Origin of the sequence: Pedobacter kyungheensis (assembly GCF_000812965.1) — a bacterium.
Classification (GTDB): domain Bacteria; phylum Bacteroidota; class Bacteroidia; order Sphingobacteriales; family Sphingobacteriaceae; genus Pedobacter; species Pedobacter kyungheensis.
On the sequence record NZ_JSYN01000015.1, the window covers coordinates 1 to 56,674 of the forward strand.

General features: G+C 39.4%; 61 protein-coding genes (1 of these 61 cut by a window edge). 26 read left to right on the plus strand and 35 right to left on the minus strand.

Annotated elements, in window-relative coordinates; translation table 11 throughout:
- Positions 1-141: 141 nt before the first annotated feature.
- Together hppD and OC25_RS12670 are read right to left on the minus strand one after the other, a co-directional pair.
- Positions 142-1,272, minus strand: coding sequence for a 4-hydroxyphenylpyruvate dioxygenase (gene hppD, locus OC25_RS12665; RefSeq protein WP_039476607.1), 1,131 nt, complete (start codon positions 1,270-1,272; stop codon positions 142-144).
- Positions 1,273-1,375: 103 nt separating this feature from the next.
- A complete protein-coding gene (locus tag OC25_RS12670) occupies positions 1,376-2,536 on the minus strand; it encodes a homogentisate 1,2-dioxygenase (RefSeq protein ID WP_039476609.1) in 1,161 nt (386 codons plus the stop codon).
- Positions 2,537-2,812: 276 nt separating this feature from the next.
- On the opposite strand from OC25_RS12670, the gene OC25_RS12675 reads away from it, so the two are divergent.
- From OC25_RS12675 to OC25_RS12695, 5 genes are all read left to right on the plus strand, one after another.
- Positions 2,813-3,283: a hypothetical protein gene (locus tag OC25_RS12675; protein ID WP_039476611.1), complete on the plus strand. Its 471-nt coding sequence runs from the start codon at positions 2,813-2,815 to the stop codon at positions 3,281-3,283.
- Positions 3,284-3,350: 67 nt separating this feature from the next.
- Positions 3,351-4,346, plus strand: coding sequence for a fumarylacetoacetate hydrolase family protein (locus OC25_RS12680; protein WP_039476613.1), 996 nt, complete (start codon positions 3,351-3,353; stop codon positions 4,344-4,346).
- 198 nt (positions 4,347-4,544) lie between these two features.
- Positions 4,545-4,952, plus strand: coding sequence for a four helix bundle protein (locus tag OC25_RS12685; protein ID WP_039476614.1), 408 nt, complete (start codon positions 4,545-4,547; stop codon positions 4,950-4,952).
- A 74-nt stretch (positions 4,953-5,026) separates the two neighbouring features.
- Positions 5,027-5,914: a flavin reductase family protein gene (locus OC25_RS12690; RefSeq protein ID WP_039476617.1), complete on the plus strand. Its 888-nt coding sequence runs from the start codon at positions 5,027-5,029 to the stop codon at positions 5,912-5,914.
- A gap of 22 nt (positions 5,915-5,936) precedes the next feature.
- Entirely contained in the window at positions 5,937-6,542 is a 606-nt protein-coding gene (locus OC25_RS12695) for a YdeI/OmpD-associated family protein (RefSeq protein ID WP_039476618.1), read from the plus strand.
- 81 nt (positions 6,543-6,623) lie between these two features.
- Here OC25_RS12695 and OC25_RS12700 read toward each other — a convergent pair whose 3' ends face one another.
- The 14 genes from OC25_RS12700 to OC25_RS12765 form a co-directional block, all read right to left on the minus strand.
- Entirely contained in the window at positions 6,624-7,169 is a 546-nt protein-coding gene (locus OC25_RS12700; protein WP_039476620.1) for a C40 family peptidase, read from the minus strand.
- 115 nt (positions 7,170-7,284) lie between these two features.
- On the minus strand, positions 7,285-7,659 hold the full coding sequence (locus tag OC25_RS12705; RefSeq protein WP_052266188.1) for a DUF4870 domain-containing protein: 375 nt from the start codon (positions 7,657-7,659) through the stop codon (positions 7,285-7,287).
- A gap of 42 nt (positions 7,660-7,701) precedes the next feature.
- Positions 7,702-8,403, minus strand: coding sequence for an SDR family oxidoreductase (locus OC25_RS12710; RefSeq protein WP_039476622.1), 702 nt, complete (start codon positions 8,401-8,403; stop codon positions 7,702-7,704).
- Between the two features lie 233 nt (positions 8,404-8,636).
- Entirely contained in the window at positions 8,637-10,418 is a 1,782-nt protein-coding gene (locus OC25_RS12715) for an aromatic amino acid hydroxylase (protein WP_039476624.1), read from the minus strand.
- Positions 10,419-10,687: 269 nt separating this feature from the next.
- Positions 10,688-11,191, minus strand: a complete 504-nt coding sequence (locus OC25_RS12720) for a GtrA family protein (protein ID WP_039476626.1) — start codon at positions 11,189-11,191, stop codon at positions 10,688-10,690.
- Positions 11,192-11,269: 78 nt separating this feature from the next.
- The gene (locus OC25_RS12725; protein WP_039476628.1) at positions 11,270-11,962 is read right to left on the minus strand and encodes a CAP domain-containing protein; all 693 of its coding nucleotides are present in this window, start codon (positions 11,960-11,962) and stop codon (positions 11,270-11,272) included.
- Between the two features lie 152 nt (positions 11,963-12,114).
- Complete coding sequence (locus OC25_RS12730) at positions 12,115-12,879, minus strand: SDR family NAD(P)-dependent oxidoreductase (RefSeq protein WP_039476631.1); 765 nt, start codon at positions 12,877-12,879, stop codon at positions 12,115-12,117.
- An 86-nt stretch (positions 12,880-12,965) separates the two neighbouring features.
- On the minus strand, positions 12,966-13,370 hold the full coding sequence (locus OC25_RS12735; RefSeq protein WP_039476632.1) for a helix-turn-helix domain-containing protein: 405 nt from the start codon (positions 13,368-13,370) through the stop codon (positions 12,966-12,968).
- 88 nt (positions 13,371-13,458) lie between these two features.
- On the minus strand, positions 13,459-14,304 hold the full coding sequence (locus OC25_RS12740) for a ThuA domain-containing protein (RefSeq protein WP_039476634.1): 846 nt from the start codon (positions 14,302-14,304) through the stop codon (positions 13,459-13,461).
- Between the two features lie 191 nt (positions 14,305-14,495).
- On the minus strand, positions 14,496-15,368 hold the full coding sequence (locus OC25_RS12745; protein ID WP_039476636.1) for a DUF6252 domain-containing protein: 873 nt from the start codon (positions 15,366-15,368) through the stop codon (positions 14,496-14,498).
- Positions 15,369-15,424: 56 nt separating this feature from the next.
- Entirely contained in the window at positions 15,425-16,102 is a 678-nt protein-coding gene (locus OC25_RS12750; RefSeq protein WP_039476637.1) for a 2'-5' RNA ligase family protein, read from the minus strand.
- Between the two features lie 88 nt (positions 16,103-16,190).
- Positions 16,191-17,834: a glycine--tRNA ligase gene (locus tag OC25_RS12755; protein ID WP_039476638.1), complete on the minus strand. Its 1,644-nt coding sequence runs from the start codon at positions 17,832-17,834 to the stop codon at positions 16,191-16,193.
- A gap of 610 nt (positions 17,835-18,444) precedes the next feature.
- Positions 18,445-18,648 carry a hypothetical protein gene (locus OC25_RS12760; RefSeq protein ID WP_039476640.1) on the minus strand — a complete coding sequence of 68 codons (204 nt, stop codon included), beginning with the start codon at positions 18,646-18,648 and terminating at the stop codon, positions 18,445-18,447.
- Positions 18,645-20,051 carry a S8 family peptidase gene (locus OC25_RS12765; RefSeq protein ID WP_082018594.1) on the minus strand — a complete coding sequence of 469 codons (1,407 nt, stop codon included), beginning with the start codon at positions 20,049-20,051 and terminating at the stop codon, positions 18,645-18,647. Before OC25_RS12765 ends, OC25_RS12760 begins: the two co-directional genes overlap by 4 nt.
- Positions 20,052-20,311: 260 nt before the next feature.
- Between OC25_RS12765 and OC25_RS12770 the strand changes: the two genes are divergently transcribed.
- The 15 genes from OC25_RS12770 (at position 20,312) to OC25_RS12840 (ending at position 33,125) form a co-directional block, all read left to right on the plus strand.
- Positions 20,312-20,947, plus strand: a complete 636-nt coding sequence (locus tag OC25_RS12770) for a hypothetical protein (protein WP_156131466.1) — start codon at positions 20,312-20,314, stop codon at positions 20,945-20,947.
- Between the two features lie 12 nt (positions 20,948-20,959).
- Positions 20,960-21,607 (plus strand): hypothetical protein, encoded by a 648-nt coding sequence (locus OC25_RS12775; RefSeq protein WP_039476641.1) that lies wholly within the window; start codon positions 20,960-20,962, stop codon positions 21,605-21,607.
- Entirely contained in the window at positions 21,586-22,371 is a 786-nt protein-coding gene (locus OC25_RS12780) for a sensor histidine kinase (protein WP_039476642.1), read from the plus strand. Before OC25_RS12775 ends, OC25_RS12780 begins: the two co-directional genes overlap by 22 nt.
- An 87-nt stretch (positions 22,372-22,458) precedes the next feature.
- Positions 22,459-23,091, plus strand: a complete 633-nt coding sequence (locus OC25_RS12785) for a response regulator transcription factor (RefSeq protein WP_039476643.1) — start codon at positions 22,459-22,461, stop codon at positions 23,089-23,091.
- 181 nt (positions 23,092-23,272) lie between these two features.
- Positions 23,273-24,193, plus strand: coding sequence for a glycerophosphodiester phosphodiesterase family protein (locus OC25_RS12790; protein WP_039476644.1), 921 nt, complete (start codon positions 23,273-23,275; stop codon positions 24,191-24,193).
- Between the two features lie 60 nt (positions 24,194-24,253).
- Entirely contained in the window at positions 24,254-24,961 is a 708-nt protein-coding gene (locus tag OC25_RS12795; RefSeq protein ID WP_039476645.1) for an ATP-binding cassette domain-containing protein, read from the plus strand.
- 4 nt (positions 24,962-24,965) lie between these two features.
- The gene (locus OC25_RS12800) at positions 24,966-25,514 is read left to right on the plus strand and encodes a hypothetical protein (RefSeq protein ID WP_052266190.1); all 549 of its coding nucleotides are present in this window, start codon (positions 24,966-24,968) and stop codon (positions 25,512-25,514) included.
- A gap of 228 nt (positions 25,515-25,742) precedes the next feature.
- Positions 25,743-26,273 carry a hypothetical protein gene (locus OC25_RS12805; protein ID WP_039476646.1) on the plus strand — a complete coding sequence of 177 codons (531 nt, stop codon included), beginning with the start codon at positions 25,743-25,745 and terminating at the stop codon, positions 26,271-26,273.
- Positions 26,274-26,457: 184 nt separating this feature from the next.
- A complete protein-coding gene (locus tag OC25_RS26945) occupies positions 26,458-27,114 on the plus strand; it encodes a porin family protein (protein WP_156131467.1) in 657 nt (218 codons plus the stop codon).
- A 175-nt stretch (positions 27,115-27,289) separates the two neighbouring features.
- Entirely contained in the window at positions 27,290-28,015 is a 726-nt protein-coding gene (gene gldF / locus OC25_RS12815; protein WP_039476647.1) for a gliding motility-associated ABC transporter permease subunit GldF, read from the plus strand.
- Positions 28,015-29,700 carry a gliding motility-associated ABC transporter substrate-binding protein GldG gene (gldG, locus tag OC25_RS12820; protein WP_039476648.1) on the plus strand — a complete coding sequence of 562 codons (1,686 nt, stop codon included), beginning with the start codon at positions 28,015-28,017 and terminating at the stop codon, positions 29,698-29,700. The genes gldF and gldG overlap by 1 nt, the downstream gene beginning before the upstream one ends.
- 33 nt (positions 29,701-29,733) lie before the next feature.
- Positions 29,734-30,858 carry a DNA polymerase III subunit beta gene (gene dnaN, locus OC25_RS12825; protein WP_039476649.1) on the plus strand — a complete coding sequence of 375 codons (1,125 nt, stop codon included), beginning with the start codon at positions 29,734-29,736 and terminating at the stop codon, positions 30,856-30,858.
- Between the two features lie 84 nt (positions 30,859-30,942).
- Positions 30,943-31,623 (plus strand): DUF4397 domain-containing protein, encoded by a 681-nt coding sequence (locus tag OC25_RS12830; protein WP_039476650.1) that lies wholly within the window; start codon positions 30,943-30,945, stop codon positions 31,621-31,623.
- Between the two features lie 60 nt (positions 31,624-31,683).
- Positions 31,684-32,394, plus strand: coding sequence for a DUF4397 domain-containing protein (locus tag OC25_RS12835; RefSeq protein WP_039476651.1), 711 nt, complete (start codon positions 31,684-31,686; stop codon positions 32,392-32,394).
- A gap of 65 nt (positions 32,395-32,459) precedes the next feature.
- A complete protein-coding gene (locus OC25_RS12840) occupies positions 32,460-33,125 on the plus strand; it encodes a DedA family protein (RefSeq protein ID WP_039476652.1) in 666 nt (221 codons plus the stop codon).
- A gap of 397 nt (positions 33,126-33,522) precedes the next feature.
- Here OC25_RS12840 and OC25_RS12850 read toward each other — a convergent pair whose 3' ends face one another.
- From OC25_RS12850 to OC25_RS12890, 9 genes are all read right to left on the minus strand, one after another.
- Positions 33,523-34,479 carry a zinc dependent phospholipase C family protein gene (locus tag OC25_RS12850; protein ID WP_039476654.1) on the minus strand — a complete coding sequence of 319 codons (957 nt, stop codon included), beginning with the start codon at positions 34,477-34,479 and terminating at the stop codon, positions 33,523-33,525.
- 79 nt (positions 34,480-34,558) lie between these two features.
- On the minus strand, positions 34,559-34,984 hold the full coding sequence (locus tag OC25_RS12855) for a VOC family protein (RefSeq protein ID WP_039476655.1): 426 nt from the start codon (positions 34,982-34,984) through the stop codon (positions 34,559-34,561).
- Between the two features lie 121 nt (positions 34,985-35,105).
- On the minus strand, positions 35,106-35,558 hold the full coding sequence (locus OC25_RS12860) for a DUF1569 domain-containing protein (RefSeq protein ID WP_039476656.1): 453 nt from the start codon (positions 35,556-35,558) through the stop codon (positions 35,106-35,108).
- Positions 35,559-35,565: 7 nt separating this feature from the next.
- Entirely contained in the window at positions 35,566-36,657 is a 1,092-nt protein-coding gene (locus OC25_RS12865; RefSeq protein ID WP_039476657.1) for a DUF695 domain-containing protein, read from the minus strand.
- Positions 36,658-36,666: 9 nt separating this feature from the next.
- Complete coding sequence (locus OC25_RS12870) at positions 36,667-37,860, minus strand: DUF3999 family protein (protein ID WP_167335397.1); 1,194 nt, start codon at positions 37,858-37,860, stop codon at positions 36,667-36,669.
- A gap of 16 nt (positions 37,861-37,876) precedes the next feature.
- Entirely contained in the window at positions 37,877-40,246 is a 2,370-nt protein-coding gene (locus OC25_RS12875; RefSeq protein WP_039476659.1) for a DUF2339 domain-containing protein, read from the minus strand.
- A gap of 73 nt (positions 40,247-40,319) precedes the next feature.
- On the minus strand, positions 40,320-40,883 hold the full coding sequence (locus OC25_RS12880; RefSeq protein ID WP_039476661.1) for a YdcF family protein: 564 nt from the start codon (positions 40,881-40,883) through the stop codon (positions 40,320-40,322).
- 2 nt (positions 40,884-40,885) lie between these two features.
- The gene (locus OC25_RS12885; protein WP_156131468.1) at positions 40,886-41,866 is read right to left on the minus strand and encodes an alpha/beta hydrolase; all 981 of its coding nucleotides are present in this window, start codon (positions 41,864-41,866) and stop codon (positions 40,886-40,888) included.
- A gap of 9 nt (positions 41,867-41,875) precedes the next feature.
- Positions 41,876-42,796 carry a M28 family peptidase gene (locus tag OC25_RS12890; protein ID WP_039476663.1) on the minus strand — a complete coding sequence of 307 codons (921 nt, stop codon included), beginning with the start codon at positions 42,794-42,796 and terminating at the stop codon, positions 41,876-41,878.
- Between the two features lie 139 nt (positions 42,797-42,935).
- Here OC25_RS12890 and OC25_RS12895 point away from each other — a divergent pair, with 139 nt between their 5' ends.
- Positions 42,936-43,376, plus strand: coding sequence for a DUF4395 domain-containing protein (locus OC25_RS12895; protein WP_039476664.1), 441 nt, complete (start codon positions 42,936-42,938; stop codon positions 43,374-43,376).
- Position 43,377: 1 nt separating this feature from the next.
- Here the strand turns inward: OC25_RS12895 and OC25_RS12900 are convergent, their stop codons facing one another.
- The 4 genes from OC25_RS12900 to OC25_RS12915 all read right to left on the minus strand — a co-directional run bounded on the left by OC25_RS12900 (position 43,378) and on the right by OC25_RS12915 (position 48,881).
- The gene (locus tag OC25_RS12900) at positions 43,378-44,409 is read right to left on the minus strand and encodes an LLM class flavin-dependent oxidoreductase (RefSeq protein ID WP_039476667.1); all 1,032 of its coding nucleotides are present in this window, start codon (positions 44,407-44,409) and stop codon (positions 43,378-43,380) included.
- Positions 44,410-44,625: 216 nt separating this feature from the next.
- Positions 44,626-45,060: a hypothetical protein gene (locus OC25_RS12905; RefSeq protein WP_039476670.1), complete on the minus strand. Its 435-nt coding sequence runs from the start codon at positions 45,058-45,060 to the stop codon at positions 44,626-44,628.
- Between the two features lie 316 nt (positions 45,061-45,376).
- Entirely contained in the window at positions 45,377-47,233 is a 1,857-nt protein-coding gene (gene dnaK, locus OC25_RS12910; protein WP_039476672.1) for a molecular chaperone DnaK, read from the minus strand.
- A 421-nt stretch (positions 47,234-47,654) separates the two neighbouring features.
- Positions 47,655-48,881: a glycosyltransferase gene (locus tag OC25_RS12915; protein WP_039476674.1), complete on the minus strand. Its 1,227-nt coding sequence runs from the start codon at positions 48,879-48,881 to the stop codon at positions 47,655-47,657.
- Between the two features lie 92 nt (positions 48,882-48,973).
- On the opposite strand from OC25_RS12915, the gene OC25_RS12920 reads away from it, so the two are divergent.
- The gene (locus OC25_RS12920; RefSeq protein ID WP_039476676.1) at positions 48,974-49,555 is read left to right on the plus strand and encodes a MiaE family protein; all 582 of its coding nucleotides are present in this window, start codon (positions 48,974-48,976) and stop codon (positions 49,553-49,555) included.
- A gap of 120 nt (positions 49,556-49,675) precedes the next feature.
- Here OC25_RS12920 and OC25_RS12925 read toward each other — a convergent pair whose 3' ends face one another.
- The 4 genes from OC25_RS12925 to OC25_RS12940 are packed head-to-tail and all read right to left on the minus strand — an operon-like array spanning position 49,676 to position 52,625.
- Positions 49,676-50,749, minus strand: a complete 1,074-nt coding sequence (locus OC25_RS12925; protein WP_039476678.1) for a DUF3810 domain-containing protein — start codon at positions 50,747-50,749, stop codon at positions 49,676-49,678.
- 3 nt (positions 50,750-50,752) lie between these two features.
- Positions 50,753-51,013: a Txe/YoeB family addiction module toxin gene (locus tag OC25_RS12930; protein ID WP_039476680.1), complete on the minus strand. Its 261-nt coding sequence runs from the start codon at positions 51,011-51,013 to the stop codon at positions 50,753-50,755.
- Positions 51,014-51,059: 46 nt separating this feature from the next.
- The gene (locus tag OC25_RS12935) at positions 51,060-51,257 is read right to left on the minus strand and encodes a DUF2683 family protein (protein ID WP_039476682.1); all 198 of its coding nucleotides are present in this window, start codon (positions 51,255-51,257) and stop codon (positions 51,060-51,062) included.
- Positions 51,258-51,290: 33 nt separating this feature from the next.
- Positions 51,291-52,625 (minus strand): dihydroorotase, encoded by a 1,335-nt coding sequence (locus tag OC25_RS12940; RefSeq protein WP_039476683.1) that lies wholly within the window; start codon positions 52,623-52,625, stop codon positions 51,291-51,293.
- 291 nt (positions 52,626-52,916) lie between these two features.
- Between OC25_RS12940 and OC25_RS12945 the strand changes: the two genes are divergently transcribed.
- The 4 genes from OC25_RS12945 (at position 52,917) to OC25_RS12960 (ending at position 55,432) form a co-directional block, all read left to right on the plus strand.
- Positions 52,917-54,263, plus strand: coding sequence for a DEAD/DEAH box helicase (locus OC25_RS12945; protein ID WP_039476684.1), 1,347 nt, complete (start codon positions 52,917-52,919; stop codon positions 54,261-54,263).
- Positions 54,264-54,265: 2 nt separating this feature from the next.
- Positions 54,266-54,538 (plus strand): hypothetical protein, encoded by a 273-nt coding sequence (locus OC25_RS12950; RefSeq protein WP_039476685.1) that lies wholly within the window; start codon positions 54,266-54,268, stop codon positions 54,536-54,538.
- 99 nt (positions 54,539-54,637) lie between these two features.
- Positions 54,638-54,973 carry a gliding motility protein GldC gene (gene gldC, locus OC25_RS12955; RefSeq protein WP_039476687.1) on the plus strand — a complete coding sequence of 112 codons (336 nt, stop codon included), beginning with the start codon at positions 54,638-54,640 and terminating at the stop codon, positions 54,971-54,973.
- A gap of 54 nt (positions 54,974-55,027) precedes the next feature.
- Positions 55,028-55,432 carry a hypothetical protein gene (locus OC25_RS12960; protein ID WP_039476689.1) on the plus strand — a complete coding sequence of 135 codons (405 nt, stop codon included), beginning with the start codon at positions 55,028-55,030 and terminating at the stop codon, positions 55,430-55,432.
- A gap of 117 nt (positions 55,433-55,549) precedes the next feature.
- Here OC25_RS12960 and OC25_RS12965 read toward each other — a convergent pair whose 3' ends face one another.
- Both OC25_RS12965 and OC25_RS12970 read right to left on the minus strand, forming a co-directional pair.
- The gene (locus OC25_RS12965; RefSeq protein ID WP_052266193.1) at positions 55,550-56,059 is read right to left on the minus strand and encodes a lipocalin family protein; all 510 of its coding nucleotides are present in this window, start codon (positions 56,057-56,059) and stop codon (positions 55,550-55,552) included.
- A gap of 50 nt (positions 56,060-56,109) precedes the next feature.
- Positions 56,110-56,674, minus strand: the 3' portion of a protein-coding gene (locus OC25_RS12970) for a hypothetical protein (protein WP_039476692.1). 500 nt of this gene lie beyond the right edge of the window; only the last 565 of its 1,065 coding nucleotides appear in the window; its start codon lies off the right edge, out of view; its stop codon occupies positions 56,110-56,112.

Genomic DNA, 56,674 nt, shown 5'->3' on the forward strand with positions numbered 1-56,674 from the left:
GGTGGCGGAATGGAGAAATCTATTTAGACAGATTTCTCGACTACGTTGCACTCCGCTCGAAATGACGCCCCAGGAAGGACCAGTCATTTATATTGGTTTTTATACAATAAATTACCCTCAGGATCACATCCTAATGGGTTATTACAAATTACCTCTCAACTCTTGTTCTCGTTCTAAAGACTCGAAAAGGGCTTTAAAGTTACCTGCGCCAAAGCTTTGTGCGCCTTTACGCTGAATAATTTCAAAGAAAAGCGTTGGGCGGTCTTCTACAGGTTTGGTAAAAATCTGTAACAAATAACCTTCTTCATCACAGTCTACCAAAATACCAAGACTTTCTAAAAGGGCAATTTCTTCATCAATTTTACCTACACGGGCCGGCATCATATCGTAATAAGCTTCTGGCGGAGCGCTTAAAAACTCAACACCACGTGCTTTAAGTTCCTTAACGGTTTTAACGATATCTTTGGTGGCAACGGCAATATGCTGAACGCCTTCGCCTTCATAATATTCAAGATATTCTTCAATCTGCGATTTCTTTTTGCCTTCGGCAGGCTCGTTAATCGGAAATTTTGAATAGCCGTTACCGTTACTCATTACCTTACTCATTAACGCAGAATATTCGGTATTGATTTGTTTATCATCAAAGGACAGGATATTTACAAAACCCATTACATCTTCATACCATTGCACAGCTTCGTTCATCCGGTTCCAGCCCACATTACCCACGCAATGATCGATGTATAAAAGACCAGCATCGGCAGGTTGATAATCGCTTTCCCACACCCGGTAACCCGGCATAAATGTTCCGGTATAATTTTTACGCTCAATAAACATGTGTACGGTTTCGCCATAAGTATAAATACCGCTCATTTTTACCTCACCATATTCATCGGTTAAGGTTTTAGGCTCCATATAAGGCTTTGCACCACGTTTGGTGGTTTCATGGAAAGCGCTGTAGGCATCATCAACCCAAAGGGCAAGTACTTTTACACCATCGCCATGTTTTTTTACATGCTCAGATATAGGGTGGTCTGATTTTAATGCGGTGGTTAAAATCAACCTGATTTTGCCCTGTTGCAATACATACGAAGCCCTGTCGCGCACACCAGTTTCGGGGCCGGCATAAGCCAGGCTTTGAAAACCAAATGCTGTTTTGTAGTAATGTGCAGCTTGTTTGGCATTACCCACATAAAATTCGATGTAATCTGTTCCATTTATAGGCAGAAAATCCTGTGCCTTGGCTATCTTTTCTGCAAATGTTTGTGTTTCCATTATTTTTTGTTGTTGTAAACGTTGTAATGTTTTAAGGTTAAATGTTATGTAACCGTTAATTATTATATCTGATTCGACTCAAGACTCCAAACTCCCAACTCAGTTACCCTTCTTGCCAGCTCTTGTGGTAATTTTCATCTTCAATTGCCAGGGCATCTTCGGTAATCATTAAGGGCTGAAAAGGATCGATCATTACGGCCAGCTCATCGGTTTTTTCTTTTCCGATCGATTTTTCTACCGTACCCGGGTGTGGGCCGTGAGGTATTCCTCCAGGGTGCAGGGTAATTTGTCCTTTTACCACACTTTTGCGGCTCATAAAATCGCCATCCACATAGTACAGTACTTCATCGCTATCTACATTGCTGTGGTTGTAAGGTGCTGGGATTGAATCAGGATGGTAATCGTATTTGCGTGGAACAAAAGAGCAGACTACAAAATTATGTCCTTCAAAGGTCTGGTGAACAGGTGGCGGCTGGTGCAGGCGACCGGTAATGGGTTCAAAATCGTGTATAGAGAAGGCGTAAGGGTAATGGTAGCCATCCCAACCTACGTAATCGAATGGGTGAGTACCGTAGGTGTAGGGATAAATCAATCCCTGTTTCTTAATTAGTACTTTGTAGTCGCCATATTCATCATGCGTTTGCAGGTTTTCGGGTAAGCGTAAATCGCGTTCGCAATAGGGGGCATGTTCCATTAACTGGCCATACTGGTTTAAGTATCTTTTTGGTGATCTTAAGGGACTAAAACTTTCTACAATAAAGAGGCGGTTTTGCTCAGTATCAAATTCCATCTGGTAAATGGTTCCACGGGGAATAATGAGATAATCGCCGTAACCAAACTTGATTTCGCCAAAGCCGGTTTTCAGCTTACCGGTACCCTCATGGATAAAGATCATTTCATCGGCCTGACTGTTTTTATAAAAATAATCAGTCATCGATTTTTTAGGCGCCGCCAGAACAATATGTAAATCGTTATTGACCAAAACCGGCTTTCTGCTTTTTAGAAAATCATCTTCGGGTTTAATGTTGAAACCAATTAAGCTGGTGTGTTTAAGGTGCTTTGCACGGGCAATTTTTGGCTCAACACTATAAGGTTCGCCCAGGTGTTTTACAATGGTTGGCGGGTGGCAGTGATAAACCAGTGAATATACACTCGAAAAACCTTCGGTTGATACCAATTCTTCGGCATAGAGATTCCCGTCAGGTTTGCGAAAAACCGTGTGTCGTTTAGCTGGAATCTGCCCCAATTTATGATAAACAGGCATAATATATGATGTTATGGTTAGAAAAAAATCCTAAGAAATAAACAATTCAAACGGCAATGCGTTTCAATTAAAAAAAAGAAAAGGAGGATAAATTACAGAGAATACTGAGCCATGATCAGCTTGGATAGCATCTTATAGCGACGGGCCGCAATTGCGTCGTTTACTAAAGTAATATGTAATGCTTTTAAGATCATGGTTTTAATGCAGCCAAGGTAAGTATTTTATTTAAAATTTAAAATTTTAATTACCTTTAATTACTCAACAAATCTCCCGCACATGAAATTTATTTTTACGATCCTATGCTGCCTGGCCTTTGCTTTTGGCAGTTTTGCACAACAACAGCATCCAACACCAAAAGCAAAATATAAAATTAAAATAGTTGATCGTAAAGGAAAGGTAACCCGCGGATTGTTTTATGCGGCCTATGATGATGGGTTAACGTTAATTAAAAACCGCAGAGATACTGTAAAATTAAGTGCCGATAGCATTTCTGCATTGTATATTCACCGCAGGGGTATTGTAGCTCCTTTGGCTATTGCGGGTGGTTTAACCTTTTTTGTACTGGGTGCAACAAGCGATAAGCTTGCCGAATCGTTTCTGCTCATTGCTGCAGGAGTGCCCGCCGGAGTGGCCGGAGGTTTACTTATTGGCGAACTTTTTGCCAACAAAAAATATTATAAACAGCTGGAAGCAAAAGATTTTCCGCTAATCAAACCGAACCTTCAAAAATATACCGCGTTAAAATAATAGCGCTTAAATTTTATTTTGAGCAGCCGAATTGCTTAGCTTTGCCGGGTATTTAACCAAATGATATATGAAATTAGTATCCTATAAAACCGAAGACAGAGAGCATCTTGGCGTGTTTGTAAACGGACATATTTATAATCTGAACAGCTGCGATAAGCTGTTACCGGATAATATGAACGAGTTTTTGCAAGGTGGCGAAGTGTTAATGGAAAGGGCTAAAAGGGTAGACGACCAGATAAAGGAAGGTAGTTTACAGGCCAAGGAAGAAATTTTTTATGAACTTTTAGCACCTGTTCCACACCCTGCCAGTTGCCGTGACGGATATGCTTTCAGACAGCATGTGGCTGCTGCCCGCAGAAACAGGAAGGTTGATATGATTCCGCAATTTGATGAGTACCCGATTTTCTATTTTACCAATCATAATGCCATCCAGGGAACAGGCGAAATTGAGTGTATGCCCGATCATTTTGATAAACTCGATTTTGAATTGGAAATTGCCGTGGTTATTGGTAAAAAAGGTAGAAATATAACTGCAGCTGAGGCAGATAGTTACATTGCCGGTTATATGGTAATGAACGATATGAGTGCCCGCACTTTGCAAATGGAAGAAATGCTCCTGAACCTGGGCCCGGCCAAAGGAAAAGATTTTTCGACAGTTATTGGCCCATGGCTGGTAACACCAGATGAATTGTTGCCTTATAAAGTACCTGCAAAAGATGGCCATGTTGGTAATGCTTACGATTTAAAAATGACCTGTAGGGTAAATGGTATCGAAGTTTCGAGAGGAAATGCCGCCGATATGGACTGGACCTTTGCCGAAATTATTGAGCGTTGTGCCTATGGGGTAGATATTCTTCCAGGAGATGTAATTGGTTCTGGTACAGTAGGCACAGGCTGTTTCTTAGAATTAAACGGCACAGGTTTGCTTAACGATCCGAACTACAAAGTACAATGGTTGCAACCAGGTGATGTAGTAGAAATGGAAATTACGGGGTTGGGTGCACTTACCAATAACATTACGAAAGCTGATACTGATTTTTCGATACTTGCGTTGAAAAAATAGTTGAAACGTTTCTTAATAAATAGTTGAAAAGTTTTAACGTTGGAATGTTTTAATGTTGCAAAGTGCATAATTAGCATTGCAACATTTTAAAGTTGGAAAGTTTTAATGTTGCAAATTGCATAGCTGGAATCGAAATGTTTTAAAGCGGAAGCTGTAGACTTTAAGCTAAATTTATATATTTAATTAAAAATTATATAAATGGCAAAGGTTGAGCGGTTTGAAGATTTAGAAATATGGCAATTGGCTAAGCAGGTTGGTGTCGAGGCTTACCGGATTTCGGATACAGAACCGATGAGATCAGACTTTGGTTTAAAAGATCAGTTTCGCAGAGCTGCAATGTCAATGTCGGATAATGTTGCAGAAGGCTTTGAATATAACAACAACGCTGACTTTATTCGGTTTCTTGTATATGCAAAAGGATCGTCGGGGGAGTTTAGAAATAAACTGATTATTCTGGAGGAGGCGGGGAAACTCAGCACTACAGATTATAAGTTACTTCACGAAAAATGCATCGAATTTTCGGCTAAAACTAAACGTTTCATCGATTATTTAAAGGATTTTGAACAGAAAAAGAAAGCACTTAAGAAGAGAAATAACTCCATTTAAGTGCTTTTAGCTTTTCGCCAGGTGCACCCAAAACATTCCAACTTTCCAACATTATATAAACAATTTTTTTACTTGTGCTAACTTTAAATACCTCCGATTTAACCCCCGTACAACTGCAAAACTATCTGCAGTACGCCATTGCGCCACGACCGATTTGCTTTGCATCTACGATCGATGCCGAAGGGAATATTAATTTAAGTCCTTTCAGTTTCTTTAATATGTTTAGCACTAATCCGCCGATTTGTGTTTTTTCACCTTCAAGACGTGTGCGTGATAATACCACTAAGCATACTTTAGAAAATGTGCTCGAGGTTAAAGAATGTGTAATCAACATTGTTAACTACGATATGGTGCAGCAAATGAGTTTGGCCAGTACCGAATATGCAAAAGGCGTAAATGAGTTTGAAAAGGCAGGTTTTACCATGTTGAAATCTGATTTGGTGCGGCCTCCGCGTGTAGCCGAGGCACCGGTTCAGTTAGAGTGTGTGGTAAATGAAGTAATTGCATTGGGTGATGGTCATGGTGCCGGAAACCTCATTCTGGTGGAGATTAAACGCATACACATTAACGAAGCCATTTTAGATGCTGAAGGGAAAATAGACCAGCAGAAAATTGATTTAGTAGCCCGTTTGGGCGGCGACTGGTATTGCAGGGTAACTGCCGATAATTTGTTTAAAGTAGCAAAGCCTTTGGCTAAGCTGGGAATTGGTGTAGATAGTTTACCTCATGCGGTGCGTTACTCAAAAGTATTAACAGGTAATGATTTAGGCATGTTGGGTAATGTAGAGGTTTTACCCAGCGATGAAGCGGTTGATTTGATTAGCAACCATGCAGAAGTTAAAGAAGTGCTGGATGCGACAATTGGCGATGCCACAAACCGCGAACGTGAACTGCACGAGCTGGCCAAAAAGTTTTTAAATAATGGTGAGGTAGAATTTGCTTTAAAAATTGTTTTGCTTTAAATTTAATTTAAGACTTTAAGCTATGCATACAATTGTTCAGGTAGACCAGTACATTATTAAATCGGCCGAATTTGCGATTCCAATTCTGGATCATTTACGCAACCTGGTGCACAAGGCCGATGCCCGCATCGAAGAAAAAATAAAATGGGGTATGCCCAGTTTCGATTATAAGGGTATTGTATGCCAGATGGCGGCCTTTAAGCACCATTGTGTTTTCGGTTTTTGGAAAGCTTCTATCATGGAGGATGAATATGGCATTTTTAAAGATAAAGGAGATGCTATGGGCGGTTTGGGGAGGATTACCTCTTTTGATGATTTGCCAGCAGATGAAATCCTGATTGCGTATATTCAGCAAGCGATTAAGCTCAATGAGGATAATGTTAAATTACCAGCAAAGCCAAAGCCAACTGAGAAAAAAGAACTGGTTGTACCTGAATATTTTATCGATGCCTTAAGTGAAGACCCAAGAGCGCTTGCCGTTTTTCAGAATTTTAGTCCATCGAACAAAAAAGATTATGTATTGTGGCTGGAAGAAGCCAAAACTGAAGCCACCCGCTTAAAAAGGTTAGCAACTGCTGTTGAATGGATAGGAGAGGGTAAGAGCAGGATGTGGAAATACCAAAAGTAGCTCTTGAAAGCGGGATTTAACGTTGGAATGATTGAAGGTTGGAATGATTTAATGTTTTAAGTCGGCAATTTATTCAATCATTTAAAGTATACTCACCACTTTCATAAAACGGTTTTTATAGTGCCCGTTAAAATCGGTTATGGTTACGCCGTGTGCCTTACCTGAAGAAGCGTGGATAAATTTAATCCCATTCTCATCAATCGAATAAATAATGCCTACATGGCCAATTCTTCTAATGCGCGAGTTACTGCCGGTAAATATCAATACATCGCCAACTTTGGCATTTTCGAGTGTAGTTTCTGTACCGGTATAGCTAAACTCTCTCGATGAGCGGGGTACCTTAAAGCCAAAATTGCTGAATACATAACTCACAAAGCCCGAACAATCGAAACCAACTTTTGGATTGCTGGTGGCATACCGGTAAGGAATACCGAGCATACTTTTGGCAAAATCGATCAAACTCTCGGTTTGTTTCTCAGGATCCTTATTAGTTGATTTATTTTCTTTTGGGAGGCTGGCAACCAGCTTTTTAACCAGCTCCTGGTATTGGGCCGGTATTACTGTTTGGGCTTTTCCTGCGGTAGCAGACAAGATGAAAAACAAAATCGGGACTATTATTTTCTTCATAGGCTGGTGCCAAAGATATAAAAAATATCTAAAGGCCATTAAAATGTTGAAAATGAGTGGAAATAAAAAAGTCTGGATAATTTTACCCAGACTTCAATTCATATATTTGGTTCGCTTAAATACCAGGGAACATGGTCTGTGCGCGATCGCCAATTAATGGGATGGCTTTTTTCTCACCTTGTGCAGCACCGATTAAGCCAATAATCCACAGTACAAAAAGCCCGATTTGTATGATACGGAGAATATAATAACCTGTTTCGAAGCCTGTGGTAAACAGTAAAGGGATCAGGAATAAACTTAAGCCCCAGCTCAATACGGTTGATACCAAATGGAACAACAGTGTTTGCTTTAAATGATACCTGCTTAATTCGGTCTGGTTATCTTTATACATGGCAAAATAGGCGATTAACCAGCCAATAAACCAGAAATAGCTTACAATTGCCGCATTTTTTCCGCTGTCGGCTGTGCTGAAAGGGGTATTTGTTTCCATAGATTTTTAGTTTTTAATGTAAATTACTAAAAAAATAATAACTTATGGAGTAGTTACTGCTACCGGTAAAATTTTTCCATTAAAGAATTTATGTCCTGTTTTAGCAAAATCGCATACATATTTGCCCATTTCGAAAGCCATAACCGGACTTTGATAGCCTGGAAAAGCAGTTTCGAGCATTTCGGTTTGCGCAGAACCCAGGGCCAGGCAATTAATTTTGATACCTGTTTCGGCAAGTTCGAAAGCTAAGCATTCGGTAAGGGTATGTAATGCAGCTTTACTGGCCGAGTAAGCCGAAAGGCCAGGGAATTTAACGCTGCCCTGAAAACCACCCATACTGCCAATATTTACAATGTGGCTTCCGCTTTGCATTAAGGGGAGTACATTCTGGATCATCCTGAAATGAGAAATTACGTTGCTTTGCAGCATTTCGCCCAGGTCAACCTCGGTAGTTTCTAAAAAGGGTTTATTAACCAAAGCACCTGCGTTGTTAATGAGTATATCTATGTTGCCTAAACGCTCTTTTAAAAAAGGAACCAATGCTGCGTAATCATCGTTTACAATGTCAAACTCAACAGGTAAAAGTGTACAATCAGGGTTAATGCCTCTGGCAATTTCTAAAAGTTTACGCAGTTTATCTGCCGAACGGGCAATGGCAACAATCTTATTTTCTTTCTGTAAGCTAAATTCTAAAGCAGCTTCGAAACCGATACCGCTACTTGCACCTGTAATTATAATGTTCATTAAAGTTGTTTAAAATTGTTGTAAAGTTAAAAGATAAAATTGTCCTCGTTTGTAACGAGGATTACTGAGAACGGCGATTTTATCGCTGAATATGAAATGCCACACTATAAAATTGAAATATAGGCGCATTAAACATAATTCAAGTTTAATAAAAAAATCTTGTTTTAGAATAATATACACCACATTAAAAATGTGATTCTCTGTTCATCCCCGTTACAAACGGGGACGATATATCAATCTTCAATAATCAACTGGCTTACGGGGTTTTTAATTACATGTAATCCGTCGTTAATTAATTTCGTATGATCGGATTCTTTACTGGCTTTTATTTCTAAATAAACCTGTATTTCCTTTGCTAACTGCTGATGGTTTTTTCTGTGATAAACTATTTCGAGTACCTCCAAAGCACAAAGCCAGTCGTGCCTGTGGTTGAGTTTTAAATCCTCAAAAATACGGGCAAGCTGGTCATCATTTTCACCGCTTTCACGTATCTGGCGCACGGTTTGGTAAAGTTCATGCAGTTTCAGGGTTTTAGCATCATAGGTAAGCTGATGGGTTTTCTCTTCGCTCATGAGCGTAATGGCTTCAAAAGCATCTTTATCGGCAGCACCGTTAAAAACCGAAATAATTTTAGCACCCACTGCCATATCGTAAGTACCCCACTCCGGCCTGAATAAAATGTTGCCATTACTTTCGGTTACCGTACAGTTGTTAAAGGCAATTAAAATAACTTTGTCGTTTTCTTTTAAAATCGCTTTAACAAGGCCAACAACTTTAATTCCGCTATCGAACAGGAGTTCGGTTTGGTCGCCAACAATAATTCCTGCGTTTTCAAGGTCGGCAGGAGTAAAATCTTCTAAAAGCTGACTGGCATTTTTAAGCTTACCTACCGGCGATGAAAAACCATCTGCATGGTAATCTTTGCCATGCTCTTGAAGCTGCTTACCATTAAAAGCCAAAGCAGATGGGCCTGTTGTTTTAATGAAAGTAACTTCATCGGTGGCGCTAATGCCCATGTCGGTAAAAATACCACTCACTTGTAAGCCCGAACTGTAAACAGCTGTAGCAACATTTTTGCAGGCAATGGCTTTCATTACACTTTCTGTTCCACCCCGCCTGAACGCCATGGTATCGGCAAATTGTTCTAAAACATCAATCAGGTTTTGAAAGGTTTCGGTAACAAAAAGCTGTGGCTGTGGTTTGGTAATATCGTACTGGTAATTTACCGTATCGATATTGTACCAGAGCTTTTCTACATCTTTGTGCATGCAACTGGCACTTTCGCCAATAGAGGAAAGCAAACCTGCACCATAAATTTTAGGGTTTTCTAAGGTGCCAATGAGGCCATATTCTACCGTCCACCAGTGTAAACGGCCCAAAAGTGCCATTTCTGAAGGCTCGCCTATGTTCTCGCTGATGTAACGCAGATTTTTTTCGGCCTGGGCAATTTCTGCAGCATCTGCATCTACTGCTTCTTTTAAAATAGAAAGCTTCCTGATGGCTTCATAAAGTTCGAAATCTTTTGCCGAGAACATGGCTTTAGCGCCAATTGAACCGAAGTAACTGAGGTAATTGTTGTAATCGGTATCGGCAATAATTGGAGCATGTCCGGCGCTTTCATGTATAATATCAGGGGCAGGAGTATATTCAATGTGGTTAATCTGACGGATATCGGCCGCAATAACGAGTACGCGGTAAGCCTGGTATTCCATAAAAGCGGCAGGCGGAATAAAGCCATCAACGGTAACGGCACCCCAGCCAATTTTACCGAGATTATCATTCATGGTTTGCAAATCGGGAATATGCTCGATACTTAAACCTGCCCTTTGTAAGCCTTTTATGTAAGGATAGTAAGCTACATTTTTAAGGTAACTGTAGTTCTGACGCATTACATAACGCCACACAGCCTGATCTATAGGGGTATATTTTTGGTAGTTCTGGGCTACAATAAATTGCTTTAAATGGTTGGGCAATTTAGCAACCTGCGCATTATTAAAATCGTTAAAATGGCTCATTGGGTCAAGAAGAATAAGTTGGTCGGTAACAAAGTTAGGTTGTTGTTTTTACCTAAGCAAGAATGCTGCCGATAAATTAACAGGTTAAGGTAATAAAGGAAAAACCAATTTTTGAGCGGCTTGCCCTAAAACGAAAATAGCAGCAGGTTAGCGGCAAAATAAACCCGACTTAGTGAAAAGCCCGTAAACCGAAGCATGAGGTGCGGACTTGTAACGGGGGCGGGAGCATACTAACCGAAAGGCTACCAATTTGCTTTCCGGATAAAAAATCAGTGCTTTTTCTTTTCTTTTTTGCCTCCTATTTTTTTTACGCTAAAGGTAAAATAATGTTGATACATGTAACTGAAAAGGGCTATGCCGACCTGTACCACTAGTCTTGAAATGGTAGGGTAAATGCCTAAGATTTCTACAAAAAACTTGAGCAAAACATAGTTTAATAACATGTTTATAAACTGCAGGTTTAAGAAACGAAACAGCTGAACCCTTGATTTAACCTCGCTGTGGGTAAAAATTAGATATTTATTTAGGATAAAACTGTATGGAATAACTACAATGAACTCTACAGCCAGCGATATGGTATTCCGTTTTAAAGTAAAGAAGGATACTTTCACTTCTTCGGTGAGAAAAATGTAATTGTAAGCCACCCAAAACATCACCAGGCCTAAAACAAAGGTACTCCCACCTGTAGCGAGATATCTGAAATTGTGTAGCGAAACAAACCTTTTAAAGGGGGGGTAGAAAAAGTCGATAAATGCTAAAATTGCTTTGCGCATTGAATTTTTGTAATGTTTGGGCAAAGGTAGTTTTTTTAATAAAAAACTCTTCAGAAATTTTGCGGTACAGTTTTTAACTTAATTGGTGCTATTTGCGGTATAGAATGGCTGGGCAACAAAATCGATTACGGTACAATAATTAAACGAGGGGTGGGGTTGTATGCTCACGCCAACAGTATTGAGTTTGTACTTTTGATCCAATATATTAAAACGATGCCCCAATGATGGCACGCCACAATCTAACAGCAGGTGACAAACAATATCTAAACTTTTGCTGTAGCCGAAATCAATGTTCTCGCTCATAGCCTTATTGGGGAAATATCTGGAAAGGCGTTTGGAAAATTTGTCACCATTGCTGCTTTCGTGCGTATCGAGGTTGTTGCGGTTTAAATCTACAGCATGGCCGCGGCTTAAAGCGGTTAATCTTTCATCGGGGTAAAACATAGGCAGGTTTTTGATGCCTTGCAGATGTTTGTATAACGAGGTATAATAAGTATTATTTCGGGTAATTTTTAGCTGGTTGTAATTGCGGTACTGCCTTACATTGTCGTTGTATTTATTGATGTAATCTTCTAAAAAGGTATTGTAAAACCTTGGGCCATCCAGGCGGATGAGGTTCATGAGCAGGATTACGTTTTTCTCTTCGTTAGTGAGGTAACTGGCATTTACAGCAGTATTGGCCTTTCTGATTTCGGCATCAGACCACTCTTGTGCCGAAATTTTGGTGTAGCATAAAACTGATAATAACAGTGCGAAAAAAAGGCGATGCATCCGGGTATGTTTGTCTGTGTAAGTGGATAACGCCGATTGAAACCTTTTATTTTTCGTAAAGAAAAATTTAAAACAAATTTAACCGCAAAGTGAATCTCTACCCAATGTTTTGCTTCGGGTACATTTCACTTTGCGGTTAAAAATAGCAGTAATTATAAAAACATACCACCTGATGCTTCAATGCGTTGGGCATTGATCCAGCGCGCATCTTCGGTACATAAAAAGGCTATGATGCCACCAATATCATCGGGTAAACCTACACGGCCTAACGCAGTGTTGGCGGCAATGCCAGCGTTTAGTTGCTCGTTATCGCGTACTACGCCACCCCCAAAATCGGTTTCGATAGCGCCTGGAGCTACAATGTTGGATCTGATTCCTCTGGCACCCAATTCTTTAGCCTGATATTTGGTTAAAGTTTCCATTGCACCTTTCATCGAGGCATAAGCAGCATAACCCGGAGTTGAGAAACGTGCCAACCCGCTTGATATGTTAATGATAGCCCCGCCATCGTTTAACACCGGAAGTGTTTTTTGGGTTAAAAAAAATGGACCTTTAAACTGGATATCTACTAAGGTATCAAACTGGTCTTCGGTGGTTTCGGCAAATGAAGCGTGGATGCCAATACCTGCATTATTGATTAAAAAATCGAACTTATCGGTATTAAAGGTGTTTTTTAGGATTGCTTTTACTTCGGCCACAAAACTATCGAAGCTTTTGGCATCGGCTACATTAAGTTGTAGTGCTGCGGCCTGTACGCCAAGTTGCTTAATTTCGGATACTGTATTTTCTGCTTCTTCTTTTTTGGATTGGTAGGTAAGGATAACATCGATCCCTTTGGCTGCGATTTTTAAGGCCGCATTTTTTCCCAGTCCGCGGCTACCACCGGTTACCAGGGCAATTTTATTTTGTTTTTCCATTTTCTTTTAATTTGTTAAACAAAATTAGATCGAAAATGGCTGAAAAAATGGTGACTGCTTAAGTTAAAATGGTGACAGTTTAAGTTTTATATGGTGACAATTTCCTTATTGGCCAGCGAAGCGAAGTAAGTTTCGCGATATTGTTTGGGTGTTTGGCCAGAAAAGTGTTTGAAAAACTTGGTGAAATTAGAGGGATCGTAGGTTAAAATTCGTGCAATTTCGGCAATTGGCATGCTGATATTTTGTAACATCGATTTTGAAATATCCATTAAGCGTTCTTCAAAGAAATAACAGGGCGAATGACCGGTAGCCGATTTAATGGTATTGCTCAAGTGTGTAGGGTGCACATGAATCAATTCGGCAAAATCCCTAACCTCAAACATTTCTGTAGCACGACCAGATACCACATCATCCAGATGTTTGTCCAGTTCCCTTAAAAAATCGGCTGCAATTTCGTGTTGGCGGGCAAAAAATTTTTGTGGAATTTTCATGTCGTAGCTTTTGATGTTAAACAAATATAATATTGCAACAAACAAAATGGAAATTTGAGTGAGGCCTAAAGCTTTTATGACTTCGCTATTATTTTATTTTTTTACCTGTACCCAGCCACATGAGGCTATTTATTATCAATTGGTTTTGATTTGCGTTTGCAAAGGAGTAAGAGAGTGTTTTGTTGGTGTTATCGTACTTGTGTTCGTAATCCATATCGTTATGGCCCATGTTTACGTAAACCATTTTGTAGTTTTTGTTGCCCCATACTACCGGATAATAGCCGTTGTGCCAAATCTCATGTGCTTTGGGGCCTGTACCCAACGGAAAGCTGGTAGAATCTATAGCCAGGAGGATTTGAATGTCGGGGTTTTTACGCAGATCGTTTTGCCAACGGTACCATTCGTTAGGTTGGGATTTAAAGGTTTGCGGCAGGTTTTTGGTAACCGGATGTTTGTTGTTTTCAACACGCAGTATTGCTGAAGTTGGTCGCCAGGTGTTGCTGCCGTAGCCACCTGAGCCTAAAAAAGTATTGTGGTACCAATCCCAATTCTGATCGAAAGCCGATTTGGCTAATGCAAAAGCCGAAAAATGAAAGCCCATCCAGCCGCCGCCATTTTCCATGTATTTTTGGAAGGCTTCGCGCTGTTCAACTTTTTCAGGGCGGGTATCGAGAAACAAAACGACCTGGTATTTAGCCAGAAAAGCTGCATTCAAGTTATCCCAATTTGCGGTTGAATCGTAACTGAAATGGTATTTACTGGCCATTTCGGGGAACCATTTGTTGGCCTCGTGTACAAAGCTGATATGCGCCAGATCGCTCTTGGCGGTATAAAATGCAATTACCCTGAACTTGGGCTTATGCTGTGCATTTACGGTAGCAGCGAAAAGCACGATTAAAAGAAAGGTAAGTACTGATTTTTTAAGACGATACATTTGGTTAGATTTAGCGATGTAAATTAAATAATGTAACCTTAATTAAATGAACAGAAACTGCCCATAAAACCAAAAAGTGGCTTGATTAGGTATTCAAACGATTGATGTTTTTTGATTTTGCAGGTTAATTTTCTGAACCTGTGAGAAAATGAAAGCCGCTGATCTTTATCAACGGCTTAGCAGTTTTGCAATTATAATTTACTAAAAGGTAAATCAAAAGTGCCCTCAGTAACATCTACTGATGTGTTGATCGTACCATTCTCGTTAGGTGCTTTAAATGCAAATGTTCCTTTTAATTTGTTACCAGCTTCACTTGTAACCACTAGAGTGCCACTTGCAGCAGAAAATGAGCCGGTAGGACTTTGATCTTTCATGTATACGCCAGTTCCATCGTTTGCTAAATCGTAGGTACCTACGCCTTTATATCCGATAACAGAAAGTATCAGGCGCTTATCACCATTGATGGTTGTAATCGTGAGTAGTTTACCAAGAGGAGAATTAATAGAAGATGCCTCGCCGGTGAAGCCAATCTTGGTACCATCTATTTTGGCGCTTAAATTATTCGTACTGTTATTGGTTTCAGGTAGTTTTACCGGTACCAGGCTCACGCTAAATTGCCCCTCGGTAATGGTTTTGCTGGCTAAAGCAGCAATGTTTTCTCCTTTAAACTCAAAAGTGCCTTTAATGTATTTATCTGCTAAATAACTGGTTACTTTTATGGTTCCTGCCGAAGTGCCATAGTAGGCATCTTGCAAACTTGCAGCTCCTTCCATGTAAGTTGCAATATTATGATCAGCCACTTTGTAGGTACCAACGCCTTTAAAATTATCGATCGTTAAACCAAAGCCTTTTACACCTTTGTTGCCAATAATTTGAACAGTTGTTTTGTTATCTAATGTGTAAAATTGAGTACTGGCAAGCGTGCATTCCAATAAATTGCCATCAATTTTACCACTCATGGTTGATAGGCTCCATTCAGGATGATAATCGATTTCTTTTTTACAAGATGAGGTAATGAAAAGGCAAAATACTGCCAGTAATGCGAATTTGAAAGTTGCTTTCACGAGGGTTAATTTGAAAGGTTAATTAATTAAGGGGCAAAGATATAGAATTTCGTCAGCTATAGAGAAAACACATGCAGTTTTTGTACAAACCTTTCACGCTGGTACCAGTCGTTGTAAACCAATTCAATTTGCTTTACCCCAAAGGTACCAAAATCAAAATCACGGTACTTTTCCATTAAGCTAACCAATGCAGCAGGATTTTGCAGCGGGTTGTTAAATCGCACAATAGTGGAATGTGCCGTTTGGATGGCATATCGCTTATCGATGCTTTGCTGTAAAGGTGACTTTTTAAATACTTTTCTCAAATCATCGCGAATCTCGTTCAGTGTTTCTGTTAAAAAGCCTTGCACTAAAATACACGATGGTGAGGCCGTAAGCCCTTTAAACTGAATTTTGAAACCCTGATGCCGCGTTAAAACTTCCTGAATAAGACTGACATAATCCTGCACATGAATATCCTTTAAATCGAAACCAGTGTAGCAGGAAATGATAGACATGACTGTGATGTGGATATCACTGTTCTGGTAAAAATACTGATCGGGCTCAGTGGCTTTAACCTCAGTCAAAAATTGCTGGATTTGGATGTTGGTAGCCAGATCAGGTCTGATTACCAGGGTGATGCCAAAACGCTTGTCGGTTTCGTCATTTATTAAAGGGTCTGTTTCGTAATCGCCTAAAGCAATTTTTGTAATAGAATCGGTGTAAAGTTTATTGTAGTGTTCGGCTAAATTCATTTTATTTTATACAAAAAAGTCGCAGGTTTTAGCCTGCGACTCAGTATTCATTTAACTAAGGTGCCCTTAGATGTCTCAGGTGGTAAAATTAAGCCAGCAAAGTTTTCCAGCTGGTTGCTTTACCAATAATATCGCCTAAATCGGCAATGGCAATACGCTCTTGCTCCATGCTATCCCTGTGGCGGATGGTTACCGTGTTGTCTTCTAAACTCTGGTGGTCTACCGTGATGCAGAAAGGTGTACCTACTGCATCCTGACGGCGGTAGCGTTTACCAATGGCATCTTTCTCTTCATAAATACAGTTGAAATCGAATTTCAGCGTATCCATAATTTCGCGTGCTTTTTCTGGCAGGCCATCTTTTTTCGTTAACGGGAAAATAGCCACTTTATAAGGTGCCAAAGCAGGGTGTAAGCGCAGCAAAGTACGGCTATCCTGTTTATCTTCGGTACTTAAATCCTGTTCTTCAAAAGCATTAATCATGGTTAAGAGGAACATACGGTCTAAACCAATTGAAGTTTCGATTACATAAGGAACGTAATTGCCATAAGGTTTACCTTCTTCATTTAAGTCGTTATCGAAATATTGCATTTTCTTGCCTGAATATTCCTGGTGTTGCGTTAAATCGAAATCGGTACGGCTATGGATGCCTTCAACCTCTTTAAAGCCGAATGGGAATTCGAATTCGATATCGGTTGCAGCGTTGGCATAATGCGCCAGTTTAACGTGGTCGTGGTAACGGTATTTCTCCGGCGAAGTACCTAAAGCCCTGTGCCATTTTAAACGCGCTTCTTTCCAGTACTCGAACCATTTTTTATCTTCACCCGGGCGAACGAAAAATTGCATTTCCATTTGCTCGAACTCGCGCATACGCATAATAAACTGGCGGGCAATTACCTCGTTTCTGAAAGCTTTACCAATTTGGGCAATACCGAAAGGGATTTTCATCCTGCCCGATTTTTGTACGTTCAAAAAGTTTACAAAAATACCCTGTGCCGTTTCCGGACGCAGATATACTTCGTCACTACCTTCAGCCATGGCACCAAACTGCGTGCTGAACATCAGGTTAAACTGGCGTACATCTGTCCAGTTTGATGTTTTAGAAATCGGGCAGATTACTTTATAATTTATAATTAAATCTTTTAGCTGTGCCAGGTTTTCAGATTTCAGCGCCAGGTTCATTTCTACCTCCAGGGCTAAACCTTTTTTAACAAATTTCCAGCTTGCTTCTTCAACAAAAGGATATTTGGCATGATCTAAAATTGTTTCCTCATCTTTAAAACCCGGAACCCATGCAGCCTGGCCTTCATCGCTTAAACCCAGTATTTCTTGTTGAAATTCCTCAAATTTAGCTTTGTTTGTTTCGCTGAAATTGGCCAGTTCCGAATACAATTCATCAATTTTATTTTCCAGTAACTGATCGGCACGGTAACGTTTTTTCGAATCCTTGTTGTCAATCATCGGGTCATTAAAACCATCTACGTGCCCGCTGGCTTTCCATACTTTAGGGTGCATAAAAATTGCAGAATCGATACCTACAATATTTTCGTGCATTTGCACCATGGCTTTCCACCAGTAAGTTTTAATGTTGTTTTTTAACTCGGCACCCAATTGGCCATAGTCATAAACGGCACTTAAACCGTCGTATATTTCGCTGCTCTGAAATACGAAACCGTATTCTTTAGCGTGTGAGATTACATTTTTAAATTGTTCGTCGTTATTCTTTTGAGCCATAATGGAGGCAAATATAATAAAAAGGTGGAGGGTTTAAAGGTATAAGGCTTAAGGTTTTTGGATAAGGTGGAGGGTTTAAGGTGTAAGGCATAAGGCATAAGGTTTTTGATCAATGGTGAAGGAAGGATTGATTTTTTGCTTCCAACTCAGGTGAACTTAGGTGCCTAAGGTGGTAGATTAAAAAGATGGAGGGTTTAAGGTGTAAGGTATAAGGTTTTTGAATAATGGTGAAGAAAAGAGCGATTTTTAGCTTCCAACTCAGGTGAACTTAGGTGTCTAAGGTGGTAAATTAAAAGGGCGGAGGGTTTAAGGTATAAGGTTTAAGGTTTTTGATCAGAGGTGAAGGAAGGAGTGATTTTTTGCTTCCAACTCAGGTGAACTTAGGTATCTAAGGTGGTAAATTAAAAGGGCGGGGGGGGGTAAAGGTATAAGGCTTAAGTTTTTTGATCAGCGGTGAAGGAAGGATTGATTTTTTGCCTCCAACTCAGGTGAACTTAGTTGCCTAAGGTGGTAAATTAAAAAGGCTTGGGTTTAATTAACGCATAAAAAAACCGGTACTGCTAAATAATTTTAACAGCACCGGTTAATTGAGAGACTTATTTTTTCGGGCTTAAATGCTGATATCCCTTTCCTCTTCAACACTTAACACGCCATCAATTTTCTTAATATCTGCAATTTTATGATTACCCGGAACAATGAGGATTACACCAATTGAACTCAGGATTTCTACCTCTTGTATGCCTGTTTGCTTCAGTTTGCTTACAACGGCATCCAAGGCACCATCCTGCACAGATATTAACCATTTTGTTTTCATCTTATTATTTTTTCTATTGGACCAATTGGATCGATAGGGAATTTTGGATTAACCAAAATCGGAAGTTTATCAATCGGGAATTTAATCAATCTGTTTTTGGTAGGTGCCTGTACCAAGCCGGCACCTACATCCCTGCCAGGTAAAGGTAGTGCTTTTGCAGTTGAAGTTAATTTCCGCCATAAGTTAATTCCCCTAAGGCCCGATGCCTGTGCCCAAAGCGCAGCAATACCTGCAACATGTGGGGTAGCCATACTCGTACCGTTCCAGCTGGCATATTTGGTTGGCAGCTTGGTTGACGAGTAAACATTAACACCTGGGGCAGCAATATCTACCGCGCCGTATGTTGGGTAAAGACCTCCGTTAGAGAAATTAGCTATATTCATGTTCACATCTACCGCACCAACAGCCATAATAGAAGGACAGTTTGCAGGGTGCATTACCTGTTTTACAACACCTGGACGGGCTGAATCATTTCCGGCTGCGGCAATAATTAAGGTACCCTGGGCCAATGCACGTGCTGCAGCAGTTTCGAACACGGCCGAATAGCCTGCACCGGTTACATAACCTCTTAACGACATGCTTACTACATCGCAACGGTTGGCAATAGCCCAGTTAATACCGGCAAGAATGCCTCCGTCGCCACCAGAACCGCCATTGCTTAACACTTTGCCAATATAAATGCTTGCTGCATAAGCAATACCATATCTTTCAGATGCTGCGGGAGAGCTTAACGGACCACAGGCAGTACCAGTACAGTGCATACCGTGGCCATGGCCATCTTGTGTGCTTTCGTCACTAATAAAACTCTGGTGAACGATGGGACGGCCAGCAAAATCAGGGTGGCTAAAATCGAAACCCGTATCCAGTATGGCCACTTTAATGCCGGCACCGTTGTAAGGGTTGTATCTTAAAAAGGTGGTAGGTACCACATTAGTGGCTTTTAAACCCCAGGTAGCGCCAACCGATTCTACTTCCGATTGTTGTTCCTGGTATTGGTAATCTTCAGTTTCAGTTCCCACCAGTGCATTTGTTAACTGGTTTACAGCATCTCTGTAGCCTTCTACGTAATTTTGGGTACTTTCTTCCAGCATACCGATGGCATAAACAACTCTTTCCTTTTCAACAATCATTTCGTTGTCGCCGAAACTGCTGATCGAATTTTCGGCTTTGGGTTTTTCGTTTACAATGGCGATGCCCAGTTTATCTAGAACAATACCATCTGTTTTAGCCAGATCTTTATCTGTAAAAAATTCGTTTTCAAACTCTAAAGAGCTTTTTAAACTCAGACCACTAATGCTGTTAATCTGGTTAATCGAATCTGAGGTGTTAGATCCTTCTGGTAGCAGTACAAGGTATCTTCCGGTGTACTCTACTTTTTCTTCTTTTTTCAAGGTTTTTGACATGGTTTAAGGTTTTAAAATTTTGCCTACTCTGTTCAGGATTTTCGGCTTCTTCCACTTTGTGTTTTGGTTTGAAACACTAAGCCAAAGTTGGAACAGTTGTGGCAGAAAAATCTTAGCTAAACCACTATAAACCAATAGTAAAAGCAACAAAATAAAACGCCGTAAAAACAACGGTAAAATATGGGGAAAACCCCATCTGCTTTAAGCGAAAGTTTTATCACATTTGGGAATAAAGCTTAACTTTAATAAAAATAAAAATTATGGAAACACAACATTTACCTGTCTATGCCATTGTGTTTATATGTGGGGCGCTGGCATACTATCTTTTGCAAAAAATAATGGATCTCCTAAAGGGCAGCGAAAGGCGTGGTAAACCTACCACCATGGATCCGGCAATTATTCAGCAAATGGTAGATAATTATCGGAACAATCACCTGGAAGCCATTAATAAGCTAATAGGTATAAAAGATGCACATTCAGTTTCGTTTGGTTTAAAAACCCTGAAAAAATTTGTTGGCGATATTGAATTTTATGCCAAAAAGGTAGATCCACGCATTACAGATGGTGCTTTAGGGGTTCGTTTCTACTATGCAGCCTACCCGAAAGAGAACGAATGGAGCGGCTTTGAAAACGAAATCGGAAAAGATTACGCCCAAAGGCATACCCTGATTATGATCCCTACCTTAAAAAAGAAAGCCAGCAATGGGAGCTATCTCGATTATGATTTTAATCCTTTAGACAGGAGTACTTTCCCACTTAAAGAAAGAAGCAAAGAACAGCCGGTTACTTTAATGGCCATGAGTTCTGATACCAGCGGTGGCCAAACCCGCGAAGTAATGGCCCAAAACCATGGCCAAACCATTCCGCCGGCCGATTCAGCAATAGAAAGTTATTAATCCTTAAATAAGATGAGTCCTGAACAGCAATTTCTGAGCGACAGCTTCCTCTGGGTAGAAGGAGGAGCAGCATTAATTGCGTTATATTATTTCAGACGCTTAAAAAGGCAGCATTGGCGTTATTTTATCTATTACCTGCTGCTTATTTTTGCCTGCGAAGTAATTGGTAAATGGGGCGGAGAATGGATCAGTTTTTCAAAAACCAAGTATTACAATTATATCGTTATTCCCTTTCAGTTTATCTTTTTTTACTGGCTTTATGCCGTAAAATCGTTCAGCAATAAAAAATTATTCTGGCTAATTGCTGCATTGTATGTGCTATCGTTTATGCTTAGCCGGCTATTTTTTAAAGAAAGTAAAGTATATTTTTCTTTCAACTATACGCTGGGCTGCTTATTACTTATGTTTTTGGTGATCAAGGAGTATTATAATCAGGTTAATTCTTTAGATATCCTGAATTTTCAGGCAAACCGGATGTTTTACATTAATCTGGGCGTTACCTTATTTTATATTGGCACATTACCCTTTTTTACTTTTTATTCGTTATTGCGGGCTTATATCCAGATTTGGGATATTTATTTCGATTATTTCCTGATTTCGGGCATTGTAATGTATATCTTATTCTCAATTTCATTTATATGGGGAAAACAGAGCTCTTAATTACGATTATCCTTTTTAACCTGTTTTTTGTGCTGTTTGTAGTAGCCATTATGGTTTACATTAAAAAATATAAGCAACGCAAAAGAGAATATTTGAATGAGATTAAAATTGCTAATGAAATACACCAAAAGGAGTTGTTAAATACGCAGCTTGAAATTCAACAGGCAACTATGCAACAGATTGGTCGCGAGCTGCACGATAACATCGGCCAGAAACTTACTTTGGTTAGCCTTTATGCGCAGCAGCTGGTACACGAAAATAAAGTGCCCCAGGCCAACAACCGGATCGAACAGATTTATCAGATTATTAATTCATCGCTGCAGGATTTAAGAAGTTTATCTAAAAACCTGACAAATGATAATATAAATGAAAATGAAATTGTAACTTTAATACAGGAAGAAGTAGACCATATTAATGCTTTAAAAAGATGTGAGGTAACTTTTGAGCATAATTTTGAACACATCGATCTGGAGTTTGTAAAAAAGAATGTTTTGTTGCGGATTACGCAGGAGTTTCTTCAAAATAGTTTAAAACATGCACAATGCAGTAACATTAGCATTCATTTAAAATCATCTGCAGCTGTTTTTTTAACCTTACAAATACAAGATGATGGAATAGGATTCGATTTTGCGCACATTACTTCTGACGGTATCGGATTAAAAAACATGAAAAAAAGAGCAGAAATTATTGGCGGAGCATTCAATTTAGCAAGCAGACCCAACTCAGGCACCACACTCACGATTATTTTAAACAGCCCGGCATGAAACCATCATGATTTACCAAAACCCGCAGGGGAATGAATATTTAAAATCATAATAGCTTCATCACCTTTGAAAACAAACTCTATATTGATGAAAAAAACGATAGTTATTGTTGATGATCATATCCTGATTGCGAAAGCACTTCAGGGCATTATCGATAATTTTGAGGCATTTGAGGTGATTTATGTCTGTGAAAATGGAAAGGAGCTGATGCAAAATTTCGAAAACAGCCATAAAATTCCCGACATTTTACTCCTCGATATCAGTATGCCTGTTATGGATGGCTTTGAAACCGTAGCCTGGGTAACGGCAAACCATCCCGAAGTAAAAGTGATGGCCCTGAGCATGCAGGGCGAAGAAAAAAGTGTTATAAAAATGGTAAGCAACGGTGCAAAAGGCTATCTGCTCAAAAATGCCCATCCGGTTGAGCTGGAAAATGCATTGACCAAATTAGATATCAACGGATTTTTTTATCCCGATTGGGCATCAAAAATTATCTTTTCCAGTTTAAATAAGACGAAGGATGCAGAAATCAAAATTTCCGACAGGGAAAAAGAGTTTCTAAAATATACCGTTACCGAGCTTAATTATAAAGAAATAGCCGATAAAATGTTTTGCAGCCCCCGCACGGTTGAAAGTTACCGTGATCAGCTATGCGAAAAACTGGAACTCAAAACACGTGTTGGTTTGGCTGTTTTTGCCATCAAGAATGGATTTGCATGAGTTGGTTAACTGTTTAAATTGTAAAAACTGGTTAATTGAGGGAGTATGACAATTAGACGATTGGCACAATTAACCAATTTAAACAGTTAACCGATTAACCTCATAATCTGCAATTAAGAGATTTAAACAGTTAACCAATTAACCCACTACAACGCTTCCCATTTTTTCCTACTTTTGAAGCATGAAATTCCATCATTTGCTATTTCTGGTTATTGCTGTGCTTTTTGCCTCATGCAAACCAGAAGAAAAGAAGCATCAGTATATTAAATTTAATACAACTCAAGAATTATATCAATTCTTAAACTGGTCGCCTGAGGGGCGTTTCCCATTAATCAGTGCCCACCGGGGTGGCCCCATGCCCGGTTTTCCGGAAAATTGCATCGAAACCTTTGCAAATGCTACCACCTATAACCCCATGGTAATTGAGTTTGATATTGCGTACAGCAAAGATTCGGTAATGGTGATTATGCACGATGATAACCTGGACAGAACCTCGACAGGTAAAGGGCCAATTGGTAATTACACCTACGAGGAGTTAAAAGCTTTTAACCTTAAAGATGATGCGGGCAAGGAAACCAAATTTAAAATCCCGACTTTAGATAGCGTATTGAGCTGGAGTAAGGGAAAAGTGTTGTTAACCATCGATTTAAAAAAAGGGGTTTCTTACGCTAAAGTAATCGAAAAGGTAAGGCAGTATAAAGTAGAAAGCAATTCGATTATCATTACCTATACCGCTAACCAGGCTCAGGAAGTGCACCGTTTGGCTCCTGAATTAATGATTTCGGCTTCGGTACAGAAAAAAGCAGAATTAAAACGCTTAAACAGCATGGGGATTCCAAACAACCGCATTGTAGCTTTTGTTGGCGTTACGGCACCAGATAAAGAGTTGTACCAGTACCTGCACAGTAAGGGCATTACCACCATTTTAGGTACCATGGGCAATATTGATAAGAGCTCGATTGCTAACCCGGCTAAGATGGTTTATTATCACATTACCAACAATGGCGCTGATATTTTATCGTCAGATAATATTGAACAGGCCGCAGAACAATTGGATAAGTTTAGGTACAATAAAAAGTTAAGTTCAACTTTCGTCTTTTAGTTTAAGTTTACGCTTTGGTCTTTCCGCTTAGTCTTTAAGCTTTATTACAGATAACATATAATGAGTATTTCAGTTAAAAACCTTTCCAGGCATTACGATAAACAAAAAGCAGTAGACTCGATTAGTTTTGAGGCCAGGCCGGGCCGTATTTTGGGTTTTTTAGGGCCAAATGGTGCAGGTAAGTCTACCACTATGCGCATGCTTACAGGGTACCTCGAGCCAACATCAGGTACAGCAGCTATAGCGGGTAAAAATATTTTAACCGAAGCCATTGCTGCGAAAAGGCAAATTGGCTACCTGCCAGAAAATACTCCGCTTTATGCCGATATGTATGTAAAAGAATTTTTAACCTTTGTAGGCCAAACTTATGGTTTAAGCCATTTGGCTGCAAGGGTAGATGAAGTGGTTAAAATGGTTGGCCTTACGCCCGAACAGCATAAAAAAATCGGCATGTTATCAAAAGGGTATCGCCAGCGGGTAGGTTTGGCGCAGGCCATTATCCATAATCCCGAAGTTTTAATTCTCGATGAGCCTACATCTGGTTTAGATCCGAACCAGCTGGTCGATATCAGGTTGCTAATCAAATCGTTGGGCGCTGCCAAAACAGTGGTAATATCGACACATATTATGCAGGAGGTTGAAGCCATTTGCGACGATATCATCATTATCAATAAAGGTAAAATTGTAGCCAACGATTCACTTGAAGGGATAAAGAAAACCTACGGCGGTCTTTCTTTAGAAGATATTTTTAGAAAACTTACTGCTTAATTTCATGCTTGTAACCAAAATCAAATTAACTTTAATTATAGTATTGGGCTTGGTCCCTGCAGTATTAATGGCTCAAAATACCCCGAATATCGGTATTGGTGGCGAAATTGGCTTGCCCTCGGGTAACTTCGCTGGTGTATCGGCAGTAGGATTGGGCGCATCTGTAAAGGCTGATTTGCCGCTTGCAAGCAATCTGGCCTTGAGCTTAAATGCCGGGTACATGAATTTTTTCGGTCGACGAAACCAGATTCTCCAGGTTCAGGATTTAAGTTATGCACCTGCAAAAGTGGGATTAAAGTACTGGTTAAGTGAAGGTTTTTATGCCGAAGGTCAGTTGGGCGCCGCTTTACCCTTAAGTAGAGGCCTGAAAACATTATTTGCATGGTCGCCGGGTATTGGCACCCAGTTTAAATTATCGGGCGAAAATAAACTCGATTTGGGGATCAGGTACGAGGGCTGGTCGGGTAAACGGGATAGTAACTTGATTAATACAAGTTCTGTTAACACCAAAGGTTTTGCCGGACTAAGATTTGCTTACGTTTTCGGACTCTAGTGTGATTTTTTGAATTAAATCTCTATTTTTTTCTCAAAAATATACACTTAGACGTATCATTTAACCTAATTACAACTTTTTAGAATAAAAATTATTGTTCTGTAAGTTGTTTGTTATTAGGTGTTTGCGTTTTGTTTTTCGCCTTTTTAAAATTGTTTGTAACGTTTTTGGCGTAATTATTGTCTATAACAGCAAAATAATTAACGAACAAATAATCTAAAAAAACACATGAAAAAGTTATTACTTTCTTTAGTAATGGTTGCAGGCTTAGGCTTTGCAGCTTCAGCTCAAACAGAAGGAGCAGTTCAAAAATTAAGCATTGGTGCTGAGTTTGGATTGCCAACAAAAAAGAATTCAAATTCCTTAATTGTGGGAGGTTCATTGCAGTATGAGCATCCTGTAGCAAAATCTTTAAGTTTAACGGGGTCTGCGGGTTATTTATCTGTAATGCTGACAGGCGATGTTAAAGATGCTTATAAAGCGTTAGGGCTTCCAACAAGTGCAGGTGTAGTTCCATTAAAAGCAGGTGCTAAATATTATTTTGGCGGTAACTTTTATGGCGCTGGCGAATTAGGTGCAGCAATTAGCACTGAAACAGGCGGTAGTACATTATTTGCTGTTGCTCCAACCTTAGGTGCTTCGTTTTCAGTTGCCGATAAATCTAGCTTAGATTTTGGTTTACGTTACGAAAACTGGTCAGGTAACGGTGGTTCAACAGGCTTTATTGGCTTACGCGCTGCTTTTGCATTCGGTTTGTAATAAAACCTTTAACGCATTTAAAAGCCTCCAAGCAATTGGGGGCTTTGTTGTTTATAGAAATTTATTCTGGTAAATATTTTAACTATTAAATTAGTTTGTTTATCATTGCAGCATTTTGTTTGTCAATCAGGCAAATACACGGAAAATTAAAAACAATTCTAACAAACAATCTCAAAAAAATCAGATGAAAAAATTAGTATTATCTTTATTAACAGTTGCAGCATTAAATACTGCAGCTTTAGCTCAAAACAGTAATCCGGTTAAATTTGGTTTAAAAGCAGGTGTGGCTTTTCCAAATATGACTTTCTCGGCAGGTAGTGCATCATTTAGTTATGGTACAAAAACCTCGTATTATGTTGGTGGAACGGTAGAGTTCGACTTATCCGACCTGGTTTCAATTCAGCCCGGATTAACCTTTATTGATAAGGGAACAAAAATTAACAGCAGTAGCTTTGGTTTCAATAATGACGATTTTCTTACCGATGTTGATGCCACGCTAAACTTTAAATATCTTGAACTTCCGGTTAACGCCCTTGTAAATTTCAAAGTGGCCGATGCAGGTAAAATATTTGTTGGCGCTGGTCCTTATTTTGCCTATGCTTTAAGTGGAAATGCTAAAATGGGATCGGAGAAAGAGAAAATAGAATTCAAGGATTCTGGTTTCAGACGTACCGATTTCGGACTAAATTTCCTGGCTGGTTTTCAATTAAATAATGGCTTAAATATTCATGCCGGTTATGGGCTGGGCTTAGGTAATATGGCTAACGACGAAGAAGCACAGGATTTTGATGCTTCAATTAAGCATAAAGTATTTACCGTTGGATTAGGTTTTTCTTTCTAAGCTGTAATAAAAAACGTTAAGCCTCTGATGAAAATCGGGGGCTTTTTTTGTGCCTTATTTTTAGCAATCACGCTATTAACGATTAACCATCAACTATTAACCACCATCCATTTACCATTCAAACGAAGCAGCCAACGAAAAAAATATTTCTTAACTTCGGCATTTAAATTTAACTATGTACGCAGTTTTTAAACGCGAGTTATTCAGTTTCCTCAGTTCGATGGTGGCTTACATCACCATTGGCATTTTTTTACTCGTTTCTGGACTTTTATTTTGGGTATTTCCTGATACTTCGGTGCTCGAGTACGGTTATGCCGAACTTAATGGTTTTTTTAGCCTCGTGCCTTATCTGTTCATGTTTCTCATTCCGGCCATAACCATGCGTGCCTTTGCCGAAGAAAGAAGAGAAGGCACTTACGAGCTTTTGGTTACACGCCCCATCCAGCTCTGGCAGATTATTGCAGCAAAATACCTTTCCAGCTTGGTATTGGTTCTTTTGGCGCTTATCCCCACTATAATTTATTACTACAGCATTAGCAAATTAGGCTTTCCTGAAGGTAATATTGATTCTGGTTCCGTGATCGGGTCGTATATTGGTTTGTTTTTACTTGGGGCGGCATTTACCGCCATTGGCATTTTTTCTTCATCGCTTACCAAAAACCAGGTCATTGCTTTTGTGATTTGTGCCGCTTTATGTGCGTTTGCTTTCCTGGGTTTCGATTACACCAGTCAGGTTAGTTTGTTTAAAGCTATCGAAAGCCCAATGATGAATTTGGGCATTAACCAGCATTACACTGCCATTAGCCGTGGCGTTTTAGATACCCGAGATCTGATTTACTTTATTACCTTCTCGGCTTTGTTCTTGTTTTTAACCAAATTAATGATGGGAGGGAAGCGATAATGGGGCTGAAAAATAAATGGATCTCTGCTGCTTTGTTTATTGCAGCATTAGTTGTTTTAAATGTAATTGGGCAATATGCTTTTAAACGTTTTGATTTTACGGCCGATAAAAGATTTACACTAAGTGAAAAAACAAAATCGCTGCTGGCCAAAAATGATAAACCCGTTATCATCACCGTTTTTTTAAATGGCGAATTGCCACCTGCTTTTAAACGTTTGCAAAGTGCTGTAAGCGATATTTTATCTGATTACCAGGCCTATTCGAAAGCAGATGTAAAAGTGGTTTTTGTTGATCCGCTGGCGGGTTTAAGCCAGGCCGATCAGGATACGGTAGTAAACAATTTGTACGAAAGCGGGATTGAAGCCACCAATTTAAGTGTTAAAACTGAAGCCGGACTTACGCAAAAACTGGTATTCCCGATGGCAATGATGGAGAGCGACGGAAAACAATTTCCCGTAAAACTTTTCCAAAATCTCGATACCCGCGGTAGTTATGAGGATAATATTAACCGTGCCATCGAAAACCTCGAATATATCTTTACTTCGAGCTTAAAAAAGGTAATTACAGGTAATAACCCCAGGATTGGTTTTTCAGAATCAAACGGGGAATTGTCTGATCTGCAGCTTAATGATGCTATGCATAGCCTGGCAAACAGCTATCTGGTAGGTCGTGTTGATTTAAATACAATTGATAAGGCCGGGCTCGATAAATTAAAAATGCTGGTAATTGCGAAGCCAACCAAAGCCTTTACCGAGACGGAAAAGTACAAGATCAATTACTTTGTCATGAACGGTGGACGCGTACTTTGGAGCATTGACCAGGTTCGTGCCGAACTGGATAGCCTTAGGGGGCAAAGCGGGCAAATGGCTACCAATAGCAACCTGAACCTCGATGATATGCTCTTTATGTATGGCGCAAGGGTTAATTACAACATCATCGCCGACCCGGCAAACAGTGCCGAAATTCCGGTTTCAACCGGGGTAGTTGGCGGCCAGAACCAGATGCAGCTCATGCCCTGGATTTATTACCCCATCTTATTACCCGATACAACCGAAAGCGTAGTAAAGAAACTGGATGGCGTAAAGTCTGAATTTCCCAGTACAGTTGATACTATTGGGGCCAGAAACATTAAAAAATCGTATATTTTAACTACTTCTGCCTTTAACAAAGTATTTAATACGCCTAAGTTGTTTAGTCTGCAAATGGTTGGCGAACAATTGGATCCGCGTTCATTTCAAAGTCATCCGCAAAATGTAGGTTTAATGTTAGAAGGGAATTTTCCTTCGGTTTTTGCCGGCAGGCCTTTGCCAGCAGGTATTACACAACCCTACAGCGTAGAAAATGTGGGCAAAGCTGCTAAAATGATTGTAATTGGCGATGGTGATATTTTTAAAAATCAGGTATCAGCACAAAATGGTACGCCATTTCCGTTGGGTTACGACCGTTATTCGCAACGTACTTTTGGCAATAAGGCCTTGTTGTTAAATATTGTTGATTATTTTACCGATGAAGATAATTTAATTGCCCTGCGCAATAAGGAAGTGAAGATCAGATTGCTCGATAAAGGCAAAATTAAACTCGAAAAAACTAAATGGCAGCTCATTAATGTTGCGGCGCCCATACTATTGTTAATATTCTTTGCAATTTTTCAACATTATTACCGCAAATACAAGTACGCTAAATAATTTTTATATTTTTGAAGAAGACTAAAAGATATCATGAGATTTATTGTATCCACATCAACGCTGTTAAAACACTTACAAACTGTAAATGGTGCTTCGAGCAGCAGTACAGTTTTACCCATATTAGAAAATTTCCTTTTCGAGATTAAAGATGGAAACTTAACTATCTCTGCTACCGATTTACAAACAAGCATGACAACTGCTTTGGCTGTAGAATCAAAAGAAGAAGGTAAAGTAGCTGTTCCATCCAAAATTTTATTAGATACACTTAAAACCCTGCCAGATCAGCCAATTGCATTTAACATTGATGACAGTACTTTTGCCATCGAGATTAGTGCAGGTGACGGTAAATATAAACTGAGTGGCGAAAACGGCGACGATTTCCCGAAGATTCCTGTTGTAGAAAACGCTTCTTCTGTTAATTTGCCAGCATCGGTTTTAACCGAAGCCATTACCAAAACTATTTTTGCAGTAAGTAACGATGAACTTCGTCCGGCAATGACCGGTGTATTTTGCCAGTTATCGCCACAGCACATTACTTTTGTAGCTACCGATGCACACAAGCTGGTACGCTATCGCCGTATGGATAGCAAGGCTGATAAAGCAACTTCGTTTATCCTGCCTAAAAAAGCTTTAACGCTTTTAAAAGGTGCTTTGCCTTCTAACGATATCAATGTATCGGTTGATTATAATGCAACAAGTGCTTTCTTTAAGTTCGAAAATATCAATTTAGTGTGTCGTTTAATAGACGAACGCTATCCAGATTACGAGGCAGTAATTCCGACAAACAACCCGAACAAATTAATTATTGACCGGGTATTGTTTTTAAATACACTGAGAAGGGTTGTAATTTTTGCCAATAAAACCACACACCAGGTAAGGTTAAAAATCAGTGGCAGCGAGTTAAATATTTCATCAGAGGATTTAGACTTCGCCAATGAGGCACACGAGCGTTTAAGCTGCCAGTATGATGGCGAAGACCTCGAAATCGGCTTTAATGCCCGTTTCTTAATCGAAATGCTGAGCAATTTAAGTGGCGATGAGGTAACTTTAGAGCTATCTACACCGAACAGGGCAGGGCTTTTAATACCGCAAACCAACGATGAAAATGAAGATGTTTTAATGCTGGTTATGCCGGTTATGCTAAATAATAGTTATTAGTCTACTAATTTTTTAGTTTTTATACAAAGAATGGCTTGGTTTTTGACCGAGCCATTTTTGTTTTCAACCAAATAACAACTAACCATGAAAATCTTTAACAAGCTCTCAAAAGTGATCTTTCTGTTTTTTACTGTTTCTGTACTGGCTTTATCGTCCTGTAAAAAAGATGATCCCGATGTGGTTGTTAAGGGCGAAGCAAAAATTAAGGTGGTTAATGCAACGTTGACAGAAATTGAGCAGGATGTTTATTTAGATAATGTTAAGGTTACCGGTGTAGCGCTGGCCTTTGGCGAAACCAGCGATTATATTAAAATACCTTCCGGCAGTCGCAGTGTGGCCTACATTGGCTTAAATAGTGCCAATAATACCAATACCTCTTTTAATTTTACGCCTTCCATTACCTACACTGCTTTTTTGGTCGCCAATAAGAGTAATGTACGCGAAATTGTAAGCTACGAAGATAACCTTAGCACTACCGAGATGGATAAAGCGAAAGTGAAGCTGATAAACCTGAGCCCAAATTTCCCAACAGGAATAAATGTGAGTGTGCAGGCCGGTTTGCAGTTTGTTAATGGCCTGGCCTATAAAGAAGCATCAGGCTATTTTACAGTCGATGCCGGTTTGAATTTAAGGTATTCGGTTGTTGGTTCGGGCAACATTAAAACAATTGATAATTCGAATTTAGTGGCTGGTAAAATATACACCATTTGGTTTAGTGGCACAACAGCTGCAAACTTGGAGGCGCATATCATTACCGATAATTAATTTCGGTAAATTCATAAGCTTTCTGCTATCTTTACGTTTTATTAGCATCAGCAATTTTATATGAAAAATAGCAATTTTTTATGGCCTAAAATGTTTCTTCTTGTGCCGGTATTAATGATTTTTTCCTGCATCAAGAACGATAATTTTATTAAAGGAGATGCTAAGATCAGGTATTTTCATTCGGCAGTAACAGATACTATTCAAAATTTTTTCCTGCGCGGCGTTCAATCTGGCGCTTCTACAGCTTATGGTTCAAACAGTAATTATATTGTTGTGGCCGGCGATTCAAGCTACACCATTACCTCCAGAAATATAAATACAACTACAGATGTAGCCAGTACCACCAATAAATTTGATATTGGCGCCAATTATTCGATATTCTATACCCGTAAAACACTTACCGGTCCACCCGTTTTAACGGTTTTTCAGGATGATGTGAAGCAAAATTTAGATTCTGTAAAGCTAACCTTCTTAAATCTCGGTTATACTTTAGGTTCTAACGTTATTGTAAAAGATGCCGCGGGAGCATTTGCACAATTTACAATGAAGTATGGCGACAGGGTAAGTCGTACGATTAAATTAACCAAGGCTACCAGGATTTCTTTTGCACTGGAAGCTCCCATTGCAACGCAACCAGATGTAAATGCATTAGATTCGCTTCCAACCAATACATCAAAATCAATTGCCATTACAAAAGGATTGGTTTATACGGTTTTGCTTGATGGAACAAAAAAGAATGAGCTTCAAATGCGCCTGGTTTCTACCAACTAATTATTATTGCATTTTACTAGCATTTAATCCCTTTGATATTCATACTTTTGCCCAAAATTAGATAAATGGAATTACTACAGCAGCTTTTAGACTTTATCCTTCACATAGATGTCCATTTAGCCGAAATTGTTAAAGAATACAGTACCTGGACTTACCTGATTTTATTTCTGATCATCTTCGCTGAAACTGGTTTTGTGGTTACGCCATTCCTGCCAGGCGATTCGTTACTGTTTGCAATGGGTGCTTTAATTGCAGGCGAGCATGAAACGGGTTTAAATATCTGGGTAATGATGGTTATTTTAATTGTTGCCGCTATTTTAGGTAATACCGTTAACTATAAATTAGGAAGTGTTTTAGGTGCAGGGGTATTTAAAGAAAAGAATAAAATCTTAAAGCTTAAATATTACCACCAATCGCACGAGTTTTTTGAAAAACATGGTGGTAAAGCCATTATGTTGAGTAGGTTTTTACCTATTTTCAGAACAATTGCGCCTTTTGTGGCTGGTATTGCCAAGATGCCTTTCGGCAGGTTTACCTATTATAATATTATTGGTGGTGTTACCTGGATTTTTGCTTTATTAATGGGCGGATACCTATTGGGCCAGATACCGGTAATTAAGAATAACTTTGAACTGGTGATTATCTTTATTGCTGTGGTTACTTTTGTACCAGCGATATGGGCTGCCATTAAAAGCCGTTTACAATCAAAAAAAACTGAAGAAGTACTTTAAAAAGTAGTTTAAACAAGATAAATGAAAGAGACTTTAGCAATAAGGTCTCTTTTTTTGTTTATAAAAGGTTTACAGCAAATAATAAATCAAGTCTATTATTATGTTTTTTTGGGCCTTCGACAACCTGTTCCGATTCATCGGGAGGCTATCATTGACAGACCTAATGATATGATCGTCATTTCGACTGGAGCCAGCCGGTTTTCACCGGTGGTGGAACGGAGAAATCTATTTAGACAGATTTAGCTTCGCTGAGCCTTCGGGTTCTCGACTACGTTGCCCCCGATAGCTATCGGGGCCGCTCGAAATGACGACCCCGGAAGGGGCTGTCACTCATATTTTTATACAATAAATTACCTCTCAGGGTGACAGTTATACCGAGAATTCTTTAATATCTCCCCTAAATCTCTCTACCCAGCGGAATGCCTTTCTCAAATTTTCGTTCTGTATCAGCTTCGGCTTTCTTTTCATCTGGAGTTGGTTCTTGTTTTACCAGATTTTTAAGTACGGGTTGTCCGGCATCAACCCATGCCGAGTACCAGAAAGAACCAATTTGGAGGATAGCGCTGCGCATTTGCTTTTCTACCATATTATTCATCCTATCGTGGTAACTTTTTGAATATTCGATGGAGTATTGTTTTAAAATGGTGTTATTCCTTTCTGAGAAACTGTATTTCTGATCGGATGGAAAAGATGCGCTGAGGGCAGCTTCGAAGGTTAAAACAGTATCAACCAGGCTATGGGTATGTTTTACGATCCGCCATGCTGCTTTTAACGGATTTTCGATATAATTGGCTTTGCCTACCACAAAATTGTAGCGGGTAGAAAAAAGCTCGGGCAAGCGGCTTTCCCAAAAAGCATGGATACCCACCTGGTTGGTGAGTTGTCCGTTATGGTTGGCTGTAGTATGTAGCGGAACATGTGCATCGCCAATGTAGTGGCCTAAATCGGCCGAGTATTTTAAAATTTTAACTGAATCGCGGGTTTTAAAAGCTTTAACCAGGCTGTAATAAGTGCGCTGAATTTGCCAGGGTAAAATGCCATTCGTGTTGAGTTTTTTCAGGCCATATTTGTCCAGCGCATCGTTCCATTTTTCGGGAATGCTATCGATGTTTTTTTCGTAGTTTTCTACATCAAGATAATGCCTGGGTGCCTCTAAGGTATCAGCGTACCTGCGCTTATCGGGATCTACAGCATGCTCGGTAATGTATTTTACATTTTTTTTGTAAAACCCGATCATCTCAGCCGGAAGTGTAAAAATAGCAAGGTTATTGATTCTTTGATGTGCAAAGAACCCCCAGGAGGTACAAAGAAGAGTAGGGATGATTAACGCAATTAAAATCGTTAATCTTTTCATTGTTAAAAATATTTTCTGTTAGGAATTCCTCCTGATTACTATGTAGTCAGGAAGAATTCTTATTCAAGTTATGAAAAATTTAAGCATTTTCCATTTTTTCTTTATCTAATTTTTTCATTTGCATCACTACGGCCATTACTCTTTGTGCCCTTTCAGGATCGGCCATTAACTCGCCAATGTTAGATGGGATGATTTGCCATGAAAGGCCAAATTTGTCTTTTAACCAACCACACATGCTTTCCTGACCACCATCTTTGGTTAACGTATCCCAGTAATAATCTATTTCTTCCTGGCTATCGCAGTTAACCATGAACGAAACTGCTTCATCGAACTTAAATTGTGGTCCACCGTTCAGGCCCATAAATTTACTTCCATTAATTTCGAAAGTAACTACCATGGGCGTAACCTGGGTAATTTTCGAATCTTTAAAAACACTACAGTAATAATTTGCTGCTGCTTCGGCCTGTCCGTCAAACCAAAGGCATGTTACAAGTCCTTTTGTCATTTTGTTTTGTTATTGGGTTTTTGTTAGTACTAAGTTCGGCAACATATCCATAGCACATAGGGCGTAAAAGAGACTTTTTAAGGGGGCAATCATACCAAAGCTTAAAGGCTAAAGCCCGGTTCTAAACTCCAAATTGCGATAAATGATGGTCTAAATGTTTGTAAAACATATTGTTCCACTCGGTTTTGTTGAGTACTCCAAAAGAATGCGATTCTTTTCCATCGAAATGGTTTTCGCCCAATTGTTGTGTTTTATGCAGATATTCGATTAGGCGGGCTTTCTCTTTTTCAAAATTCCTTTCATCTTTAATAATGAATTGGGGAGCCGTTGGGTTGCTTTTTGGATAGGGCTTTTCGCTTACCACTTTACTTTTAACCATGTTTTTTAAGATAAATTTCATAAACATACCTGGCTTAGGATGGATATTATCGTAAACCATTTCGTAGGTTACATTACAGTGCGCCAGCATTTGCACTACGTTCATTTTGCCCCAAAGCTGTGGTGTATTGGGGGTAAGGTGATTAATTCTGTCAATGATTTCGGCGGTTACTTCGGGTTGAAAAATGTTTTTCATGGTTTGTTTATTTAGATATATATCTATTAAATGACTGCCAGTATTTATCTCTATAAATATCATAAGATATCTGAAATCTGTCAGCGTATTTTTTCATAATTTCATGCACTACTTTAGCAGGTTTTCTAAATTCTTTACAGGCAAATAAAACTTCTCTTGTACCGTTGGCGGTTTCTCTGCCAATGTTTAAATATCCATCTTTATCTTTTAATAATACGAGTATTTCATCTTCCAGATCATTTAGTTGATTGTATACAGCATTATTAGGCAAACCATTATTATCGGCAGAAAATCTAATTTCGATATTTAAAATCCATGGATGTGATGCTTTATTTACCCATGCCAATAAATCGGTGTTTATAACAGCTATCAACGGATTACCATTTTCTAATTCGGCTTCAAGCATGTTATAATTATCATTCTCGATACTGTGTCTAATGCCATCGTATTTCTCTATAAATTCCTTTTCACGCCATGTTAGAAAATGTTTTAGTTTTTCTATTGGAATAAGTTCTTTTTCAATTTCTTCTTTCCCAACTATTTTCAAACGATCAATAGTTGTTGCAGAGTTTAGTTCTCCCAGATAATTATCAAGGAAAATGTATACACCGTTGGTAATCGTTTTGGCATTTTGTTTATTGAAATCGGGGTGAACAATAGTCAGGTCTATTTCATCTGGTAAGTTTGGATGTTCAGTATAATAAAAGTTTAAATTTTCTTTATTAAACTGAAAGTTACCCATGCTAATGTTTACATTTTCTAAAGCTAATGGTTGTTTTAGGGCGGTAATGATCCAGCCCTCTATGTTTGGGGCAGAAGCAACGAGCTCTTCTACGAAAGCGATATTTTTAATATTCCCATCAGCCGTAAGAACGAGCTCAGCGGTAGTATTATTAACCATTCCTGTTAAAAAGAAAAAACCATCTTTTAATTCAGCTAATTTTGGCGAAAGCTTATCGAAGAAGTCTTTTTCAAAATTTCCATTTGTTTTAACAACTTTGAAAAAATCCTTTTCATTTTTTCTGAACCATATCCAGAAATCTTCATTTGATTTAATTGGTTCTTCTTTTGAACAAAATATTTTTTTTAATAAACTCATTTTTTATATTTAATTCCGCAACATTTTAAACGAAAACCAGCCCAGTAATACAATAATTACAGCCATTAAAACCCATAGCCAGGCTTTGTTTTCGAACAGAGGTTTGGTTATTTTGACTGTGTAGGCCGGATTTTGCTGCTCTTCGCCGATGGTAAGTGAACTTAAACCAGCAGGTATTTTATTTTCGAATTTATCGATTTCATAACTCGGGGCTGTCGCTTTTTCGTTGCCATAATATAAAGCATAAGGTAGCTTTGGATCATCAAAACGGGCAATTAACTCGTATACATTGCCTTTCAGTGCTAAACCACTTAAACGTAATGGCTTATTATCATTGTTTTGAATGGTAATCTTCAGTTTTGAAGTGATTGTATTAGGGAAGGTAAATACCGGTTTTTCTAAAGAACTGATGGTGCCGGTGTAAAGCTCCATGTAATTGTACCGGATGCCCTGATCGGTTTTAAAGCTATCGGTTACGTATTCGATTTTAAACGGGCGATAAAAATCAAAGTCGCTTTGGGCATTTAAACTTAATTGCGATACCGGTACCGGATCGGTTAAATTAATATCGATAACCGTTTCTTTGTGTTCAGCATCATTTTTAATGTTGTACGATTGATATTTGATGTTTTGAAAAACACCCTTTACGGTATCTGCCTTTAAAATTTTCGTGGCTAAAAGTTCTGGCTGGGTATTACTTTTTACCGCAAGCCGAAAATAGCTGTACTTAGCATCCGGAAAATTGAGTCTGGTAAAATGGTAGTCTGTGTACTGATTTTTGATTGATAAAATCCGGTAATCTTTTACGATGGTAAACCAGCTTTGGTTATCGTTGCTGCCTTCGAGGTTAACCTTCCAGTCGAAATTTTCTTGTTTGAAATTCAGGTTAATCTGGTTGATTACAGTTGCTGCCGAGGGCTGAAAGGTATAATAGTAAACCTGATTTGCGTTGCTTTGGTTCAGTTGTTTAAAAGCAATTTCTTGCGTGCTAACCTGATCGCCACGTTGCTTTAACAGGTACGGCACTTCAACGGTATCTTTGCCGTTTACACCAAAAATACGCAGGTCTTCAAAGCCCGGTTTTAACTTTTGGTACATCGGATTAGGCAATACCAGGCTGTGCCAGTTGGTCTGTACTCCAGTAATCTCTCTTTTTAAGGTATAAGGAGCAGTTTGCGCATTTGCAGCTATTGTGCAAGACAAAAGCCAGAAAAGCATTTTATTTTTTAGTTTCAACATCATCAATAATTAAATGTTTGTACTTGTTGTAAAGGAAAGAAATGATGAGCAGCAACACGCCGAGCGATACAAAAACAATGGTTTTCGAAATGGTACTGAGGTAGGCAATATCGTAGACAAAAAGTTTGATGAGTGTAATGCCAAACAGCACCATTGCTCCAATACGCAGGTGTTTTTTGTTTTTGGCCAGGCCCAACCCAATCAAGAAAAGGGAGTAGGTACCCCAAAGGATGCTCAACCCCAACTTATAACTGCCATCCAAACGGGCAAGTTCTAAAATATTAATCAGCTCGCTGCTAATTACCCACAAAGCGGAAATGTAAAGCAGGTAATCGAAAAGGGTTTTAAAGTTACTTTTAAACAGCTCGGAATTGATTAATTTGTAAAACATTACAATTAATAAGCTAAAGCAGGCAATAGCAACATAGCGGATTCCGATATTGAAAGCGCCAACTTTAAAGTAGTTATGGTCTGGAAATAAATATTCATCTCTAAGCTCGCTTAAATTATAAAGGCCATTGGTTAAAAATAAAGCAATAACCAACAGGTTAATGGCCAGGCAAGCAATGGCCAATTCGCTGCTTTTTAGTTTTTTCAAGTTGAAATAAGACAAAGCTGCAGCAAAACATAAGGTATAGATATAAAGCCAGGCTATTTTTAATTTTTCGTAATTGTAGTTGTAGGAATAGTTGGCATAATCGGCATTTGTTTTAGGGTGCGTATTAATTTTAGTGCTTTCGAAGAGGTTATTGAAGTGCTTCGAAATTTCCATGGCGAAGGTAATGTATACCACAAATAACAAAATGGAAGGAATGCTATAACTCAATATCTGACGCATCCAAATCCACTCTGCTGGTTTTTCAGTTTCTTTTTTGCTAATGCTAAACATCCAGGCAAAGCCAGCTATGAAGATGATGGCAGTTAAGAAACCTACATTGAATATTGGTTTAACGATCAAATCGCTACCATAGTAACCTGAATAACTCATCCAGTCTTCTAAAAGGCTAAAAAAGGCCAGGAAAATGAGCGGAAACGAAAGCTTTTCGTAAATAGCAATCTGTTTAACCCTGCCCAGGTAAAAGAGTACAGCTGCCTCAACTGTCCAGAATATGGTTACCCAACCACCATCTAGTTGTACGGGTACGGCCATGGTAATAAAGGTAATCACCAGGGCCAGAATGAGGTAAAACAGGTTTTTATCTGCCAGTTTTCTTTTATAAATAATCAGGCTTACTATAAAGTGAATCACCCCGTTTACCAGTGTAAACAAGCCTAAAAATGCGGTGCTGTTTTTATTGTCGCCTATAATTAAATAGCCAAGACCATAAAAAATGAAAGCGTTTAACAGTATAATCACCACATCGCTTAAGCCAAATACTTCGCGTTTAAGCACCTTATAAGCCAGATTGGTGATGTAAAAAGTGATGAAAAATATGGAAGCGAATAGCAAGGCTAAGCCAAAATACTGGTTATTGCTACTTAAATCTAAACGCCAGGCCGAAAAAATAAGCCAGCTTAGTCCGAAAGAAGCATAAAATAAAGGTTTCCAGTATTTTTTAAAGCTCAATATCAGAATGCCAATATTGATGATGGCCATGTAGCTAAATAAAACGCCCACTTTGCCTGAGCCATCGCTTAATAAAAAGGGCACGGCATAAGCACCTACCAGGCCAATGTGCGCAATAACCTGTTTATTGTATTGAATAGCGGCAACCACCGTAAAAGAAGTGAAAATCACCATCAACCCAAAGGCCATGGCCTGAGGAATCAGGGCATAAAAATCGTAAGCGGCATAGGTGATAAAATACATGATGGCAATGGCTCCACTAACCAAAACTGCCGAAAAGTTTTCGTACTTAGCCTTTAATTTGATGGCAAAGCCCATTAAACCAGCTCCTACAGCGTAACCCAATACAATCCGCGTTAAAGGACTAATCATATCGTGATCGATAGCATATTTGGCGCCAATGGCTACACCAATAATGAGAATCAGGATACCGATTTTACTGATCAGGTTTTCGCCAATAAATTTCTCGAAATCCGATTTAACCATATTCTCACGCTTAAAGCGGTCGGCAAAATTAGGTTGTACAGGACTTTGAGGTCTGGGAAAAGGTGAAGGAACCGGCTGCGGAGTAGCGGTATGCGCTGTCACAGGATTTGGAGGTGTATTTCTGGCTGGCGGTACAAAAGCAGGTGCTGCAACTACCGGAGCATTTGTAGAGCCTGGCGATTGTAAAGCTTTAACTTCCTGTCTTAAAGCCTGAATTTCGGCTTCGAAGCTTTGTTGCCTCAGCAATAAATTCTCGAGCTTAACTAAAAGCAGGTTTAATTTTTCCGAATTATCCATCCGATATCTGGTTTGCGTAACTTATTTGATTAAATATAGGAAATGAATTTTGATCAGGTTAAGAAATTATTGATCAGGCAGGTAACAGTTCTGTATAAAATGCGACAAATTCGCGGACAAGCGAATAACCGTCGCGCCATTCGAGATAGTTAGGACTGGCACCAAACACCTTATCGAAGCCATTTTTCCTAAACAGCATCTTGCTGCGGGTAATGTGGTAATACTGCGAAACCACTATAATGCTCTCAATGTGGTAATCGCTTTTGAGCTTAGCTGTGTTTTGCACGGTTTTTAAGGTATTATCTCCCCGGTTATCGGTAATAATTGCATGGGCCGGAACGCCTTTTTTAATCAGAAAATCGCGCATTTTATCGCCTTCGTTAAAGCCTTCTTTGCCGCGTCCGCCACTTACCAATAACATTTTAACACGACCATCCTGATACAGGCTGAGGGCACGCTCCAGTCTTTTTTGCAACCTGTCTGATAAGGTTCCGTCTTCGTTTACCTTATTGCCCAGCACAATGCCTAAATCAGCATTTCTTGGAGTATTATTCATCCCATCGATAATGGTAACGCAGGTGTGGATGCTAAACCAAAGTACTAAAAGGATCAGGAACGCTTTGATAAGCAGCCTCATTTTCAGTTTAGGGCTTTTAAAAACTGGTTGATGTCTTGTGTCCATTGGGGTTGATATTGCATTAGGTAGTTGTCGTGGCCAGCCAAAGGATAAGTGCGAAGTATTTTCTTTCCTTTGAGGTTGTTAAAAATTTCATCGATTTCGGCACGTGAAACCCTGCTGTCTTTTTCGCCGTATAATAACAAAACAGGGCATTTTATGCTTTTTGCATCATCAACCGGGCGGAGGTTAAAACCATTAAACTGATGTTGAAAACCTCCCCAGAACACCAAAATATTGGCCAGTGGGAAACTGGGGAGATGTAAAATTTTAAACCGGGCCTCAGTAGTTTTCAACAGGCTACTGTATGGACATTCAATAATCAGTGCATCGGGATTGAGCTTAAAATCGTTAAGCGCTTTCATTGTCGCTACAGCGCCCATAGAAGTGCCAAACATAATGATTGGTTTCTTTTCCTTTTGTTTAATATACTGATAAACGGTTTTAACTTCTTCTGCCTCGGTAAAACCAATTGTGGTTTCATTACCTTCTGAGCCGCCAGAGCCCATAAAATCGACCAGCAGGGTACTGTAGCCTAACTGGTAAAAAATATTGGCCTTGTTTATCAATCCAGATTTGGACGCACTATAGCCGTGAAACATTATTACCGTGCCTTTTGCCTGGGGATGTTTAATGAACCAGCATTCTAATTTTTTATTGCTTTGTAATGTAATGGTGGTATAGGGTAAATCGGGTTTCTTTCTGTTTACCGGACGTGGATTGGATACACCTGTAAAAAGCGTCTTTATTTTCTCAGCCATCGAAAGTTGCTCTGGTTTAGCTGTTTTAATTACTTTTTGCGCAGAGTAATGCGTGAGTTGGTAGGCCTGATTATAAGCTATTACGTTTACGAGTATAAATAAGGTTAGCAGCACCCAAAACGAGACTTTGATTAGCTTAGGCAGTGGCTTTTTAGCCCGACGTTTTTTTGATTTAATGTACATGCGGTAGAATTAAATTTTAATCAACGTTTTAAATACGCCATCAATTACTTTGGCCATCCGGTTTATATCAAGGGTTTCCATGGTATCGGTAACCTGATGGTAGTTTTTATTCCGGTAAAAAGAGGTATCGGTAATCATTAAGGCGCTGTACCCAAATTTCCAATAGTTGAGGTGATCTGAAAAATCGATGCCTGGCAAGGAAGTGGGACCGCTAAAGGTTTTGGTAAGAATGGTATTTGCTTTTTTAAAACCCGAAGTAAAGCTGTTGGCAAACTTGCCTGCGCCAAACTTCTTAACCATGGTAATGTAATCGCCTTTATTACCATAAAACCATGATAAAATGCCTACTGGGTAGGATTGCGATTTCTTTTCCGTTTTAAAGTAGCCAATCATTTCTAAAGAAACCATGCCGTAAACATCAATTTTATTAAGTTTGAGCCATTTGGCATGCACATAGCTTCCCATGTATTCGGTACGGAAATAGGGTGGCTCTTCTAAAGTATAGGCCACTAAATCTATGCGGTAGTTTAACTTTTGATCTTTTAGCAGCCTGGCCAGCTCTAACAATCCCGTTACTCCACTTGCATTATCGTCAGCGCCTTCTTGTTCGCCGCAACTATCGTAATGTGCCCCTACAATTATCCGCTTTGTGTGTGAGGTACCAAAAGAACAGATTACATTTTTATAAATTTTCTGATCGACAGTATATTCCTGTATGTACACGCTATCAGCATATTGCTTAAATATCGAACGGATATAATCGGCTGTTTGGTTCAGCTGATCTACATTTTGATGGGTACGATATTTAGGTGTTTTGGTTAAGGCTTTTAAATGCGCTTTTATAATGGCTGTATCGGGTTTCCCTGCAGCATTACACCAGCTTGCCAATAAGAAACAGAAACTGAAAACCAGGGTTTTTGAGCGCGTCATTTGTTGAGTTATCGGATACGAATATAACAAATTCGGAAATTACCAGCAGGTATAATCACGCCTTTTATATAATGATATGACTTTAGCGAAACCTAATCGATATAGATTTTTAATATTTTTACGGCAAAAAACAGTTGCCATGGAATTATCCTGCCCGATATCTGCCGAAAGAATAAACGAAAATGTGGTGCGCATTATAGCCTTTATGGTTGCCGTAATCGCTACCGCTTGTTTAATATTTGCCAATTATTGGGCCATATTATTTTTGATTTTCGATTTTGCCAGCAGGGCTTTTACTTCAGGGAAATTCAGTTTGTTGAAGTATGTCGCCCTAAAGATTGACCAGAAACTGGCACTGCCAAAACAAATGAAAGATCTGGCTCCAAAGAAATTCGCCGCAACCTTAGGCTTTGTATTTTGCCTGCTGATTACGGCGATGTTCTTATTCGATTTTCCTTTAGCAGCAATGGTTTTTACCGCAGTGATGGTGCTGTTTGCTTTGCTTGAAAGCCTGTTTGCTATTTGTGTGGGCTGTTATGTTTACAGTTTCCTGCAATTGTTAAAAGGCAACAAAGCTTAATTTATGGCTGTAAAGCTTTTCTAACTGCCGGGGCAATCCGGGTACCATAAATTTCTATAGCTTTCATCATGGCCGCGTGCGATGGGCCACCAACATCCATGTGTGCTGAGAAACGGGTTAGGCCAAATGTTTCCTGCAAAGCCAGGATTTTATCAATGGCCTGGTTGGCATCGCCGATAATTAAAGCTCCGTCTTTGCTCATTCCGGCATCGAACTGGTTCCGTTGATAAGGCGCCCAGCCACGTGTACGGCCAATCCTGTTCATTTGAGCAGAATAAAGCGGATAATAATAATCTGCTATTTCGCTGGTGTCTTCTCCAAATAGGGAATGCATGTGTACGCCAACTTCAAATTTATTCATATCGTGACCGTAAGCCTGATATACTTTTTTGTAATAATCGAACAGGGGCTTAAACTGTATGGGCTGACCACCAATAATGGCAAACATAACTGGTAAACCTAGTCTGCCGGCGCGCTCTACCGATTCTGGTGTGCCACCTATGGCTACCCAGATTTTTAAGTTATCGTTTACTGCGCGGGGTAAAATTTCCTGGTTATTGAGTTCCGGTCTGAATTTACCTTTCCAGTTAATTTTGGATGAAGCATTGATTTTCAAAAGTAAATCCAGTTTCTCTTCGTAAAGCGCGTCGTAATCTTGCAGGTTGTAGCCAAACAACGGGAACGATTCGATAAAACTGCCGCGACCAGCCATTAATTCGGCCCTGCCATTCGAAATTAAATCGATAGTGGCAAAACTTTGGTACAACTTTACCGGATCTGATGAACTTAAAACAGAAACTGCACTGCCTAGCTTGATGTTTTTGGTTACAGTGGCTGCCGCTGCCAGAATAATTTCCGGGCTCGACACGGCATAATCTGGTCGGTGATGCTCGCCAATGCCATAAAAATCCAAACCCACTTCATCCATGAGTTTAATTTCCGCTATAATTTCCTGAAGTCGCTGTTGGGCGGGTTGAATTTCTCCATTTGCGTTGATTTGCAAATCGCCGAACATGCCAATACCTAATTCCATACGTTAAAATAATTTTAACAAAGGTAATGGCTTTGTATTTGCCGGAATTTGATGTATGGTAAGAAAATGGTTAACTGTTTAAATCGTTGAACTGGTTAATTGTTTGACTTAACACACCGTGCATACTGCGATGCTTTTTGGTATAGTTTAATTATTCAACGTGATTAACTGCAGGTTAAGAAAGGATATGTTTTTAAAAATTAGATTTTACAAACTTTAATCAAGCTTGCCTAACGATTTTAAGATTGAAGCCAGTTCCTCAAACTGATAATCGAAATTGGTAACATCGATATTGAACTGCTTTCCGCTTTTTAAGGAAACCGAAATGAAATAATAAGGATGCCTGGTATAAAAAGGGTTGTCGTCAACTGATTTAATGGTATCAATTTCTTTCCATTTAAAAGTGCCTTTATCCAGAAATGTTATTTCATTCTGATCAGCAACAATTGCATATTCATCTTGTTTCGAAATCAAATTTTTTAGGAAGAAAGTCATGAATATCACAAGTAATGCCAAAGCAATTAATACAGAAGCTGTTTCGCTTAAATTGGAATTAAAGATTATAAAAACCACAACTAATGGAAAAATACTAAAGCCAATAATTAATGGGGCCAGATTACTATTGTCTTTTACTTTAATAGATGTAACCATTTTTTGAGCGATTGAGTGGTTAATTTAGTAATTCTTTTTAGAAATAGCTAACCATTCATAGGTCAGATGGTAACATCTGACCTCACCTAAATCGGAATCGTTAAAGTTTTTTCATTATGGTTTGTCATCTTAAGCCTGCCGAAGGAATTTGGCAAACATATTTTTCCATTCCGCAAATAAAAATCTGCAATAAGCTGATGCAAATCCTGTGAGACCCTGAAACACCCGACCGTTCGGGCGGAGGTTCAGGGTGAAGACCGGCTCCACTGAAAATTGCCAGCTGAGAACTGCAAACTGAAAATTGTAAACTGAAAAACTACTCTATCTTCTTGCCTTTCATGGCTGTCGAAATAGCAGCATCCATTACGCGCTCGGCAAAGGGGCGGGTAAATTCGTTCAGTTCATCAGCTTTTTTAAGGATGGTATCTTTATCCTGACTGGCTAGAGCCGTTTTAAGTGCCTCAATATGTGTTTTAGTTTCTGCTATTTCTGCTTCGGTTAAGTGTTCAGCATGTTTTTCGATAAAGCGCTCAGCTGTATATTGCAGCTGTTCGCCTTCGCTTCTGGCTTCGATTAACATTCTTTGTTGTACATCACTTTGTGCGTGCTCAATACTATCTAAAAGCATTTTCTCTACGGTATCGTCACTTAAACCGTAGCTTGGGGTAATTTCGATTTCCTGTTTTACACCTGAGCGGAGCTCAATAGCCTGTACCGTTAAAATACCATCGGCATTAAGCAGAAAATTGATATCTACTTTCGGTAAACCTGCAGGCATAGCCGGGATTCCTTTTAAGTCGAACTCAGCGAGTTTACGGTTTTCTTTTACCAGATCGCGTTCGCCCTGATAAACAGAAATTTTCATGTTCACCTGACCATCAACAGAAGTGGTGTACTGCCTGCCGGCTTTGGTCGGCACTTTGCTATTGCGCGCAATAATCACATCCATTAGTCCGCCCATGGTTTCGATACCCAAAGAGAGGGGAGTAACATCAAGCAGTAAAATATCCGAACGGTTTCCGGCCAGTACATCGGCCTGGATAGCTGCTCCTAATGCTACTACTTCGTCGGGGTTAATATTGTCTTGCGGGATTTTGCCGAAGAAATTTTGAACCTGCTGCTTTACATACGGTGTGCGTGTAGAACCACCCACTAATATCACTTCGTCGATATCAGCAGCTGTTAAATCAGCATCTTTTAAAGCATTTTTGCATGCCGTAATGGTTTCTTCAACTTTAGCAGCAATTAATTGTTCGAAAGTTTGCTTATCGAGTGTGCACCAGATTTCGCCAACTTTTTCATTGTACAAATTCTGGTTCGATAATGCTTTTTTTGCAGCCTCGGCCTGTAGCCTTAGCGTTTGCATCAATATATTATCCTGAGCCAGGGCAGTTACATCGAGTTTATTTTGAGCAATCCAGTAATCCAGAATTGCACGGTCGAAATCATCACCACCTAAATAGGTATTTCCGTTGGTAGCCAGCACTTCGAAAATTCCGTTCTGGATTTGCAGAATGGATACATCGAAAGTACCACCACCTAAATCGTAAACGGCAATGGTTTTCTGTTGCGTAGGATCTAAGCCTATGCCATAAGCCAAACTGGCTGCGGTAGGTTCGTTAACAATACGCATAACATCTAAACCTGCGAGTTTTCCGGCATCGCGTGTGGCCTGGCGCTGACTATCGTTAAAGTAAGCCGGAACGGTAATTACTGCACGGTTAACCGGCGTTTTTAGTGCGTGTTCTGCTCTGGCTTTAAGTTCTTTTAATATTTCGGCCGAAAGCTCAATAGGGGTATAGAAACGATCGCCTGCATGGATTTTTACCAATGCATCGCTATCATCGTCGATAATTTTATAAGAAAAAGTAGCGGCATGATCGGCCACATCTTTATACGAACGGCCCAATAATCTTTTAACCGAAAATATGGTGTTCGATGGATCGGTTGTTAAAAATTCTTTAGCCTCGTTACCTACAATGGCTTCGTTCTGGTTGTTGAAATAAACTACCGATGGCACCAATACGCCCTTGCCCGAATCGTTAATTACCTGTGGGTTTTTATCAGGGTTAATAAATGCAACCAGGCTGTTGGTGGTACCTAAATCTATTCCGACGATAATTTCTTCCTTTTGAAACGAACCTGTAGCAAGGTTAATCGATATTTTTGCCATAGCCGCAAATTTACAATAATGTTGTAAGGTTTTAGAACCCGAATGTTTTTTAAAAGTCAATAGTTTTAGGTGGGAGTCGGAGGTCAGGAGACCGGAGTCGGAAGATCAGATGTGTTATTAGTTGGGGATTGGGAGTTTTAAGTTATGAGTTTTGACTGGAAGTTTTATATCGTTATATCTTCGGACTCCTGACTTTCGGACCGCCGACTCATTTTGTCTTTTACCACCTTAGACACCTAAGAGCAGCAAAGAACTTAATCTTCTACTTCGATCTTTATATCGTTATATCTTCGGACTCCTGACTTTCGGACCGCCGACTCATTTTGTCTTTTACTACCTTAGACACCTAAGAGCAGCAAAGAACTTAATCTTCTACTTCGATCTTTATATCGTTATATCTTCGGACTTCTGACTTTCGGACTCATTTATTCTTCTCTTCAATCCAAAGACTCATGTATTTAGTGCTCTGAACAGTGTGGTGATTTAAAATCTGACCGATGAAATTGCTTTGGCGGTGTTTGGTTAAATCTGACAACAATTGGTTTACCTGTTGTATAAAAGCATCAGCAAAATCAGTGGAAGCATAACGTTCGTTAATAATTTGAACACCGTTTTGCTGTGCTGCCTGCCATGCGGTTTCGTTCTGGTATAGCTCAGCAGCCTGCTCCGCAAACAGGGTTAAGTCATCTTCAATAATGCCGTTCCAGGCTAGGTTACCTTTCATGGCTTCGGCGCCAACAGTTGTGGTTACCGATGGTGTACCGGTTTGCATGGCATCTATAAATTTGCCTTTAACACCTGCACCAAACTGGATTGGCGCAAGTAAAATTTTGTGGCAGGCAATGGTTTCCTGTGCGTTTACTGCCCTTCCTTTAATAAAAAAGCGTTCAGCTTTATTTTCGAGTTGCAGTACTTTTTGCGAAGGATAGGCACCATAAATATTCAGGCTGGCTTCGGGCAGTTTTTTGCGGAGCAAAGGCCATACCTTGGTTTTCAGGGTTTGAACGGTATGCCAGTTAGGTTCGTGCAGAAAATTGCCGATAAAAACGAAATCGGCCCTGTTTGCAAAAGGAATCCAATTTTGAATAGTATCTGCAGTGATTTCCTGCTCTAAAAATGGCAGATAATACAATAAGCTGGTACCAATTTTAAACTGTTTTTCGAGTAATTTAATTTCTGCTTCCGAAATAATCAGAGACAGATCGCAACGAAGAATTGCTGCAATTTCGCGCTTGGCGGTATCAGAAAACAGGTTGAGTATTTCCTGCTTTTTAGTGCTTTGCTGGCGTGCCTGCCGTAAAAAATGTAAATCTTCAGTGTCTAAAATCCGCAAGGCACCGGGGCATTCTTGCTGCACGCGCCAACCGTATTGTTCTTCGATCATAAAACGATCAAACAGCACAATATCGGGGTTTAGCGCTTTTAAAAAAGTATTGAAACTTTCGTCGTTTAATTTAATCTCCTGTTCAACAACACTTGTGTTGCTAAAATCGTAACTGAAATCGCTTTTAGATGCTGCCGAGGCAAAGGTAATGTGATAGCCCTGAGTCAGAAATAAATCAACCAGCTGGATCATCCTGGTGCCTGCTGCCGATGAACCAGGTTCAGGCCAAACCAATCCGATAATCAATAATTTCTTAGCACTCATGTTTTAAAATTTATGCAAAATAAGCTGTTTTTAGCTCACAATTTTAAAAGCGGGGATTATTTCTAATTTTGCAGTTCGAAGAGAGAAACCACATGTTAGGATTAAAATTATTGACAGACCCGCGTTGGGCAAATATTGCTGAATCGAATTTAGAAGAAATTTTATCTGACCATGCCTGGTGTGAACAAAAAGCAGCCAGTAATGCGATTACCTTAATTACCCAAAACTCCGAGCACCAGGATCTGGTTGATGAGTTAACCGCTATTGCCATCGAAGAAATGCAGCATTTTCAGATGGTGATTAACATTATTAAAGAACGAGGCTATACTTTGAGTCGTGAACGTAAGGATGATTACGTAGGCCGGCTGGTAAAATTCAGCAAAAAGGATGGTAGCCGTAATCAGGCTTTTATCGACAGACTTTTGTTTGCGGCCATGATCGAAGCCAGAAGCTGCGAACGTTTCCGGGTACTTTCTTTGAATATTAAGGATAAAGAGCTAGCTAAATTTTACCATGAATTAATGGTTTCGGAGGCTGGCCATTATACTACATTCTTAAACTTTGCCCGTAAATACAGCACCGATGTAGATGTTGAAAAACGCTGGAAAGAGTGGCTGGATTTTGAAGGTGAATTGATTCAGAGTTTCGGTACGAAGGAAGCGATACACGGTTAGATCAGTTTGCAATTTTCAGTTAACAATTTTTCATAGTAAACTGTTAACCGAAAACTGTTAATTGCCAACTAATCAGTTTTCAGTGGGCTGTGCTAACTGGCAACTGCTTATTGTTAACTGTTAATTGCCAACTGCCAGCTCTTTTTTATGAATGTTCCACAGCCAGATAACAATATCCTGGTAGCTGTTTATGCCTTTTTGCTGGTTGTTGAGTTTTAAGAAACGATCGAAAGCGGCATCCATGTAGCCGAACATTTGCCCGTTGTATTTGCGCCAAAACTCTTTTTCGGCTTTAAAATCGGCCAAAACCTGTGGCAGCAGCTTGTCGTGCAATATTTTGTAGTCATCAGGCGATTTCATTCTGATTTCGAAAAGAATATACCTGAGCATTTCGTAATTTGCTGAATACTGGTAATTTAAATCAGGGCTGTTGCTTGCGGTCAGGTAACCTAAAAGATTGGCTTCATCTTCGTAAGCAATACCCAGCTGATGGGCAATTTCATGACAGGAAACGTAAGGTTTAACAAAATCAGGTAAATTGGTATTCATATTGGCTTCGCCAGAAAGAGGCGCATAATAGCCTTCAATACCCACCTTGCTAATTACCCACGGGCTTAATACCGCCTTTAAACAGGGGTTTGAATACCTGAACAAAGGGTTTTTCTTTTCCATTAAATTGTAGGCCTGGGCCGAAATTTTTTCGAGCTCGGCCACCTGATAAGCAGGAATCTTGCCCTGCTTTAGCTTTAAAGCATTTGTTTTATCTACAAAATAGTTGCCCAGCTGTACCAGTTCTTTAACATTGTATTTTTCATAGCCAATGCCCAGTTCTTCACTCACACTTGGCCGGCTGTAATTTAAGCCCCATACTATTTTGAAAATAATATACAGCAGCAAAAAGAAATTGAATACCCGTAAAGGAATAATAATGCGGTCTTGCTTTTTGAACGCTTTACGCTTTTTATAAAACCGCACAATTTTATACAGCACAAAACCAATCAAAATAGCGTAAATGATATCGCCTATGGCGAAAGGAAAAATACCCGAAATAAATCTTAAAGCGGATGAAATGTAGGGGTAAAAACCTGTTGAGTAAAGTTTTTGGACTGGAGTAGGGAAGAAGCCAAATAAGTATATGGTAATGGCTATGCCAAAAATAATCAGCGATTTTAATGATAATGAACGGGTTGTCATTAATTATTTGTAGTGACCTCTTAATGAGTGGATATGCAAAGAATCGTCTACTATTTGATAAATGATTCTATGCTCTTCATTTATTCTTCGAGACCAAAGGCCTGTTAAATCATATTTTAACGGTTCTGGTTTCCCAATCCCTGTGTATGGATGTTCGAGGATATCAATTATTAATTGCTCAATTTTCTTTTGAATTGCCTTATTTCCTGATTTTTTCCAGAATTTGATATCAGCTAGTGCCTCATCATAATATATGATTTCCATATGATTGAGCGTGTGGTAGATGCTTTGTTGTAGTACTATTCAAAGGTTATTTCCATAAGTCCTCAATCGCGATTTTGGTGCCTTTTCCTGAATTCATTTGCTCCTGACTTCTTTTTATCTTGGCAACAAATTCTGGATTATAGGTGTTTTTTTCGGTGGTGAAATCAATCTTTAGGGCTTTTATAAATGCCTTTAAAGCGGATAGTTGTTCTTTATTTTTAGGATGTACTATTAATGTTTCCATGTTATTTCATTGTGATATACAAATATAACAAATCTATCTGGTAAAAGTTAAACGCTTGCCTATCTGGTCGGTAGTGAATTTGCCTTTAACATAGGCCAGGTTGCCTGATACGAAAGTGTGGGTAATACTGGCTTTAAAAGTATCGCCATCAAAAGGGCTCCAGCCACATTTGTAAAAATTATTCAGTTTGGTTACTTTCCAGGGATCGTTTAAATCAACGAGTACTAAATCGGCCCAATACCCTTCGCGGATATAACCACGTTTCTCGATATCGAAGCATATAGCCAGGTTATGCGCTGTTTTTTCTGCGATTTTTTCTAAAGAGATTTTGCCTTGCAAATGCATTTCCAATAAAGCTGGTAAAGCATGCTGTACCAGCGGACCACCCGAAGGTGCCTGAGCATAAGCTTGCTGTTTTTCTGCTAAAGTGTGTGGCGCGTGGTCGGTAGCAATTACGTCAATATTATCGTTTAAAACACCAGCCAAAACACCTTGCTGATCTGCTTCGGTTTTAACGGCCGGGTTCCATTTAATGAAATTGCCTTTTTGGGCGTAATCTTTATCATTAAACCAAAGGTGGTGTATGCAGGCTTCGGCCGTAATTTTTTTGTCTTTTAACGGAATGGTATTGTCGAACAATGCAATTTCTTTAGCAGTCGAAATGTGGAGGATGTGCAAACGTGTCTGGTAACGTTTGGCCAGCTCTACTGCCAACGATGACGATTTATAGCAAGCTTCTGTACTGCGAATCAGCGGGTGCATTTCGATGGTTAAATCGTCACCGTATTTAGCCTTAAACTCAGCCAGGTTATAACGGATCGTGGCTTCATCTTCGCAGTGTGTGGCCACCAGGATGGGTGCCTTGCTGAAGATGTGTTCAAGGGTTTTTTCGTTATCAACCAGCATGTTTCCGGTTGATGAACCCATGAAAACCTTGATTCCGCAAACATTTTTGGGATCGGTTTTTAAGACCTCTTCAATATTATCGTTACTGGCCCCCATATAAAACGAATAGTTGGCCAGCGAGGTTTGCGCTGCAATCTCGTATTTATCGGCAAGCAATTCTTGTGTTAAGGTATTGGGAACAGTGTTGGGCATTTCCATAAAAGAAGTAATGCCACCGGCAACAGCAGCCATACTTTCGGTAAAAATATCGGCTTTGTGTGTAAGGCCCGGTTCGCGGAAATGCACCTGATCATCAATCATACCTGGTAAAAGATATTGCCCCTCGGCGTTAATTTCCTGCGCACCGGGTGCACTAAGGTTTTGGCCAATTTTGGCAATAAATCCATCTTTAATTAAAACATCGGCAACAGTTTGCTGTCCTTCGTTTACAATTTTAGCAGCTTTTATCAGGTAAGTATTCATGGTTTCAAAGGTAGTAATTTAGTGATAAGTAGCTAGTATCAAGTATCAAGATTTTGATGCTGTAGATAAGGAGAATTGAGTTTTATGTTACTGTTTTTGGTTAAATAAACCTGATCGTAGTGGACACGGAGTGTAACGAAGTAAAACGGATAGCAGGATTGCCACAACCGAAGAATTACTGAAATTGCTTTACTCCTAATTCTGATAAATGAAGTTTCGATTTTGCATGGGATTGAAACCTTCTGCCTTACACCTTCAAACCCTCAACCTTAATCACTATCTTTGTGCGCTATGGCAAAATCGTTCGAAGACTTTAAATTAAACAGGCAAATTTTAAATGCTGTGGCCGATGCGGGTTACACCGTTGCAACGCCAATACAGGAAAAAGCAATTGCGCCGATATTATCCGGACAGGATATTTTTGGCATTGCCGAAACCGGAACGGGAAAAACAGCAGCTTTTGTATTGCCGATTTTAATGCAGCTAAAGTATGCGCAGGGCGAAAATATTCGCGCGCTGATTTTATCGCCAACCCGCGAACTGGCCATGCAGATTGAGGAACAGGTAAAACTGTTTTCTACCTATACCGACTTGCGTTCGCTGGTGATTTTTGGTGGTATTGGTCCTAAAACACAGAAAGAACAACTGGCAAAAGGTGTCGATATTTTAATTGCCACGCCGGGGCGTTTCCTTGAATTGTATTTAACGGGCGATATTAAAACCCAAAACTTAAAATTTTTGGTACTGGATGAAGCCGATAAAATGATGGATATGGGCTTTATTGGCTCGATACACCGCATTTTAGAAATTGTGCCCCGCAAACGGCAAAACTTACTGTTTTCGGCAACCATGAGCGATCTGGTTCAGAAAATTGCCGGCGATTTCCTGAAAAACCCAACCATTATTGAAACAGCACAGCAGGCAACTCCTGCAGCAAATGTAACACAAACGCTGTATTATGTGCCGAACTTTAAAACGAAACTGAATTTATTGCAAACTTTGTTGAAGAATGACGAAGCATTTACACGTTTAATCATCTTCTGTAAAACCAAAACCGTTGCCGACAATATTTTTAGTTTCATGGAACGTAAATACGGTGCCGATAATGTTCGCGTAATCCACGCCAATAAAGGCCAGAATACGCGGATTAACTCCATTAATAGCTTTAAAGAAGGAAATGTAAGGGTTTTAGTGGCAACCGATGTAGCCAGCAGGGGGATAGATGTAAGTGATGTGAGCCATGTAATCAATTTTGATGTGCCGATTATCATCGAAGATTATGTGCACCGTATCGGGCGTACGGGTAGGGCTTTTGCCAAAGGCGATGCCATTACTTTTGCTACTGAAGGCGAAAAATACTATATCCGTAAAATCGAAAAACTGATCCGTCAATCCATTCCGGTTGAGACCATTCCGCAGGGTGTTTTTATTGAAGAAACACCTTATGAGGAACGCCAACAGATAGCCAAAGAAATTGATTTGCAAAAACGTAAGGAAGACCCTGATTTTAAAGGTGCTTTCCATGAAAAGAAAAATGCAAAGGCTATTGAGCAAAAAGCAAGGGATAAGGCCAAAGCAAAATCGGGAAAAGAAGTTAAAAGCTTTAAAAAGGGTAAACGTTTCGATAAAAAGAAATAACTATGAAACTGCGTGTTACTCCGTTAAATATTGTTGGTGCAATTGGTTTAAGCTTATTGGTGGTTGGTCTTTTTTCTGAAAAAAGTACTGCACCAAGGCAGATTAACCTTAGTGGTTTCTATTTACTTATTCTGGGTTGTCTGGTTGCTGTTACTTTTGTAACCGATCTTATTTTCCGTTTTACGTTAAAAGATATTAAACAAATCTGGATGGTAGAGCTGTTATTTATCGTTATTGCCGCAATCTTGATGCTAATATTACAAAAAGTAGTATAATACAAAGGCGAAGTATTTGGTAAAATCAGCATCTTTGCCCCGAATAAAATACCCATAAACCGGTATAATCCGTTTATCGGTGATATCCATTTTTAAAATATGAGAAAAGCAGAAATTAAAATTACCGTTGAGTTAGACGATAACAATATGCCAGAGAACATTCTTTGGGAAAGTACCGATGCACAAACTACAGATAAAGTGCCGGTTAAATCGATGTTTCTGGCCCTTTGGGATCACAATTACAAGAACTCAATGCGTATTGATCTTTGGACTAAAGATATGCCGGTTGATGAAATGAAACGTTTTTTCTACGAAACCCTGCAAACCATGGGCGATAGCTTTTTAAAAGCAACAGGCGAAACCCTGATTGTTGAAGATCTACGCGATTATTGTGCTCACTTTGCCGATAAAATGGGCATTATTGAAGGTCAGTAATTTAGCTGGCAGTTTTCAGTTAGCAGTTTTTAAAATATTAACGCAAACAATAAGATGTTAGTTGTAAAAAAAATAAATGCCTACATCGGCTTAATTCTGGGTGCCATTGCCATAACCATTGCACCAATGTTAAAAGTACCTGTTAAGGGTAACTGGAATTTATACCAGGCAGATCCACGTTTGCTTTATATCTCTCTGGCTATTTTTGCCTTGGCTGCTTTATTTCTGTTTGTAAGGGCACTAAGCATGTTCAGGCTAATGGCTATTGTAGCGGTAATCTGGACTGCGGTAATGGCTGCTGCGGTTTGGTTTAAAGTAAACAATTACTTTGGCTCTAAATTTTTTGATAAAATGCTTTCGAAAACCATCCATTTCCAGTGGGGCTGGATTGTGTTACTGGTCGCGGTAATTTTACTGGCCACCAGTGTTAAGAAAGAACGCCTGGAGATAAAACCATAAGAAACAAAACGCCGGTTAACGATTAAGTTACCGGCGTTTTTCATTATTCAGGAAATTCTGAGTTATAAGACTTATTTTATCCACCTGTAGCGCGTAAGATTTGGTTTAAAACCACAATTATGTCTTCAGGTGCTGCTGCGAGGTCAGTTTAGCTACTTCGTAACCCTTAGCCTTACACCTGGCAACAATTTCATCATAAGTTTGCTTTGGCATATGCTGATTTCGGCTCATGATGAATAAAAATTTGTGATCGGGATGGCCAACCACTACGTACGAGTAATCATCAGCTAGCTCAATAATCCAGTAATCAACCTTTATGGGCCAAATAAACTGTGCCTGCAGTTCGCCATTATCTTTTTCTGTAGAAGGAAACATTTTTGAATTCCGCGAATAAACCTTTTCATCACCTGGCTTTTTATAGGTGGTTAATACATCGTAATAGCCAGCTTTGTTCAGGGTGTACTTTGTAGTGGTTTCGCGGCTGCCCTTATCGAAAATGGTCGGAATGGAATATAATGAATACCAGGTTCCGGCATACTTTTTCAAATCCACTTTGTTTACAGGTGTATTTTTTTCTGCAGGTAAATAACTGAGTAATACAAGCAATAAGGCACAAATTGTTTTCATGAATAAGCGGGTTTTATATAATTTACGAAACCCCTTGCAAAACAGATTTGTTAGAACTTATTTTTAGCCTTCCAGATAAAACCATCCAGTACATAATGTGTAGCCTGTGGTAATGCCAATAGCGGAACGAGAAGCGAAAGGAGCTCGCTGCTGGTAATTTGTGGTAAAGTTGAAAATGGTTTAAATACAGCCTGGTGTTCTTTCCATACCAGTCCATCCCATAAACCTTCTTCCAGGTAGGCAAATAATATCAGAATTAACAGAAAGTAAAAGATTCCCCATTTGCCAAAGCTGAGGGCCATAATCTTACTTTTAACAGGGTTTCGGTCTAACTTCTTTTTTTCGAAAAACCAGATCAGGGCCATGTATGGGATACCATGCGAAACTACATTGAGTGTGGTAAAAGCCATGTCGCCATTAAAATAAACAATGCCAAAGTACCAGGACAGGAATGTTCCGGCTACAAGTAAGTTACGCGGGATATTTATCCACCTTTGTTTAATAACGACCAGTATTTCTTTTACAAGATACAGGGCAATGATAGCGATATATATGAGCGCTGAAATTTTTAATAAAGCATCGTTTTTGAAAGAAAAGAAATCGCCTGCTATAAAC

Excerpts from the sequence above, each read along its gene's own strand:
- dnaN (WP_039476649.1), top strand. The coding sequence starts at position 29,734 with ATGAGATTTATTGTATCCACATCAACGCTGTTAAAACACTTACAAACT.
- OC25_RS12675 (WP_039476611.1), top strand. The coding sequence starts at position 2,813 with ATGAAATTTATTTTTACGATCCTATGCTGCCTGGCCTTTGCTTTTGGC.
- OC25_RS12830 (WP_039476650.1), top strand. The coding sequence starts at position 30,943 with ATGAAAATCTTTAACAAGCTCTCAAAAGTGATCTTTCTGTTTTTTACT.
- OC25_RS12685 (WP_039476614.1), top strand. The coding sequence starts at position 4,545 with ATGGCAAAGGTTGAGCGGTTTGAAGATTTAGAAATATGGCAATTGGCT.
- dnaK (WP_039476672.1), bottom strand. The coding sequence starts at position 47,233 with ATGGCAAAAATATCGATTAACCTTGCTACAGGTTCGTTTCAAAAGGAA.
- OC25_RS12735 (WP_039476632.1), bottom strand. The coding sequence starts at position 13,370 with ATGAAAATTCCACAAAAATTTTTTGCCCGCCAACACGAAATTGCAGCC.
- gldG (WP_039476648.1), top strand. The coding sequence starts at position 28,015 with ATGGGGCTGAAAAATAAATGGATCTCTGCTGCTTTGTTTATTGCAGCA.
- OC25_RS12720 (WP_039476626.1), bottom strand. The coding sequence starts at position 11,191 with ATGCGCAAAGCAATTTTAGCATTTATCGACTTTTTCTACCCCCCCTTT.
- OC25_RS12920 (WP_039476676.1), top strand. The coding sequence starts at position 48,974 with ATGTTAGGATTAAAATTATTGACAGACCCGCGTTGGGCAAATATTGCT.
- OC25_RS12945 (WP_039476684.1), top strand. The coding sequence starts at position 52,917 with ATGGCAAAATCGTTCGAAGACTTTAAATTAAACAGGCAAATTTTAAAT.
- OC25_RS12835 (WP_039476651.1), top strand. The coding sequence starts at position 31,684 with ATGAAAAATAGCAATTTTTTATGGCCTAAAATGTTTCTTCTTGTGCCG.
- OC25_RS12795 (WP_039476645.1), top strand. The coding sequence starts at position 24,254 with ATGAGTATTTCAGTTAAAAACCTTTCCAGGCATTACGATAAACAAAAA.
- OC25_RS12900 (WP_039476667.1), bottom strand. The coding sequence starts at position 44,409 with ATGGAATTAGGTATTGGCATGTTCGGCGATTTGCAAATCAACGCAAAT.
- OC25_RS12755 (WP_039476638.1), bottom strand. The coding sequence starts at position 17,834 with ATGGCTCAAAAGAATAACGACGAACAATTTAAAAATGTAATCTCACAC.
- OC25_RS12885 (WP_156131468.1), bottom strand. The coding sequence starts at position 41,866 with ATGTACATTAAATCAAAAAAACGTCGGGCTAAAAAGCCACTGCCTAAG.
- OC25_RS12800 (WP_052266190.1), top strand. The coding sequence starts at position 24,966 with ATGCTTGTAACCAAAATCAAATTAACTTTAATTATAGTATTGGGCTTG.
- OC25_RS12855 (WP_039476655.1), bottom strand. The coding sequence starts at position 34,984 with ATGACAAAAGGACTTGTAACATGCCTTTGGTTTGACGGACAGGCCGAA.
- OC25_RS12790 (WP_039476644.1), top strand. The coding sequence starts at position 23,273 with ATGAAATTCCATCATTTGCTATTTCTGGTTATTGCTGTGCTTTTTGCC.
- gldF (WP_039476647.1), top strand. The coding sequence starts at position 27,290 with ATGTACGCAGTTTTTAAACGCGAGTTATTCAGTTTCCTCAGTTCGATG.
- OC25_RS12875 (WP_039476659.1), bottom strand. The coding sequence starts at position 40,246 with ATGGATAATTCGGAAAAATTAAACCTGCTTTTAGTTAAGCTCGAGAAT.
- OC25_RS12700 (WP_039476620.1), bottom strand. The coding sequence starts at position 7,169 with ATGAAGAAAATAATAGTCCCGATTTTGTTTTTCATCTTGTCTGCTACC.
- OC25_RS12770 (WP_156131466.1), top strand. The coding sequence starts at position 20,312 with ATGGAAACACAACATTTACCTGTCTATGCCATTGTGTTTATATGTGGG.
- OC25_RS12960 (WP_039476689.1), top strand. The coding sequence starts at position 55,028 with ATGTTAGTTGTAAAAAAAATAAATGCCTACATCGGCTTAATTCTGGGT.
- gldC (WP_039476687.1), top strand. The coding sequence starts at position 54,638 with ATGAGAAAAGCAGAAATTAAAATTACCGTTGAGTTAGACGATAACAAT.
- OC25_RS12880 (WP_039476661.1), bottom strand. The coding sequence starts at position 40,883 with ATGAGGCTGCTTATCAAAGCGTTCCTGATCCTTTTAGTACTTTGGTTT.
- OC25_RS12860 (WP_039476656.1), bottom strand. The coding sequence starts at position 35,558 with ATGAAAAACATTTTTCAACCCGAAGTAACCGCCGAAATCATTGACAGA.
- OC25_RS12775 (WP_039476641.1), top strand. The coding sequence starts at position 20,960 with ATGAGTCCTGAACAGCAATTTCTGAGCGACAGCTTCCTCTGGGTAGAA.
- OC25_RS12840 (WP_039476652.1), top strand. The coding sequence starts at position 32,460 with ATGGAATTACTACAGCAGCTTTTAGACTTTATCCTTCACATAGATGTC.
- OC25_RS12705 (WP_052266188.1), bottom strand. The coding sequence starts at position 7,659 with ATGGAAACAAATACCCCTTTCAGCACAGCCGACAGCGGAAAAAATGCG.
- OC25_RS12730 (WP_039476631.1), bottom strand. The coding sequence starts at position 12,879 with ATGGAAAAACAAAATAAAATTGCCCTGGTAACCGGTGGTAGCCGCGGA.
- OC25_RS12765 (WP_082018594.1), bottom strand. The coding sequence starts at position 20,051 with ATGTCAAAAACCTTGAAAAAAGAAGAAAAAGTAGAGTACACCGGAAGA.
- OC25_RS12965 (WP_052266193.1), bottom strand. The coding sequence starts at position 56,059 with ATGAAAACAATTTGTGCCTTATTGCTTGTATTACTCAGTTATTTACCT.
- OC25_RS12935 (WP_039476682.1), bottom strand. The coding sequence starts at position 51,257 with ATGGAAACATTAATAGTACATCCTAAAAATAAAGAACAACTATCCGCT.
- OC25_RS12760 (WP_039476640.1), bottom strand. The coding sequence starts at position 18,648 with ATGAAAACAAAATGGTTAATATCTGTGCAGGATGGTGCCTTGGATGCC.
- OC25_RS12670 (WP_039476609.1), bottom strand. The coding sequence starts at position 2,536 with ATGCCTGTTTATCATAAATTGGGGCAGATTCCAGCTAAACGACACACG.
- OC25_RS12710 (WP_039476622.1), bottom strand. The coding sequence starts at position 8,403 with ATGAACATTATAATTACAGGTGCAAGTAGCGGTATCGGTTTCGAAGCT.
- OC25_RS12740 (WP_039476634.1), bottom strand. The coding sequence starts at position 14,304 with ATGTATCGTCTTAAAAAATCAGTACTTACCTTTCTTTTAATCGTGCTT.
- OC25_RS12915 (WP_039476674.1), bottom strand. The coding sequence starts at position 48,881 with ATGAGTGCTAAGAAATTATTGATTATCGGATTGGTTTGGCCTGAACCT.
- OC25_RS12715 (WP_039476624.1), bottom strand. The coding sequence starts at position 10,418 with ATGAGCCATTTTAACGATTTTAATAATGCGCAGGTTGCTAAATTGCCC.
- OC25_RS12680 (WP_039476613.1), top strand. The coding sequence starts at position 3,351 with ATGAAATTAGTATCCTATAAAACCGAAGACAGAGAGCATCTTGGCGTG.
- OC25_RS12950 (WP_039476685.1), top strand. The coding sequence starts at position 54,266 with ATGAAACTGCGTGTTACTCCGTTAAATATTGTTGGTGCAATTGGTTTA.
- OC25_RS12925 (WP_039476678.1), bottom strand. The coding sequence starts at position 50,749 with ATGACAACCCGTTCATTATCATTAAAATCGCTGATTATTTTTGGCATA.
- OC25_RS12785 (WP_039476643.1), top strand. The coding sequence starts at position 22,459 with ATGAAAAAAACGATAGTTATTGTTGATGATCATATCCTGATTGCGAAA.
- OC25_RS12805 (WP_039476646.1), top strand. The coding sequence starts at position 25,743 with ATGAAAAAGTTATTACTTTCTTTAGTAATGGTTGCAGGCTTAGGCTTT.
- OC25_RS26945 (WP_156131467.1), top strand. The coding sequence starts at position 26,458 with ATGAAAAAATTAGTATTATCTTTATTAACAGTTGCAGCATTAAATACT.
- OC25_RS12890 (WP_039476663.1), bottom strand. The coding sequence starts at position 42,796 with ATGACGCGCTCAAAAACCCTGGTTTTCAGTTTCTGTTTCTTATTGGCA.
- OC25_RS12695 (WP_039476618.1), top strand. The coding sequence starts at position 5,937 with ATGCATACAATTGTTCAGGTAGACCAGTACATTATTAAATCGGCCGAA.
- OC25_RS12895 (WP_039476664.1), top strand. The coding sequence starts at position 42,936 with ATGGAATTATCCTGCCCGATATCTGCCGAAAGAATAAACGAAAATGTG.
- OC25_RS12930 (WP_039476680.1), bottom strand. The coding sequence starts at position 51,013 with ATGGAAATCATATATTATGATGAGGCACTAGCTGATATCAAATTCTGG.
- OC25_RS12940 (WP_039476683.1), bottom strand. The coding sequence starts at position 52,625 with ATGAATACTTACCTGATAAAAGCTGCTAAAATTGTAAACGAAGGACAG.
- OC25_RS12865 (WP_039476657.1), bottom strand. The coding sequence starts at position 36,657 with ATGAGTTTATTAAAAAAAATATTTTGTTCAAAAGAAGAACCAATTAAA.
- OC25_RS12780 (WP_039476642.1), top strand. The coding sequence starts at position 21,586 with ATGGGGAAAACAGAGCTCTTAATTACGATTATCCTTTTTAACCTGTTT.
- OC25_RS12905 (WP_039476670.1), bottom strand. The coding sequence starts at position 45,060 with ATGGTTACATCTATTAAAGTAAAAGACAATAGTAATCTGGCCCCATTA.
- OC25_RS12725 (WP_039476628.1), bottom strand. The coding sequence starts at position 11,962 with ATGCATCGCCTTTTTTTCGCACTGTTATTATCAGTTTTATGCTACACC.
- OC25_RS12750 (WP_039476637.1), bottom strand. The coding sequence starts at position 16,102 with ATGAATTTAGCCGAACACTACAATAAACTTTACACCGATTCTATTACA.
- hppD (WP_039476607.1), bottom strand. The coding sequence starts at position 1,272 with ATGGAAACACAAACATTTGCAGAAAAGATAGCCAAGGCACAGGATTTT.
- OC25_RS12850 (WP_039476654.1), bottom strand. The coding sequence starts at position 34,479 with ATGAAAAGATTAACGATTTTAATTGCGTTAATCATCCCTACTCTTCTT.